The 57,671-nt window shown below is 36.2% G+C and carries 59 protein-coding genes and 2 tRNA genes (2 of these 61 only partly in view); 14 read left to right on the forward strand and 47 right to left on the reverse strand.

Annotation, left to right across the window (positions count from 1 at the left end; all coding sequences use genetic code 11):
* The 4 genes from HCO57_RS06685 to HCO57_RS06700 all read left to right on the forward strand — a co-directional run.
* Positions 1-1,502 carry the 3' portion of an efflux RND transporter permease subunit gene (locus HCO57_RS06685; RefSeq protein ID WP_167988372.1) on the forward strand. 895 nt of this gene lie to the left of the window's left edge, so 1,502 of the gene's 2,397 nt are visible here — the last part of the coding sequence; the start codon falls outside the window, past its left edge; the stop codon is at positions 1,500-1,502.
* A 71-nt stretch (positions 1,503-1,573) separates the two neighbouring features.
* Positions 1,574-3,007 carry an asparagine--tRNA ligase gene (asnS, locus tag HCO57_RS06690; RefSeq protein WP_167988373.1) on the forward strand — a complete coding sequence of 478 codons (1,434 nt, stop codon included), beginning with the start codon at positions 1,574-1,576 and terminating at the stop codon, positions 3,005-3,007.
* 40 nt (positions 3,008-3,047) lie between these two features.
* On the forward strand, positions 3,048-4,505 hold the full coding sequence (gene rpoN / locus HCO57_RS06695; protein ID WP_136949438.1) for an RNA polymerase factor sigma-54: 1,458 nt from the start codon (positions 3,048-3,050) through the stop codon (positions 4,503-4,505).
* Complete coding sequence (locus HCO57_RS06700; protein ID WP_136949437.1) at positions 4,506-5,111, forward strand: hypothetical protein; 606 nt, start codon at positions 4,506-4,508, stop codon at positions 5,109-5,111. It abuts the gene before it with no gap.
* Here the strand turns inward: HCO57_RS06700 and HCO57_RS06705 are convergent.
* The 8 genes from HCO57_RS06705 to HCO57_RS06740 form a co-directional block, all read right to left on the reverse strand.
* Positions 5,106-5,792 carry a porin family protein gene (locus tag HCO57_RS06705; protein WP_167988374.1) on the reverse strand — a complete coding sequence of 229 codons (687 nt, stop codon included), beginning with the start codon at positions 5,790-5,792 and terminating at the stop codon, positions 5,106-5,108. The two genes, HCO57_RS06700 and HCO57_RS06705, sit on opposite strands and share 6 nt — an antisense overlap.
* 329 nt (positions 5,793-6,121) lie before the next feature.
* On the reverse strand, positions 6,122-6,604 hold the full coding sequence (locus HCO57_RS06710) for an ExbD/TolR family protein (RefSeq protein ID WP_136949435.1): 483 nt from the start codon (positions 6,602-6,604) through the stop codon (positions 6,122-6,124).
* A 14-nt stretch (positions 6,605-6,618) separates the two neighbouring features.
* A complete protein-coding gene (locus tag HCO57_RS06715) occupies positions 6,619-7,224 on the reverse strand; it encodes an ExbD/TolR family protein (RefSeq protein WP_167988375.1) in 606 nt (201 codons plus the stop codon).
* A gap of 12 nt (positions 7,225-7,236) precedes the next feature.
* Positions 7,237-7,683 carry a hypothetical protein gene (locus HCO57_RS06720; protein WP_167988376.1) on the reverse strand — a complete coding sequence of 149 codons (447 nt, stop codon included), beginning with the start codon at positions 7,681-7,683 and terminating at the stop codon, positions 7,237-7,239.
* 30 nt (positions 7,684-7,713) lie between these two features.
* Entirely contained in the window at positions 7,714-8,448 is a 735-nt protein-coding gene (locus tag HCO57_RS06725) for a MotA/TolQ/ExbB proton channel family protein (RefSeq protein WP_167988377.1), read from the reverse strand.
* 78 nt (positions 8,449-8,526) lie between these two features.
* Positions 8,527-8,614: transfer RNA gene (locus HCO57_RS06730), tRNA-Ser, on the reverse strand.
* 62 nt (positions 8,615-8,676) lie between these two features.
* Complete coding sequence (locus HCO57_RS06735; RefSeq protein WP_167988378.1) at positions 8,677-9,711, reverse strand: asparaginase; 1,035 nt, start codon at positions 9,709-9,711, stop codon at positions 8,677-8,679.
* Positions 9,711-10,478 carry a TatD family hydrolase gene (locus HCO57_RS06740; RefSeq protein WP_167988379.1) on the reverse strand — a complete coding sequence of 256 codons (768 nt, stop codon included), beginning with the start codon at positions 10,476-10,478 and terminating at the stop codon, positions 9,711-9,713. The genes HCO57_RS06735 and HCO57_RS06740 overlap by 1 nt, the downstream gene beginning before the upstream one ends.
* 39 nt (positions 10,479-10,517) lie before the next feature.
* Between HCO57_RS06740 and HCO57_RS06745 the strand changes: the two genes are divergently transcribed.
* Complete coding sequence (locus HCO57_RS06745) at positions 10,518-10,961, forward strand: retropepsin-like aspartic protease (RefSeq protein ID WP_167988380.1); 444 nt, start codon at positions 10,518-10,520, stop codon at positions 10,959-10,961.
* 1 nt (position 10,962) lies between these two features.
* Here the strand turns inward: HCO57_RS06745 and odhB are convergent, their stop codons facing one another.
* The 6 genes from odhB to HCO57_RS06775 form a co-directional block, all read right to left on the reverse strand.
* Positions 10,963-12,180: a 2-oxoglutarate dehydrogenase complex dihydrolipoyllysine-residue succinyltransferase gene (gene odhB, locus HCO57_RS06750; RefSeq protein ID WP_136949428.1), complete on the reverse strand. Its 1,218-nt coding sequence runs from the start codon at positions 12,178-12,180 to the stop codon at positions 10,963-10,965.
* A gap of 26 nt (positions 12,181-12,206) precedes the next feature.
* Complete coding sequence (locus tag HCO57_RS06755) at positions 12,207-15,002, reverse strand: 2-oxoglutarate dehydrogenase E1 component (RefSeq protein WP_167988381.1); 2,796 nt, start codon at positions 15,000-15,002, stop codon at positions 12,207-12,209.
* Positions 15,003-15,121: 119 nt separating this feature from the next.
* The gene (locus HCO57_RS06760; protein ID WP_167988382.1) at positions 15,122-15,478 is read right to left on the reverse strand and encodes a hypothetical protein; all 357 of its coding nucleotides are present in this window, start codon (positions 15,476-15,478) and stop codon (positions 15,122-15,124) included.
* 21 nt (positions 15,479-15,499) lie between these two features.
* Entirely contained in the window at positions 15,500-16,783 is a 1,284-nt protein-coding gene (locus tag HCO57_RS06765) for a metal-dependent hydrolase family protein (RefSeq protein WP_167988383.1), read from the reverse strand.
* A gap of 90 nt (positions 16,784-16,873) precedes the next feature.
* The gene (gene galE / locus HCO57_RS06770; RefSeq protein ID WP_167988384.1) at positions 16,874-17,896 is read right to left on the reverse strand and encodes a UDP-glucose 4-epimerase GalE; all 1,023 of its coding nucleotides are present in this window, start codon (positions 17,894-17,896) and stop codon (positions 16,874-16,876) included.
* Positions 17,896-19,053: a DegT/DnrJ/EryC1/StrS family aminotransferase gene (locus HCO57_RS06775; RefSeq protein WP_167988385.1), complete on the reverse strand. Its 1,158-nt coding sequence runs from the start codon at positions 19,051-19,053 to the stop codon at positions 17,896-17,898. Before HCO57_RS06775 ends, galE begins: the two co-directional genes overlap by 1 nt.
* 91 nt (positions 19,054-19,144) lie before the next feature.
* Here HCO57_RS06775 and HCO57_RS06780 point away from each other — a divergent pair, with 91 nt between their 5' ends.
* Both HCO57_RS06780 and HCO57_RS06785 read left to right on the forward strand, forming a co-directional pair.
* Positions 19,145-20,380: a 3-deoxy-D-manno-octulosonic acid transferase gene (locus tag HCO57_RS06780; protein WP_167988386.1), complete on the forward strand. Its 1,236-nt coding sequence runs from the start codon at positions 19,145-19,147 to the stop codon at positions 20,378-20,380.
* 34 nt (positions 20,381-20,414) lie between these two features.
* On the forward strand, positions 20,415-21,794 hold the full coding sequence (locus HCO57_RS06785) for a sugar porter family MFS transporter (protein ID WP_167988387.1): 1,380 nt from the start codon (positions 20,415-20,417) through the stop codon (positions 21,792-21,794).
* 335 nt (positions 21,795-22,129) lie between these two features.
* On the opposite strand, the gene HCO57_RS06790 is transcribed toward HCO57_RS06785, so the two are convergent.
* Positions 22,130-22,405 (reverse strand): winged helix-turn-helix transcriptional regulator, encoded by a 276-nt coding sequence (locus HCO57_RS06790; RefSeq protein ID WP_136949420.1) that lies wholly within the window; start codon positions 22,403-22,405, stop codon positions 22,130-22,132.
* A gap of 153 nt (positions 22,406-22,558) precedes the next feature.
* On the opposite strand from HCO57_RS06790, the gene HCO57_RS06795 reads away from it, so the two are divergent.
* The 3 genes from HCO57_RS06795 to HCO57_RS06805 all read left to right on the forward strand — a co-directional run bounded on the left by HCO57_RS06795 (position 22,559) and on the right by HCO57_RS06805 (position 26,000).
* Positions 22,559-23,071, forward strand: coding sequence for a VOC family protein (locus tag HCO57_RS06795; protein WP_167988388.1), 513 nt, complete (start codon positions 22,559-22,561; stop codon positions 23,069-23,071).
* Positions 23,072-23,205: 134 nt separating this feature from the next.
* The gene (locus tag HCO57_RS06800) at positions 23,206-23,694 is read left to right on the forward strand and encodes a GyrI-like domain-containing protein (protein WP_167988389.1); all 489 of its coding nucleotides are present in this window, start codon (positions 23,206-23,208) and stop codon (positions 23,692-23,694) included.
* A gap of 149 nt (positions 23,695-23,843) precedes the next feature.
* Complete coding sequence (locus HCO57_RS06805; protein WP_167988390.1) at positions 23,844-26,000, forward strand: T9SS type A sorting domain-containing protein; 2,157 nt, start codon at positions 23,844-23,846, stop codon at positions 25,998-26,000.
* Between the two features lie 140 nt (positions 26,001-26,140).
* Here HCO57_RS06805 and HCO57_RS06810 read toward each other — a convergent pair.
* Positions 26,141-26,222: transfer RNA gene (locus HCO57_RS06810), tRNA-Leu, on the reverse strand.
* Between the two features lie 100 nt (positions 26,223-26,322).
* Between HCO57_RS06810 and HCO57_RS06815 the strand changes: the two genes are divergently transcribed.
* Positions 26,323-27,714 (forward strand): dipeptidase, encoded by a 1,392-nt coding sequence (locus HCO57_RS06815; protein ID WP_167988391.1) that lies wholly within the window; start codon positions 26,323-26,325, stop codon positions 27,712-27,714.
* A 170-nt stretch (positions 27,715-27,884) separates the two neighbouring features.
* Here HCO57_RS06815 and HCO57_RS06820 read toward each other — a convergent pair whose 3' ends face one another.
* On the reverse strand, positions 27,885-28,034 hold the full coding sequence (locus tag HCO57_RS06820) for a hypothetical protein (RefSeq protein WP_167988392.1): 150 nt from the start codon (positions 28,032-28,034) through the stop codon (positions 27,885-27,887).
* A 270-nt stretch (positions 28,035-28,304) separates the two neighbouring features.
* On the opposite strand from HCO57_RS06820, the gene HCO57_RS06825 reads away from it, so the two are divergent.
* A complete protein-coding gene (locus HCO57_RS06825; RefSeq protein WP_167988393.1) occupies positions 28,305-29,405 on the forward strand; it encodes a DUF4407 domain-containing protein in 1,101 nt (366 codons plus the stop codon).
* Here the strand turns inward: HCO57_RS06825 and rfbD are convergent.
* The 5 genes from rfbD to HCO57_RS06850 form a co-directional block, all read right to left on the reverse strand.
* The gene (gene rfbD / locus HCO57_RS06830) at positions 29,402-30,265 is read right to left on the reverse strand and encodes a dTDP-4-dehydrorhamnose reductase (RefSeq protein WP_167988394.1); all 864 of its coding nucleotides are present in this window, start codon (positions 30,263-30,265) and stop codon (positions 29,402-29,404) included. The two genes, HCO57_RS06825 and rfbD, sit on opposite strands and share 4 nt — an antisense overlap.
* Positions 30,266-30,341: 76 nt before the next feature.
* On the reverse strand, positions 30,342-31,559 hold the full coding sequence (locus tag HCO57_RS06835) for a response regulator (protein WP_167988395.1): 1,218 nt from the start codon (positions 31,557-31,559) through the stop codon (positions 30,342-30,344).
* Between the two features lie 49 nt (positions 31,560-31,608).
* A complete protein-coding gene (locus tag HCO57_RS06840) occupies positions 31,609-32,841 on the reverse strand; it encodes a glycosyltransferase (RefSeq protein WP_167988396.1) in 1,233 nt (410 codons plus the stop codon).
* Position 32,842: 1 nt separating this feature from the next.
* A complete protein-coding gene (locus HCO57_RS06845; protein WP_167988397.1) occupies positions 32,843-34,096 on the reverse strand; it encodes a sugar isomerase in 1,254 nt (417 codons plus the stop codon).
* A 3-nt stretch (positions 34,097-34,099) separates the two neighbouring features.
* Positions 34,100-34,372, reverse strand: a complete 273-nt coding sequence (locus HCO57_RS06850) for a hypothetical protein (RefSeq protein ID WP_167988398.1) — start codon at positions 34,370-34,372, stop codon at positions 34,100-34,102.
* 396 nt (positions 34,373-34,768) lie between these two features.
* On the opposite strand from HCO57_RS06850, the gene HCO57_RS06855 reads away from it, so the two are divergent.
* On the forward strand, positions 34,769-36,859 hold the full coding sequence (locus tag HCO57_RS06855) for a tetratricopeptide repeat protein (RefSeq protein ID WP_167988399.1): 2,091 nt from the start codon (positions 34,769-34,771) through the stop codon (positions 36,857-36,859).
* Positions 36,860-36,911: 52 nt separating this feature from the next.
* Here HCO57_RS06855 and HCO57_RS06860 read toward each other — a convergent pair whose 3' ends face one another.
* The 22 genes from HCO57_RS06860 to HCO57_RS06965 all read right to left on the reverse strand — a co-directional run bounded on the left by HCO57_RS06860 (position 36,912) and on the right by HCO57_RS06965 (position 54,145).
* Positions 36,912-37,229: an Hpt domain-containing protein gene (locus HCO57_RS06860; RefSeq protein WP_167988400.1), complete on the reverse strand. Its 318-nt coding sequence runs from the start codon at positions 37,227-37,229 to the stop codon at positions 36,912-36,914.
* Between the two features lie 30 nt (positions 37,230-37,259).
* On the reverse strand, positions 37,260-37,562 hold the full coding sequence (locus tag HCO57_RS06865) for an STAS domain-containing protein (protein WP_136949408.1): 303 nt from the start codon (positions 37,560-37,562) through the stop codon (positions 37,260-37,262).
* 61 nt (positions 37,563-37,623) lie between these two features.
* A complete protein-coding gene (locus tag HCO57_RS06870) occupies positions 37,624-38,346 on the reverse strand; it encodes a LytR/AlgR family response regulator transcription factor (RefSeq protein WP_167988401.1) in 723 nt (240 codons plus the stop codon).
* Between the two features lies 1 nt (position 38,347).
* Entirely contained in the window at positions 38,348-38,674 is a 327-nt protein-coding gene (locus HCO57_RS06875) for an Hpt domain-containing protein (RefSeq protein WP_136949406.1), read from the reverse strand.
* 8 nt (positions 38,675-38,682) lie between these two features.
* Entirely contained in the window at positions 38,683-39,726 is a 1,044-nt protein-coding gene (locus HCO57_RS06880; RefSeq protein ID WP_167988402.1) for a sensor histidine kinase, read from the reverse strand.
* 1 nt (position 39,727) lies between these two features.
* The gene (locus HCO57_RS06885) at positions 39,728-40,855 is read right to left on the reverse strand and encodes an FIST signal transduction protein (protein ID WP_167988403.1); all 1,128 of its coding nucleotides are present in this window, start codon (positions 40,853-40,855) and stop codon (positions 39,728-39,730) included.
* A gap of 1 nt (position 40,856) precedes the next feature.
* Positions 40,857-43,199, reverse strand: coding sequence for a PAS domain-containing sensor histidine kinase (locus HCO57_RS06890; protein WP_167988404.1), 2,343 nt, complete (start codon positions 43,197-43,199; stop codon positions 40,857-40,859).
* The gene (locus tag HCO57_RS06895) at positions 43,192-43,734 is read right to left on the reverse strand and encodes a heme NO-binding domain-containing protein (RefSeq protein ID WP_167988405.1); all 543 of its coding nucleotides are present in this window, start codon (positions 43,732-43,734) and stop codon (positions 43,192-43,194) included. Before HCO57_RS06895 ends, HCO57_RS06890 begins: the two co-directional genes overlap by 8 nt.
* A 78-nt stretch (positions 43,735-43,812) precedes the next feature.
* Positions 43,813-44,211, reverse strand: coding sequence for a response regulator (locus tag HCO57_RS06900; protein ID WP_136949401.1), 399 nt, complete (start codon positions 44,209-44,211; stop codon positions 43,813-43,815).
* A 148-nt stretch (positions 44,212-44,359) separates the two neighbouring features.
* Positions 44,360-44,719, reverse strand: a complete 360-nt coding sequence (locus tag HCO57_RS06905) for an MmcQ/YjbR family DNA-binding protein (RefSeq protein ID WP_167988406.1) — start codon at positions 44,717-44,719, stop codon at positions 44,360-44,362.
* Positions 44,719-45,117 carry a Dabb family protein gene (locus HCO57_RS06910; protein WP_167988407.1) on the reverse strand — a complete coding sequence of 133 codons (399 nt, stop codon included), beginning with the start codon at positions 45,115-45,117 and terminating at the stop codon, positions 44,719-44,721. The genes HCO57_RS06905 and HCO57_RS06910 overlap by 1 nt, the downstream gene beginning before the upstream one ends.
* A 12-nt stretch (positions 45,118-45,129) precedes the next feature.
* Entirely contained in the window at positions 45,130-45,753 is a 624-nt protein-coding gene (locus tag HCO57_RS06915; RefSeq protein WP_167988408.1) for a DUF4230 domain-containing protein, read from the reverse strand.
* Positions 45,754-45,770: 17 nt separating this feature from the next.
* Complete coding sequence (locus HCO57_RS06920; protein WP_167988409.1) at positions 45,771-46,520, reverse strand: cyclase family protein; 750 nt, start codon at positions 46,518-46,520, stop codon at positions 45,771-45,773.
* Positions 46,521-46,522: 2 nt separating this feature from the next.
* Entirely contained in the window at positions 46,523-47,653 is a 1,131-nt protein-coding gene (gene hemW, locus HCO57_RS06925) for a radical SAM family heme chaperone HemW (RefSeq protein ID WP_167988410.1), read from the reverse strand.
* Between the two features lies 1 nt (position 47,654).
* Positions 47,655-48,218: a crossover junction endodeoxyribonuclease RuvC gene (gene ruvC, locus HCO57_RS06930; RefSeq protein ID WP_167988411.1), complete on the reverse strand. Its 564-nt coding sequence runs from the start codon at positions 48,216-48,218 to the stop codon at positions 47,655-47,657.
* Positions 48,219-48,698 carry a hypothetical protein gene (locus tag HCO57_RS06935; protein ID WP_136949394.1) on the reverse strand — a complete coding sequence of 160 codons (480 nt, stop codon included), beginning with the start codon at positions 48,696-48,698 and terminating at the stop codon, positions 48,219-48,221. It lies immediately after the preceding gene.
* Between the two features lie 42 nt (positions 48,699-48,740).
* The gene (locus HCO57_RS06940; protein WP_167988412.1) at positions 48,741-48,950 is read right to left on the reverse strand and encodes a hypothetical protein; all 210 of its coding nucleotides are present in this window, start codon (positions 48,948-48,950) and stop codon (positions 48,741-48,743) included.
* A gap of 11 nt (positions 48,951-48,961) precedes the next feature.
* Positions 48,962-49,105 carry a hypothetical protein gene (locus HCO57_RS06945; RefSeq protein ID WP_167988413.1) on the reverse strand — a complete coding sequence of 48 codons (144 nt, stop codon included), beginning with the start codon at positions 49,103-49,105 and terminating at the stop codon, positions 48,962-48,964.
* 1 nt (position 49,106) lies between these two features.
* On the reverse strand, positions 49,107-50,786 hold the full coding sequence (locus HCO57_RS06950; protein WP_167988414.1) for a M56 family metallopeptidase: 1,680 nt from the start codon (positions 50,784-50,786) through the stop codon (positions 49,107-49,109).
* Between the two features lie 39 nt (positions 50,787-50,825).
* On the reverse strand, positions 50,826-51,185 hold the full coding sequence (locus HCO57_RS06955) for a BlaI/MecI/CopY family transcriptional regulator (protein WP_010518648.1): 360 nt from the start codon (positions 51,183-51,185) through the stop codon (positions 50,826-50,828).
* Between the two features lie 187 nt (positions 51,186-51,372).
* Positions 51,373-53,598 carry a TonB-dependent receptor gene (locus HCO57_RS06960; RefSeq protein ID WP_167988415.1) on the reverse strand — a complete coding sequence of 742 codons (2,226 nt, stop codon included), beginning with the start codon at positions 53,596-53,598 and terminating at the stop codon, positions 51,373-51,375.
* A 100-nt stretch (positions 53,599-53,698) separates the two neighbouring features.
* On the reverse strand, positions 53,699-54,145 hold the full coding sequence (locus HCO57_RS06965; protein WP_167988416.1) for a hypothetical protein: 447 nt from the start codon (positions 54,143-54,145) through the stop codon (positions 53,699-53,701).
* Positions 54,146-54,245: 100 nt separating this feature from the next.
* Here HCO57_RS06965 and HCO57_RS06970 point away from each other — a divergent pair, with 100 nt between their 5' ends.
* Positions 54,246-54,761, forward strand: a complete 516-nt coding sequence (locus HCO57_RS06970) for a DUF456 domain-containing protein (RefSeq protein WP_136949390.1) — start codon at positions 54,246-54,248, stop codon at positions 54,759-54,761.
* Here HCO57_RS06970 and HCO57_RS06975 read toward each other — a convergent pair.
* From HCO57_RS06975 to HCO57_RS06985, 3 genes are all read right to left on the reverse strand, one after another.
* On the reverse strand, positions 54,758-55,315 hold the full coding sequence (locus HCO57_RS06975; RefSeq protein WP_167988417.1) for a nitroreductase: 558 nt from the start codon (positions 55,313-55,315) through the stop codon (positions 54,758-54,760). The two genes, HCO57_RS06970 and HCO57_RS06975, sit on opposite strands and share 4 nt — an antisense overlap.
* A gap of 236 nt (positions 55,316-55,551) precedes the next feature.
* Entirely contained in the window at positions 55,552-56,565 is a 1,014-nt protein-coding gene (locus HCO57_RS06980; protein ID WP_245167552.1) for an ROK family protein, read from the reverse strand.
* Positions 56,566-57,044: 479 nt separating this feature from the next.
* Positions 57,045-57,671, reverse strand: the 3' portion of a protein-coding gene (locus HCO57_RS06985) for a PAS domain-containing sensor histidine kinase (RefSeq protein ID WP_167988418.1). 1,557 nt of this gene lie beyond the right edge of the window; the window shows 627 of its 2,184 coding nt (coding positions 1,558-2,184); the start codon falls outside the window, past its right edge; the stop codon is at positions 57,045-57,047.

A 57,671-nucleotide genomic window follows, 5' to 3' on the forward strand; every position in this document is an offset into this window, starting at 1 on the left:
TATTTTTAATTAATAAATACCAACAAGAGGTAAAAAAGCACGGCAATCAAGCTAAATCGTTACAACGTGTTATCTCTAAAATTGGTAACGCCACCCTAATGACCAATGTCACTACGGCACTTGGTTTTGCAACGTTCATCATTTTGGATAGCGATTTACTTAAAGAGTTTGGTATTGTGGCTTCTATAAATATCATTTCTATTTTTTTGCTTTCGTTGATGATTATTCCAATCATTTATAGCTTTATGGCTATACCGCAAGAGAAACATTTAAAACACTTAAATAAAAAGTGGATAGATAAATTTGTAGGTTGGATGGAAAAAGTGGTGCGCCACCATAGAATAGCAGTTTACTTTACCGCTGTAGCTGTTTTAGTGGTGAGCATTATCGGTATTTATCAAATAGAAATTACGGGAAGTAGAATAGAAGATTTACCCAAAGAAGCTAATTTCTTCAAAGACATTCGGTTTTTTGAACAAGAATTTAAAGGTGTAATGCCAGTAGAAGTGGTGGTCGACACCAAAAAGAAGAACGGCGTACTAAAACTGGCCAACCTTCGCCGTATGGATAAGATTGCTAATGAAATAGAAGAAATTCCAGAATTATCTACTCCAGTTTCTGTGGTCAACTTAGCCAAGTATTCCAAACAAGCTTTTTACAATGGCATACCAAAATACTATCAACTGCCAACTTCCCAAGAAAACACCTTTATTCTAGACATGGCCAAAAACTCTTCTGGAAATGCAAATTTGTTGGAAAGTTTTGTAGATAGTACCGGGCAAGTAGCTAGGATGACCACTTTTATGCGCGATGTTAAGACGCCACGCATGGAAGAAATTGAGCAAGACTTGCTCCAATCCATAGCCAAAATATTCCCTTCAGAGCGTTTTAATGTGTACATTACAGGAAAAGCAATTCTGTTTTTAAAGGGCACCAAATATCTTATTAAAAACCTACTTATTTCCCTAGCCTTAGCCATTGGTTTAATTTCCATTTTTATGGCGTATTTATTCCGCTCGTTTAGAATGATATTGATTTCGCTAGTTCCTAACTTGCTGCCCTTGGTAATTACGGCAGGACTAATGGGATATTTAGGCATTCCCATAAAACCTTCTACTATCTTAATTTTTAGTATTGCCTTTGGTATTTCCGTGGATGACACCATCCACTTTCTGGCCAAGTATAGGCAAGAATTAGTCGCCAATAAATGGCAAATAAAGAAATCTGTGTACAACGCCTTAAGAGAAACCGGCGTAAGCATGTTTTACACTTCTATTGTTTTATTCTTTGGGTTTTCAGTTTTTATCATTTCTAGTTTTGGAGGTACACAGGCCATGGGCGGCTTAGTGTCGGCCACCTTACTTTTTGCAATGTTGGCTAATTTAATCTTATTACCTTCTTTGCTATTGAGTTTGGAGCGTAACATTGCCAATAAAAAGACCTTAAAGAAACCGCAAATTAGGGTGCTACCGTTACCAGACGATGAGAATGAACAAGCTTAGAATTTTCTAGGCTTTTCTCCTTTTGAATTTTACTAAAAAACTATCTTTGAAGCTTAAATTAATTTAGGATTATGGCTCGATTATCAGTACGTGAACTATTGAACACAGAACCTGCATCACAAGATGTACAAATTGAAGGATGGGTAAGAACTTTTAGAAGCAATAGGTTTATAGCACTAAATGATGGTTCTACCATTAACAATATACAGTGTGTGGTAGATTTCGAAAATTTTGATGAAGAACTGATAAAATCGATTACCACAGGCTCTGCGGTAAGGGTAAAAGGAGAACTTGTAGAGAGTCAAGGTAGAGGACAAAGAGTAGAAATTCAAGTAAAAGATATCTTTGTGCACGGTTCTGCAGATCCTGAAACCTATCCCATTCAACCTAAAAAACATTCTCTAGAATTTTTAAGAGAAAAGGCTCATTTACGTGTGCGCACCAACACTTTTTCTGCTGTAATGCGTTTACGCTCTGCCTTGTCTTTTGCCATACATAGCTATTTTCAGCAAAATGGTTTTTACTACATGCACTCCCCTATTATCACAGGTTCTGATGCAGAAGGTGCGGGAGAGATGTTCCGTGTAACTACTTTAGATGCCAAAAATCCACCAGTAACAGAAGAGGGCAATGTGGATTACAAAGAAGACTTTTTTGGTAAAGAAACCAACCTAACCGTATCCGGTCAATTAGAAGCAGAAGCATACGCAATGGGTCTTGGTAAGGTATATACTTTTGGACCTACATTCCGTGCAGAAAACTCCAATACTTCTAGACACCTAGCAGAGTTTTGGATGATAGAGCCAGAAATGGCATTTTACGATTTAGATGCCAACATGGACTTAGCCGAGGACTTTATTAAATGGGTTATCAGCTATGTTTTAGAAAACTGTGAAGACGACTTAAAATTCTTAGAACAACGTTTATTAGACGAAGAAAAGAGTAAGCCACAAGCAGAGCGCAGCGAAATGGCTTTAATAGAAAAACTAAAGTTTGTTGCGGAGAATAATTTTAAACGAGTTTCTTACACAGAAGCCATAGATATTCTTAGAAACAGCAAACCTAACAAAAAGAAAAAATTCGATTATATCATTGAAGAATGGGGTGCTGACTTGCAAAGTGAGCACGAAAGGTATTTGGTAGAAAAACACTTTAAATGCCCCGTAATTTTGTTTGATTATCCTGCAAATATCAAAGCTTTTTACATGCGTTTAAATGAAGATGGTAAAACGGTTAGAGCTATGGATGTTTTATTCCCAGGCATCGGTGAAATAGTGGGTGGTGCGCAAAGAGAAGAGCGTTTAGACGTACTAAAAGAAAAAATGGCTAAACTAGGTATTGAAGAAGAAGAGCTATGGTGGTATTTAGAGTTACGTAAATTTGGCACCGCCATCCACAGTGGTTTTGGTCTTGGATTTGAACGTTTAGTATTATTTGTTACCGGTATGGGGAACATAAGAGACGTGATTCCTTTTCCTAGGACTCCACAAAATGCTGAATTTTAAGTCTAATTCTTTATTTTTATAAGTAAAGGAACGCATATTTATGTTAAAACAGCATCTACAGTTTAAACTTTCTCAGAAGCTATCTCCACAGCAAATTCAGTTAATGAAACTGATACAATTGCCCACGCAAGCTTTTGAACAACGGTTAAAACAAGAGCTAGAAGAAAATCCTGCCTTAGAAAGTGGCAAGGAAGAAAGTGGCGAGCTTTCTGATGGGTTTGAAGATAGTTATGATGATACCCAAGATAGTGAAACTATTGCTGCTGAAGACATTAATATAGATGACTACTTAAGTGATGATGAAGTACCAGATTACCGCACCCAAACCAGTAATTATAGCGCAGATGATGATGAGAAAAGCATACCTTATGCAGCAGGCACATCTTTTACCCAATACCTTCTAAATCAGTTAAGCACCGTATATTTAAACGACCAAGAATGGGCCATTGCTGAATTTTTAGTAGGCAGCGTCGATGAGAGCGGATACATTCGCAGACCACTCACGGATATTATTGACGATTTAGCCTTTACTCAAAACATTTATACGGACGAAGCTACGGTAGAAAATGTTTTGAAAACAGTACAGTCCTTAGATCCTCCTGGAGTCGCAGCAAGATCATTGGACGAATGTTTGGTTTTACAATTGAAACGAAAAGAACAGACACCAGACGTACAACTAGCCATATCCATAATAGAAAAATCTTTTGAGCAGTTTTCCAAGAAGCATTATAAAAAGTTAATCACTAAGCATAGCGTAACCGAAGAAGAACTTAAAGAAGCTATCAGTGAAATTGAACGCTTGAATCCAAAGCCCGGCGGTTCTTACGCAGGCAATACTCGTATCGTTGAGCACGTTGTACCAGATTTTAGTATAAGAATAGTAGATGGTGAATTGGAACTAAGTTTAAATGGGAGAAATGCCCCAGAACTGCATGTTTCCAAAGAATACACCCATATGCTAGAAGGCTATAAAAATGCGAAAGAAAAAAGTAAAAGTCAAAAAGACACAGTGCTTTTTATTAAGCAAAAACTGGATGCTGCTAAATGGTTTATAGACGCTATAAAACAAAGGCAACAAACGCTTTTTGTGACGATGAGTGCCATAATGAATTACCAGCAAGAATATTTTATTACTGGGGACGAAAGGAAACTTAGACCCATGATTTTAAAAGATATTGCAGATGAAATAGAAATGGATGTCTCTACCGTTTCTAGAGTTGCTAATAGCAAATATGTAGATACACCTTACGGCACCAAACTAATTAAAGAATTCTTTTCTGAGTCCATGAAAAATGAACAAGGAGAAGATGTATCAACCAAAGAAATCAAAAAAATATTAGAGACGGTTATAAAAGAAGAAGACAAAAAGAAACCATTGACCGATGACAAACTAGCCAAAATACTCAAAGAAAAAGGCTATCCCATAGCTAGACGTACCGTAGCTAAATACAGAGAACAATTAGGATTACCTGTGGCAAGACTTAGAAAGGAAATTTAGATGCAGGTTTTACTCCGCTTTATTTCTTACCTTTTTCATCCTTTATTTATACCAATAGGTGGCACAGTGGCCTATTTCTTAGTAACTCCTAAGTTCAATTCACTAGAGTTACAAAGCGGTAATATTTTGCCCATTTTTATTCTCACTGTTATCATACCCATAATTTTCTACTTTATTCTTAGAAATATGGGACTCATTAAAACCATTTTTGCAGACACCTTAGCCGAGCGCAAATATCCGTTGTATTTGAGCATGATAATTTACCTAATGATTTTATATAAGGTAATACCTCTTAATTATATAAACGAGCTATATTACTTTTTTGTAGGGCTTCTTATCGGCTCTTTTGCTACTCTAATTATGTTATTTTTTAAAGTAAAGTCTAGCATACATATGCTCGGTATGGGAAGTATTTTAGCCTACCTTATTGGCTTAAGCATACACTTTGAAATAAATATTACCTTAGCCATCTCTTTACTAACCTTATTTTGCGGAATGGTGGCAACTTCTAGATTGTATATGAAGGCCCATACACCTACAGAACTTATACTGGGTTTTTTGTTGGGCAGCTGTGCCCAGCTTTTTACCTATAAATATTGGTTATAAAATATAAAACGAAAGCCCGACCCTTAAAGGTTTTACGGTAATTGGCTGGCCTTCTAAGATGGCATTACCATCTAACAAATTACTTAACGCATAATACACGTGTAGATTCCATGTATTATAACCAAAGTTTAAATTTAAACCATATTGCCATTGCCTAACATTAGGATTGTAAAAGACGCTCTTACCTTCTTCAAAAACCGCTTTTGACCGCGTAGCAAATAAATAACTTGCTTTTATACCCGTATAGACACGCCAAAACTTGTATTCCGTAGCTGTGGAAGAACGCCATCTAAGTTCCAATGGAAATTCAACACCGTAAGTTTCCAATTTACTGCGTTTTAAATTGTCTGTTGCATCAATTGAATAGGTAATAAAATTATTTCCATTATCAACAGCTACAATGTTGCTATAGTACGAATTGGTACTTATACCAGTACCCAGACCTAACCCAAAATTACGTCTATTATTTAAAGGGAAATCTCTAATAAACGCCATTTGAACCCCATAGGAAAGGTTAGACTGTACCACGCCAGAGGGTTTATCTTGTAGTAAATTATACCAAACTGCAACGTTAAATTGATCCTCTCGATATTTAGTATCAGCTACAGCTTCATTTGCAATTTGAGCCTCTAACCCAACTACCGTAAACATTAAAATTAAAAAACTAGTAATTCTATACATACCATTTAATATGACATAAAAGTACAGAAGAATAGCTACAATATATAATAACCCTAGGACAGTGATTTTAATTTATATGAGAACTCTTCTTTATTGGTATCATTATTTTAAAAGGAAACTCAGCACTAATACCTCCACAAACATAGACCTAATACTTCACTAACAAAACTTTTATTATATCATGTAAACCCTTACTGCATTATCTTTAGAAACTTAATTTGTATGAAAAAAATCACTGAATGTTAATACAAGCACAATTTATAAAGCGTTTTATACCAAACAAAAAAGCATCCCACTTGGGATGCTTTTTATATTAACTTAACTACTTATTAATTTAAATTATTGAAGGCGTCTCCTTCATAAGTAGTGTAATTCACTTTAAGTGCATTCACTTTTCTAAGCTCCTGCTTTATATCAGAGATAAGCCCCATATTGGCTTCCTTATCTACCTTTAAAGCAGTAGTTAGTACATTCTGTAATTCTTGTGGCTTTTTTGCACGCTCAGCTAGAATATAGTCCCCAACCTCATTTACATTCGCAAACTTATCATTAAGCTGAATTTTAGGCTCCGTACCGTAAACACTTTGGTATTCCTGTGTTGGCTTACCCACAAAAATGTATATAATACGATCCTTTTTTTCTAACTTTTTAATCTCTGATGCGTTAGGTAAGGTATTTTGTACCAACAAAGAGCTGTCCTTCATTGTTGTTACCGTCATAAAGAAGAATAACAACATAAAAACGATATCTGGTAAAGAAGCGGTAGAAACCGCTGGTACATCACCATCTTTTTTCTTAGCAAACTTAGACATTTACAATAATTTTATTAGTTACTAGATGTCTCTGCCTCGGACAATTTCTGTGGAAACAAATCCTGGATACGGGTCACCTTTTCCTTAAGGTCATCTTTTACAGATTCAGGAGTTTCTGGATTCAAAAACTCAGATTCCATATCTGTAAAATCTCTACCGAATAAGCGCTGTGCCTCTCTATTTCGTAAATCGTTGTAAGCTCCTACCAATTCATTCTGAACTGTTATATACGTGCTGTACTTTGTTTCACGATCATTCTTTAGAGAAATAATTGCTTTTGTTGGATTATCAGAAGAGGTTGGGTCTTTTTTACCTTTACAGTAATTGCAAGAACCATCTCCGCCATTCTCCAAAAAGGCAATTGCAGCTTCACGTAAATCTTTAAGTTCCATCAAATTGTCTTCTACCAACATTTGACCGTTCCTATTTACACTTACGGTAAAGATATTCTTCTGCTTTATCACCACATCAGTATCTGGCGGATCAATTGGCGGCAACATTCTATCCAAACCTGCATCTGTTTCTATAGTAGTAGTTACTAAGAAAAAGATAAGTAGTAAGAATGCAATATCCGCCATGGAACCGGCATTAACCTCTGGTGCTCCTTTTCTTCTTGGCATAATATTACTTTTTTATCTTCCGATTAACTTCTTTACCCCAGGAATAATCATAAGCAATACAGCAACGGCAGTCATACCAAAGAATACGTTTAATAACATACCAATAGTTTTAACCGTACCCGCTGTAGGCTCAATATCTTTTCCTTTAAAAGTCTCTACCACCGTTTGCGCTTCATCACCGCTAGACAAAGCGTAGCCAATGATGAATAATACAGCCAAACCACCAATAGAGAAAAGTGCCTTTTTAAGACCACCTGGTGTGGTCACCATTTTCTTAAGTCCCCAAAACACAGCTAGAACAGTAGCAACAGCTAGCAATAACCATGTAAGAGCAAACATTAAGCTTATACCTGCACTATTGATTGCCTCTGGATCCGCTGGATCTGGCATCATGAAGAAGCTAGCTATTGCCGCTACCACACCGATGACAATCAATACGTATTTTATTATTTTATGCATAACTCTCGATAAATTAATTATTGTTAATGATTACTTTTTATGGGCAGCCAACATATCAATCAAAGAGATTGAAGAGTCTTCCATGTCATTTACAATACTATCGATTTTAGCAATGATGTAGTTGTAGAAAATTTGAAGGATAATTGCAGTAATCAAACCGAATACTGTAGTTAAAAGTGCCACCTGGATGTCCCCAGCAATTAAAGAAGCACTTAAGTTACCTACTGCAGCAATTTTCTGGAATGCAGCAATCATACCAATTACGGTACCCATGAACCCAAGCATAGGAGCAATAGCGATAAATAAAGACAACCAAGAAACATTTTTCTCTAATTGACCCATTTGTACACCACCGTAAGCAACCACCGCTTTCTCTGCAGATTCTAAACCTTCACCAACTCTATCTAAACCTTGGTAGTAAATAGAAGCAACAGGTCCTTTTGTGTTACGACAAACTTCTTTTGCAGCCTCTACACCGCCAGAAGCTAATGCATCTTCTACTTGTTGCTTTAATTTAGCCGAGTTTGTGGTAGCTAGGTTTAAGTAAATGATACGCTCAATAGCTACCGCTAAACCTAATATTAAACATAATAATACGATACCCATAAAAACTGGCCCACCTTGAATGAACTGCTCTTTCAACACTTGGGTAAAAGGTTTGCTAGCCTCTGCAGCTGCCTCATCTTGCAACAACGCTGCTGAAGCTGTTGTTGTACTTAAAATAAACATTCCAGCAGTAGCCAGAGAAAAGGATATTTTTTTCATTGTGTCCAAACTTAAATTTAGTTAGTTAATAATGTTAAAGATATAAAAATTTCGTAATTAAAAAATTTAATTACCCAGCAGAGAGGAAGGGATTCGAACCCTCGATACACTTTTGGTGTATACACACTTTCCAGGCGTGCGCCTTCGACCACTCGGCCACCTCTCTATAGTCCCTTATTTAGGGCGACCAATAAACGAAAAATTTATTAACTACTAAAATTTGTCGAGTTAATTTTGGGACATCTCACCCCGTATTGGCGTCTCAAAAATTGATTTAAACAAATCTTTATCTACATTTTGCCCAAGCAAGTACATTGCCTTAGCAATTGCAGACTCCGTAGTAATATCCTTACCGCTAATTAGTTGTAATTGTTTTAAAGATTCACTCGTCTCATATTGACCCATGACCACGCCGCCACCAGCACACTGTGTTACATTAATAATATGTAAACCGAGTTTCTTAGCATTTTTTAACACTTTTATAAACCAATCGTCCGTCATCGCATTCCCCGCACCATAGGTTTCTAAAATTAAAACCCGTAATCCATCGGTATGTATTATTGCTTCAAATAAACTTTTTGTAATTCCTGGAAAAATTTTTAGCACAGCTACATTTCTATCTAATTGCTTATGCACTTTAATTTTTCGCTTAGATTTTGGTCTGTAAAGAAAAGAAGATTGAGCCTTTAGGTGCACTCCTGACTCCATTAAAGGAGGATAGTTAGGTGACGTGAATGCTTCAAAATGTTCTGCATTCATTTTTATGGTTCTGTTACCTCTGTATAATTTATATTCAAAATACAAACTCACTTCTTGTATCAATGGCTCACCGTCTTGCCATAATGATGCAATTTGTATCGCAGTTATTAGATTCTCCTTTGCATCCGTACGTAAATCTCCTATAGGTAATTGCGAACCTGTTAATATTACTGGCTTTGCCAAATGCTCTAGCATAAAGCTTAATGCAGAAGCTGTATAACTCATAGTGTCACTCCCATGCAACACCACAAAACCATCATGCTCGTTGTACCCTTCTTCTATAATAGTTGCAATGTTTACCCAATATGCGGGATTCATATTAGAAGAGTCGATGGGCTTTTCAAAAGAAACCGAATTAATTTCGCAATCAATCTGATTTAATTCTGGTATGCGTTGTAAGAGCTGATCAAAATTAAACGCCTTTAATGCACCTGTTTCATAATCTTTAACCATACCAATAGTACCGCCGGTGTAAATCAGTAATATCCTTGCTCTTTTTCCCATTATACGCCAAATATCTCTTTTGAGTTTGCTGTAGTGGCATTTGCTATCTCTAAAACATTTATATTATAGAGGTCTGCTAATTTTTCTGCTACCTTAAGCAAATAGGCACTTTCATTTCTTTTACCTCTATAAGGTGTAGGCGCCAAATAGGGAGCATCTGTTTCTAAAACAATATGCTTTAAATCTATATCTGCTAGAAATTGATCTATTTTACCATTTTTAAAAGTCACAACTCCACCTATGCCTAGTTTTAATCCATAACCAATTGCTTTTTCTGCTTGTGCCTTTGTACCCGTAAAGCAATGAAATATTCCAAACAGATTTTCTCCTTTCTCTTCCTCTAAAATTTCAAAAACCTCGTCAAAAGCATCTCTGCAGTGGATAACAATAGGGAGTTGGTACTTTTTCGCTAAGTGTATCTGTTGCCTAAATGCATTTTGTTGTTCCTTTAAAAAAGTTTTGTCCCAATACAAATCAATACCAATTTCCCCTATAGCATAAAACTTTCTATCTATTAATTGCTGCTCCACATGTGCCAACTCCTCCAAATAATTTTCTTTTACATGTGTAGGGTGTAAACCTGCCATTAAAAAAATATGTTCTGGATACGATTGCTCTAACTTATACATAGCATCTGTATAAGAAGCATCTATTGCGGGTATAAAAAAGCGTTCTACTCCAGCTTCCATAGCACGTTGCATCATTTCAGCTCTATCTTCATCAAAAGCTTCACTATATAAATGAGTATGGGTATCTGTTAAAATCATGGGGCAAAAATAGCCTTATCTTTATACCTTTTATAAAGGATGAGCTTGAAAAAATTTTTAAAGGCGAAAAACTACGATCGTATTCCCCTTTCGTTTACCGAAACCAATCATTTTGTACTTGCTGCGGAAATCAATGGTATTACTGGTCGATTTATTCTAGACACTGGTGCTTCTAACACCTGTCTCGGTATTGCCAAGGCGGAATATTTTAAACTAATATCTGAAGAAAGTGATATAAAGGCTGCCGGCGCAGGTAGCACAGAAATGGAAACGTTAAAAAGCACAAAAAACGCGATAGCAATTGGCAAATGGACCTATAACAAACAAGACTTCGTACTTTTTGATATGAGCCACGTTAACCAAGCGCTTTTAAACCATAATGCCCTTCCCGTGGATGGCATTATTGGTGCAGACATCCTAAAAAAGGGAAGGGCAATTATAGATTATGACAAAAAATGTCTTTATCTAAAAAAACGAAAGTAACTTATAACTCTAACGCTTTTTTCACATTATTATCCATTAATAGTTCTGCAGGATTTTCTAATGCTTCTTTAACAGCTACTAAGAAACCAACAGATTCTTTACCATCTATAATTCTATGGTCGTAAGATAGTGCCACATACATAATTGGAGCAATTGCAATACCACCATCTCTAACAATAGGTCTTTCTACAATATTATGCATCCCTAAGATTGCACTTTGAGGTGGATTAATTATTGGTGTAGATAGCATAGAACCAAACACTCCCCCATTTGTAATTGTAAACGTACCACCAGTCATTTCATCTACAGTAATCTCTCCTTCTCTTGCACGTATTGCTAAGCGTTTAACTTCTGATTCCACCCCTCTAAAAGTTAAGTTCTCTGCATTACGAATTACAGGCACCATTAATCCTTTTGGACCAGAAACCGCAATACTTACATCACAGAAATCATAAGAAATCATTTCCTTACCATCTATCATAGAATTTACTGCCGGATACATCTTAAGTGCACGCACACAAGCTAAGGTAAAGAAAGACATAAATCCTAAACCTACGCCATGCTTGCTCTTGAACTCCTCTTTGTATTGCTTACGCAAGTCAAAAATTGGAGTCATATCTACTTCGTTAAAAGTAGTCAGCATAGCCGTTTCGTTCTTCACAGAAACCAAACGTTCTGCTACTTTTCTTCTTAACATAGAAAGTTTAGAACGGGTTTCTCCTCTACTGCCACCAGAAGGTGTACCCATAGAAGGCTTTGCATTCAGAGCATCTTCTTTGGTAATTCTACCATCTCTACCAGAACCTTTAATTTCATTAGCAGCAATGCCTTTTTCGTTCAAAATTTTCTTTGCCGCAGGAGAAGCAGTACCCGTAGCATAGGTTTCTTGCTTCGGTTCTTCTTTTTTAGGCGCTTCGGCCTTTGGAGCTTCTTCTTTTTTCTCTTCTTTTTTAGGAGCTGCATCGCCACCTTCTGGCTTGGCTGCACTAGTATCTATTAAACATACTACTTCTCCTACCGCTACAGCATCACCAACCTCTGCTTTAAGGGTAATAATACCACTTTCTTCTGCTGGCAATTCTAAGGTTGCCTTATCAGAATCCACTTCTGCTATAGCTTGGTCTTTTTCCACATAATCTCCGTCTTCTACCAACCACTCGGCAATTTCTACCTCTGTAATGGACTCTCCAGGAGACGGAACTTTCATTTCTAGAATCATAATTATGCTACTTTATATTGTCTTTTCTACCTATTGAAATTATCTTTTGTTTTATCGAACACGTAGTCTATCACCTCTGCATGTCTTCTGTGCGAGCGTACAGAACTACCTGCTGCGGGGGCACCATAGAACCTTCTAGAAGCTACTCTGAATGATTTAGCTTCATCTAAATGCATCAATAAATGACCCCAAGCCCCCATGTTTCTTGGTTCTTCTTGCGCCCAAACCACTTCTTCTGCATCTTTATATTTTGCTAAGACTTCACGAATTTGTGTAGCTGGCAATGGGAATAATTGCTCTAATCTCACTAATGCGACGTCAGTTCTATCCAACTCTTCGCGCTTAGCTAACAAATCATAATAGAATTTACCCGTACAGAACACTAGAGACTTAACGTTTTTAGCCTGCACCTCTTGATCATCTATCAATTCTTGGAACGTTCCGTTTGCTAATTCTTCCTTAGTAGAAACCACCTTAGGATGCCTTAACAAACTTTTTGGGGTAAATACAACTAATGGCTTTCTAAACCCTACCTTCATTTGTCTTCTAAACAGATGAAACAGGTTAGCTGGCGTGGTAACATCTGCCACATACATATTATCCTTAGCACATAATTGCAAGTACCTTTCCATACGTGCAGAAGAATGCTCTGCTCCTTGCCCCTCGTAACCGTGCGGCAATAACAAAACCAATCCGTTTTGCATTTTCCATTTGTCTTCTGCAGCAGATAAATACTGATCAATAACAATTTGAGCACCATTACTAAAGTCTCCAAACTGCGCCTCCCAAATGGTCAAAGTTTTTGGACTTGCCATGGCGTAACCATAATCAAAGCCCATCACTGCATATTCTGATAAAAGGGAATTATATATGTCTAGATGTCCGTTTTGATGCTCTCCTAGCTCATTCAACAAGACCACTTCTTCTTCGTGCATTTCTGTTTTAACAACCGCATGCCTGTGAGAAAAAGTACCCCTTTCTACATCTTGACCGGTCATCCGCACATCGTACCCTTCTTCTAATAAGGAAGCATATGCCAAAAGTTCTCCCATGGCCCAGTCTAACTTATTATCTTCAAAGTACATTTTCTTGCGACCTTCTATTAATCTCACAATCTTACGCAAGAACTTTTTATCTGTGGGCAGTTGTGTAATTACCGTTGCCAAAGCATCCATCTTTTCCAAACTATACGTAGTATCGTACTTGGAAAGCATTTCATTCTCAGTTACACGTTGAAAACCTTCCCACTCATCTTGCATAAAAGGAGTGATTACAGTTTTCTCTATTTTACGAGAATCTAATAGGTCTTCTTCTAGACTCTTTTTATATTCTTCTTCTAAGCCCTTAACATAGTCCTCGTCTATAACACCCTCTGCCAATAATTTAGCAGCGTAAATATCTCTAGGATTGTCGTGCTTAGATATTGCTTTATACAATAATGGTTGCGTAAATTTAGGCTCATCGCCTTCATTATGTCCGTATTTTCTATATCCTAACAAGTCTAAGAAAATATCTCTCTTGTAACGCATACGATATTCCAAGGCAAAGGTAGCTGCATGCACCACAGCCTCTACATCATCTGCATTAACATGCAATACTGGCGATAACGTTACTTTAGCAACATCTGTACAATAGGTAGATGAACGAGCATCTAAATAATTTGTAGTAAAACCTATTTGATTGTTCACCACAATATGAATGGTACCTGCGGTAGCATACCCATCTAGTTTTGCCATTTGTATGGTTTCATACACCACACCTTGACCTGCGAAAGCCGCATCACCATGCACCAAAATTGGCAACACCTCTGAAGCATTTTCTTTATGGTCTTTGTCTTGTTTTGCTCTAGTAATTCCCTCCACTACGCTGTTCACCGTCTCTAAGTGCGATGGGTTTGGAGCAATATTCATATTTACCACCTTACCGGTATCTGTCTCCCTTCTAGAAGTCCAACCCAAGTGGTATTTTACATCACCGTCAAAAATGGCTTCTTCATAATCTTTGCCATCAAATTCACTAAAAATATCCTTTGGCGACTTACCAAAAATATTTGTTAACACATTTAATCTACCACGGTGAGCCATACCCATTACAAACTGCTTAACACCAGCGTCTGCAGCTTTTTCTATAATGACATCCAAAGCTGGTATTAACGATTCTCCACCTTCTAGAGAAAAACGTTTCTGGCCTACATATTTAGTATGTAAAAAATTCTCAAAAGATATTGCCTGATTCAGCTTTCTAAGAATACTTTTCTTTTGATCTGCAGAGAATTTAGGATGATTGTCATTTACATTTAACCAGTCTTGTATCCACTGTATACGTTCTGGTGTACGGATGTACATGTATTCCACACCAATAGCATCACAGTAGATACGTTCTAAGTGCCCAACAATATCTTTTAAAGCACTGGGACCAATACCTAAGATGCTACCGGCATCAAAAACCGTATCTAAGTCTGCATTAGACAACCCAAAGTTTTCTAATGCCAAAGTAGGCTCGTACTTTCTTCTTTCCCTAACCGGATTTGTTTTTGTAAACAAGTGACCACGAGAACGGTAACCGTCTATGAGGCGAATAACTTGAAATTCTTTCTGAAGCGATTGAGGCACTTGCATGGTTCTGCCATTAACAATAGCAGAAACCCCATCTGTACTTGTTTGTATATCCAAATCTTCTAGTGCACTTTCCATACCAAAATCGAAGCCTTGAAAAAAGGCTCGCCAACTTGGTTCTACACTATCTGGATTGGAAACGTATTTATCGTAAAGCTCCGCAAAAAAAGCAGTATGCGCAGCATTTAAAAAGGAATATTTGTCCATTTTGAGATTTCCCGAGTTCTTTCGTAAAAATTATGACAAAAATACAATAATTGGCAAACCTAACACACGATTACCGCTGCCGTTATTTTAATTTTTTCATAAATATCAAAAATCCATCATTATGTTGAATATTTTTTTCGTAACCAAATCTTTTTAAACATTCGCCTTAACAACACATCAGAAATTTCATCTGCAACTTCTACTACGCCTTGCGCCTTGATTTCCTGCAACTTACGCTCCTCTATATCCATAACGTATAATAAATTGAGTAATGATGGATAATCTTCCATCAATAAAAAAAAGACTTTTTCCTTAACCAATCTTTTTAATGATTTCACAGACATTTCTTCGTTCGCCTTAAAATCAATTCTAGCCAACCCAAAATCTTTTTGCAGTTGCTGCACCAAAGCAGGATACCATCCTTTGCCCCTTGCTAGTTGCAGCACCTCTACCCCACTTTTCCCTTCTATGTCCACAAAATAAGCGCTAGAGTAGCCTTAGTTTTTATATACTTTTCCGTTTTTCATCACAAAAGAAACCGACTTTAACGTCTCTACTTGGTCTATCGGATTTTTATCTGTTGCCACAATATCTGCAATAAAACCTTCTTTTAATTGCCCTAATTCTGTTGCCTTACCTAACAAAGTCGCGTTAGTTACTGTAGCAGCATAAATAGCTTTTGTTACTGGCATACCAGCTTCTACCATGTAAACAAATTCCCTCGCATTTTCACCATGATTAAAAACCCCTGCATCTGTACCAAAAGCAATAGGCACTCCCCTTTTGTAGGCCTTGGCAAACATGGCTTGAATTTTAGGTCCGATTTCACTCGCCTTTTTAGCTACAACCGGCGGAAAATAACCAGGCTTTTTTGCGTTCTCCGTAACTTCTTTTCCCGCGGTTATAGTTGGCACCAAGTAGGTATCATATTTTTTCATTAGCTCCATAGTTTCCTCACTCATTAAAGTGCCATGCTCAATGGTCTTGATTCCACCTAAAATGGCGCGTTGCATTCCTTCATCTCCATGTGCATGTGCCGCTGTGAGCATCCCATAATCTTTAGCCGTATCTGTAATTGCTTTAATCTCGTCTATCATAAACTGTGGATTCTGCCCGCTTTTGGCCACACTTAAAACCCCGCCAGTTGCTGTAATTTTAATTACATCCGCCCCCTCTTTGTAGCGCTGCCTCACTGCCTTTTTACCTTCTTCTGGTGAGTTTACCACGCCTTCTTTAGGTCCTGGGTCGCCCATTTGGTCCCATTTCATACCATTAGTTGGGTCCGCATGCCCACCTGTAGTAGCAATTGCCTCACCTGCAGTAAAAATTCTAGGCCCTACTACAAGTCCATTATCAATTGCTTTTCTTAAAGCGATATTCACCCCACTACCGCCTAAATCGCGGACTGTTGTAAAACCTGCCATCAAGGTTTTCTTTGCGTATACTGTGGATTGAAACGCCACATCCACATCGTTCTTTGTATACCTATCTATGTAGGTTGTAGGACTAGATTCACTTTCTATATGCACGTGCATATCTATGAACCCAGGCATAACTGTCTTAGTCTTTAGATTGATGACTTGATCCGCAACTTCTCCTTGAACGTATCCGTCTACTATGGATTTAATCTTATTTTCAGAAACAACTATTGTCTTTTCTTTTAAAAACTTACCGGTTTCCACATCCATAATCGTTCCACACTGCAGGTAGGTATCTTGCGCCGAAACTCCTTGAAATATTAGCATGAATAGGGCGATACTGAAAAAAGTAGTTTGTTTCATTTTAATTAGTTTCGTTAGTTATTTAATGGCAAAAAGGTACAAAAAAAGAGGGCTATGCCCTCTTTTACTATCATTTAAGTCTTAAAAGCACTAAGACCGTACTTTTTTCTCCCATTCCCATGCAGATTTCATAGCATCATCTAGGGTAGACTTTGCAGACCAACCCAAAACTTCATTAGCTTTTTTGGTATCTGCGTAAGCTTGGATTACATCGCCCTCTCTACGCGGAGCAATTCTGTAATTCAATTTTTCCCCAGAAACACGTTCAAAACTTTGTATTACCTCTAATACAGAGCTACCGGTACCTGTTCCTAGGTTAAATACTTCGTAATTGCTATCATTTTTTTCATCTACCAAACGCTGTAAAGCAGCCACATGTGCTTTTGCTAAATCTACTACATGAATGTAATCCCTAATACAAGTACCATCTGGCGTAGGGTAATCGTCCCCAAAAACGGATAGCTGCTCACGCATACCAATACCCGTCTGTGTAATAAACGGCACTAAATTTTGCGGCACTCCTAAAGGCAATTCTCCTATTTCTACAGACGGATGGGCCCCAATAGGATTAAAATAGCGCAAAGCGATAGCATTTAGTTGCGGATTTACTTTACACGTATCTCTAATAATTTCTTCCCCAACTTGCTTAGTGTTACCGTATGGTGATTCTGCAGCTTTTACGGGAGCAGATTCTGTAATTGGCATAACATCTGCTTGCCCATAAACAGTACAGGAAGAACTAAAAATAAAATTTGCAGCTCCTTTTTTAGTCAATTCTTGAAGCATATAAGTGAGTACACCCAAATTATTCTCATAGTACAACAAAGGCAACTCTACGCTCTCACCAACTGCTTTAGATGCTGCAAAATGGATTACTCCATTGACATCGTCATATTTTTGAAAAAATTCTTGTACTTTTTCTTTGTCGCGAAGGTCAAATTTTTCAAAAGCTGGCTCTTTTCCTGTAATTGCCGTGATACCTTCTAGTACTTTTTCCGAAGAATTAGAAAGGTTATCTACGATAACCACCTCAAAACCTTCATTTTGTAGTTCTACTACGGTGTGGGAACCGATGAAGCCTAAACCCCCGGTTACCAAAATTCTTTTACCCATTATTGTTTATTTACAAAGTTGATGACTAAATCTGTAATAAAATTTATTTGCTCATTATCCAGTTCCGTATGCATGGGTAGGGAAATCACTTCTTGAACCAATTGGTTCGTCACCACAAAATCTTCTTCTTGAAACCTACTATCCACGTATGCTTTTTGCTGATGCAATGGAATAGGATAATACACTCCACAAGGAACGCTATTTTCATTTAAATGTTGCACCAATGCATCTCTTTTACCATTGGTAATCTTTAATGTATATTGATGAAATACATGGCAGGTACATTGCTCACAAGCACCACTGCAATTGGTCTTTTTATAAGGCGTTATTATATGCTCTTGCCCTGCAAAAGCGGCATCATATTTAGCTGCAGCAACCTGTCTTTTTCTATTGTATGTATCTAAATTAGGCAACTTAGCGCGCAAAACCCCAGCTTGTATAGAATCTAATCTAGAATTAACCCCTACTACATCATGATGATAACGTTGATACATTCCATGGTTTACCACACCCCTTAGTGTATGCGCCAGCTGGTCATCATTCGTAAATATAGCACCTCCATCACCATAACAACCTAAATTCTTAGATGGAAAGAAAGAGGTGGAAGCTACATGACCAATAGTGCCACTTTTTGCCTTGCGACCATCCTCATAAAAATAATTAGCACCAATAGCTTGGGCATTATCTTCTATCACAAACAAATCATGCTCCGCTGCAATAGCCATAATCTCCTCCATATTAGCACACTGGCCAAACAAATGCACAGGAACTATAGCTTTAGTTTTTGGTGTAATAGCTTTTCTAATAGCATTAGGGTCTATGTTAAAGGAATCTGGCTCAACATCTACCAAAACAGGTGTTAAACCCAAAAGCGCAACAACCTCTACGGTAGCTGCAAAGGTAAAATCTGCAGTAATAACCTCATCACCAGGCCTAAGACCAAGACCCATCATAGCAATTTGCAAGGCGTCTGTACCATTTGCACATGGTATTACATGCTTTACTCCTAAATATTCTTCTAACTCTTTTTGAAACGCATGAACCTGAGGTCCATTGATATAGGCAGATGTTTGCAATACCTCTTCTATTGCGCTATTTACCTGCCCCTTAATCCCTTCATACTGACCCTGCAGGTCTACCATTTGTATTTTACGCATGTTGCTGAATTATGGTTCAAAAGTAGCAAATTAAGTGTGGTACGCACAGCAATTGCTGTAAAGAAATGTATTTTAGCACAAACTAAAATAAGTGAGTATAGTTTATAACGGCATCTTAATTGTCATTGGCTTTCTTTTAAAGCTTATTGCACTTTTCAATCCTAAAATAAAACTGTTTGTAGCTGGAAGAAAGGAAAGTTTTAATCGCATTAAGGCAGGTCTAAATAAGAACGATGATGTGTTGTGGATGCATGCTGCATCTTTGGGCGAATACGAACAGGGGCTCCCTATTTTAGAAGCTCTAAAAAAAACATATCCCAATTACAAAATATTACTCACCTTTTTTTCCCCATCTGGTTATGAAGTAAAAAAAGACAAAACCCCAGCAGATGTAGTTGCCTATTTACCTTTAGACACAAGAGCCAATACAAGAAAAATACTTCGGCTAATTCAACCAAAAGCCGTTCTTTTTGTAAAGTATGAAGTATGGCCTAATTTAATGACAGCACTTAAAAAATCTGACATACCCACTTTGCTGGTCTCTGGCATTTTTTCTGAACGCCAAGTGTACTTTAAATGGTATGGCGGATTTTTAAAAAATGCCTTAAAAAAGTTTGACTATTACTACGTACAAGACGAAAATTCTAAAAACCTATTGGCGTCTATCGGCATCACTAATGTTACCGTTGGTGGAGATTCTAGATTTGATAGAGTTACCCAGATATTAGAAAGCGACACAACACTTTCTTTTATGGATGCCTTTTTGCAAGACCACCCTTGTATTGTAGCAGGCAGCACTTGGCCACCAGATGAAGAACTACTAACAACATTTATAAATAAAGATACTTCTGATTACAAATATGTTTTAGCTCCACACACATTAAAACCTGCACATATTTCTAAAATTGAGGAGCAACTAAAGGTACCGACCGTAAAATATTCTAATCTTAAAAATACGGATGTATCCAAAGCCAAAGTTGTAATCTTAGACACTATTGGACTACTTACCAAAGTATATAGTTATGCCACGATTGCCTATGTTGGCGGTGCTTTTGGCACGGGTCTACACAATACATTAGAACCTGCTGTATTTGGAATTCCAGTCTTAATTGGGCCTGATTATGTGGATTTTATTGAAGCCAAAGCTTTAGTTAAAAAAGGAGGTATTTTATCTATTAACAACCAAGGAGAATTAAATGATAAATTGAGTCAACTACAAACACAAGAACAAGAGCAAAAACGTTTAGGTGAGCTCAATGCATCTTACATACAAAATCAAAGAGGCGCTACAGAAAAAGTAATGAACCATCTTAAAGGACTGTTGTAAATTTTAGTAGTTTTAAAACAAACTCACTAAACTGATGGACAAAAAAATTCTACGCATTTCTATGACTGCCGCCTTGGCTGGTTTTCTTTTTGGCTTTGATACCGTTGTAATTAGCGGTGCCAACCAGCCTATAAAAGAACTCTGGAACACCAATTGGTTTTTAGGCGATTCTATATTTACATTTCATGGCATTTTTATCATGTCCATGGCATTATGGGGAACCGTTTTAGGATCTCTCTTTGGTGGTATCCCCACAGACCGTCTGGGGCGTAAAAAAACATTATTCTGGATTGGCATTCTTTATTTTTTATCGGCCGTAGGTTCCGCATTTGCACCAGAAGCCTATAGTTTTTCTTTTTTCAGGTTTATCGGTGGTGTCGGGGTAGGTGCTTCTTCTGTGGCTGCACCCATCTATATTTCTGAAATATCTTCTGCTAATAATCGTGGTAGATTAACTGCTATGTATCAATTTAATATCGTTTTTGGTATTCTCATCGCTTTTATCAGCAATTATCTTATCGGCACCTTTTTTAATGAAAGCACAGCGTGGAGATGGATGCTAGGCATAGAAGGACTACCTGCCTTAATCTACACAATCATGGTTGCTAAAATACCCAATAGCCCAAGGTGGCTTTTACTTAAAAATCATTCTCACGCAATGGTGTCAAAAAGCTTAGCATCACTTGGTGTACCTTCTTTAGAAGCAGAAACAAAGATTGTTGAGATTAAGACTGCTATGGCACAAACTACACTACAACAAAAAGACAAATTGTTTTCTGGCAAATACAATAAACCTTTACTTTTAGCATTCTTAATTGCATTTTTTAATCAATTATCCGGAATTAACTTTGTCTTGTATTATGCTCCAGAAATTTTAGAAAAAGCTGGCCTAGCCTCAGAAACTTCTTTATTTAGTTCTATTTCTATTGGCATTATTAATCTCATATTCACTTTTGTAGGCTTAGCTCTTATAGACAAATTAGGACGCAAGCAATTAATGTACATTGGCTCTATAGGCTACATTATTAGTCTGGCTATGGTAGGCTATTGTTTTAAGGCTGCACTAAGTTCAGAACTCCTTCTTGTATTTATATTAGTTTTTATCGCTTCTCACGCAGTAGGCCAAGGAGCCGTTATTTGGGTTTTTATATCAGAAATTTTCCCCAATAGTGTTCGTTCTTACGGACAGTCTTGGGGCACAGGTACACATTGGGTCTTTGCAGCGCTAATTACATTACTTACTCCCTCTTTCTTAGACAGTGAAATTGGTATATTTAAAGACAATCCCTATCCTATCTTTTACTTTTTTGCAGGTATGATGATTTTACAATTAATTTTTACGACTTTTTTGATGCCAGAAACTAAGGGTGTTTCTTTAGAAGATTTGGCACAAAGACTAGGACGTAAAAAATAAATATTGTCTAAAAATTATGCTTTTTGCATCTAAAAACGCTCTTTTTGTCGAGTATTTGATTGATTTTTAGGCCTTTTTGATGCATTATATGCTATCTTGAAAGGAAATAATCAGCATTATGGCAGAGAACACAACTGTAGGATTTAGCTTTTTATCTGGCTTTCTCCGATTAATGGTTATTACATTAATTGGTATTTTAATAGCCATCCCCGTTTGCATAGTATGCGATATCTTTGGCGTTTTTGATGCCTTGGGGTTACACTTTTGAGCTAACTACTAAATGACAAAACAAGCCTCCGAAATGGAGGCTTTTTAATGCACTACTATTCTTACATTCACTCTTCATGCATAGTTTTCCCCCAAGCATCTAAAGCCAAAAGTATGCTCTTAAGGGTTTGCCCTTTTTTAGTTAATCCATACTCCACTCGGGGAGGAACTTCTGGAAAAACCTTTCTGTATACCATGTTATCTCGTTCTAGCTCCCGTAAACTTTGAGTAAACATTTTGTTAGAAATAGCAGGTATTTTAGATTGTAAAATACCAGAACGCAACGGATTCTCTAATAAATGAAAAAGCAGTAAAGGTTTCCACTTGGTTCCAATAACTTCCATTGTTTTGTTAAGAGGACAATAAATTTTATCTAAAGGCAAAATTATATCTATTTGATTTTATGCTATTTACTCTTATAGTAACTTAACAACTAAAAAAGTAAGTTATTGTTTAACAAGCTACTAATTAAGAGCTTTGTTGCAAAATTAGACAAGATGAAAGAACAAAAAACATATCCACGAACTTTTTCTCATATAGGTATTACTGTACCCGATATTTCTGCTGCAGTTGAATTTTACCAAGAAGTAATGGGCTGGTATGTAATTATGCCACCGAGCGAGGTTAAAAACGAAAAAGAAACTGCAATTGGTAAAATGTGTATAGATGTATTTGGAGAGGATTGGAACTCTTTTGAGATAGCCCACTTAGCTACTTCTGATGGTATTGGGATTGAATTATTTTCTTTTCCTGAAACACCAGATATAAAACCAGAGTTTAACCCTTTTAACCCAGGCTTGTTTCATTTTTGTGTGCAGGACCCCAACATTGAAGTCTTAATTGCAAAAATTGTTGCCTATGGCGGTAGACAACGCATGCCCATTAGGGAGTATTACCCAAATGACAAACCCTATAAAATGTGTTATGTAGAAGACCCATTTGGTGTTGTTTTTGAAATTTACACCCATAGTTATGAACTTACGTACTCTTCTGGTGCGTATACGGGTTAATCTTGCAAAAAAATATAATCTAAATAAATACGTGTTTTTAAATACCTTACATAAGAGCGGCAAATATTTGTCGCTCTTATTGTTTATACTATTAACACCGATTAATTTTCAATATTTGCATCTTATACTAGAAAATGAATACAACTTCTTATCCAAATCCTACAATAGAAACTTTTCCTGAACAACAGCTGGTAGGTCTCCATATGGAAATGAGTGTTGCAAACAATACCACAGGATTATTATGGGCTACTCTTGGCCCTAGAATAAAAGAAATTAAAAATATATCTGCCAATTATAAAATCTCCTTACAAGAATATCCAATACATTATTTTAAACAATTTAATCCTAATAGTGTTTTTACCAAATGGGCGCTTATTCCAGTCTCAACTCACGATTATTTACCAGAAGGTTTAGAGTGCTATACCATACCACAAGGGTTATATGCAGTGTTTAAATACAAAGGCTCTAGTAGCAACCCCCTTATATTTCAATATATTTTTACAGAATGGTTGCCAAAATCACCTTATATATTGGACCACAGACCTCATTTTGAGGTATTGGGAGAAAACTATAAAAATAAATACCTGGACTCCGAAGAAGAAATTTGGATACCAATAAAATAGTAAATCTATTCATAGGAGAGATTATAAAATGGCAAATAGAATTAACACAAAAAACATCTACTCGGAGATTTTGTGATTTTAAAATCAATTATATTTGCCTCCCCGATAAGACACTAATTTTTAATTATTTAACTATAAAAATACACCTTATGAAAACAAAGATTATTATTTATTGTATTCTTGCGTTAATTTCTATTTTTCCTTGTTCTTTGATTGCACAATGCAACGGGGCTAATTTTGAGGAAAAAAATGGTATAGCCATTCTTGAAATGGAATTAGGGAATCAAATCCCTTCAAATTGGAAAAAAGAAAACAACATTTCGGGTTTCACAGGCAATTCATATTTAGCTTGGAGAGGCAATGATTCTTTTAGCTCTCCTGGAAATGGCCTAATTAGTTATAAAGTAAAAATTAATAACCCAGGTGTTTATAGATTTCAGTGGCATAACAAAGTTGGAATCGGATCAAATGGTACCGAGCATAATGATTCATGGTTAAAATTCCCAGATGCTTATGATTTTTTCGCTCAGAAAGGTAGCTCTATAAAATATCCAAGAGGAGGTAAATTTAAAAAATCTAATTCTGTTGTTAATGGAAGCTCCAACAATGGATGGATGAAAGTTTACAACAGCGGTGGAGCATCGAAATTCAACTGGACTTCTTTTACTAGTGATAATGACGCTCATAAAATTTATGCTGAATTCACCTCTGCAGGTATTTATACCATTCAGGTTTCTGCAAGATCAAATGGTCATTTTATTAATAGAATGGTTTTGTATAAGGAATCTAATTATTCAGAATCAAATGCTACAGCCCTAAATCGAAATCAAACCAATTGTAGTTCAGAAAATAATAATGATAATAATCCTAATAGCGATACAATTGATGATGGTTCTTCTACAGATACACCCACAACAATTAAAATTAGTAAGATACAGTTGATAAACGCGGATAATAATTCTATAATTCAGAATATTGAAGATGGAGATAATATAAATCTTGGCTCTCTAAACAATACACCCATAGGAATAGTAGCTATAACTAACCCAACTAATGCAGGTAGTATTAACATGAAACTCTCCGGTACTATTAATTCTGAGAGAACAGAAGGTGTAACCCCATATTCCCTTTTTGGAGATATCGGTGCTAACATAGAAGGAAAAATCTTTCCTTCAGGAAATTACACTTTAAAAATTTCAAACCCTGAAGTTTCCAAAACTCTAAATTTTAAAATATCATATAATGCTTCCTCCGATTTAAACGAGTCTGGAGAGGATGAAGACGATGCTTCCACGCCAATTATTGACGATGAAAATACAGATATTAGCTTTGTTTTACTTAATTCCGAAACCGACGAACAATTAAGTACAGTGCAGAATGGTGATATTTTTAATAAAAATCTAGCTCCAAAATTTGGAATTATAGTAAACACTCCATCCAACGCCAAACAGGCCAGTTTAACGTTAGAGGGACCAATAAATCGTTCTACTACCGAAGGATCAGCTCCATTCTCTTTATTTGGAGATATTGGGGTAGACATTCAAGGAAAAGAATTTCCTATAGGTAATTATAGCATCACAACTACAGTTACTTTAAACAATGGGCAAAACATATCTTTGAATAGAATATTTACTATTATTGAAGGAGAAAATCAAGATAGTACTCCCAATAATCCAACCGATAACGACAATACCGATATTTCCTCTAAGTTTTATCTTGTTAACACCGCTACAAATCAGGACATTCAAGAAATAAATAATGGCGCCATAATTGAGACATCTTCTAAAGATAATTTAAGTATTAGATTAGAAACCAATCAACTAAACGTAAAAAGTGTAATTTTTAAATTAAGAGGAAAACAAATTTATAATAGGACTGAAAGTGTTAAACCATTTGCTCTATTCGGTGATATTAATGGTAATTATTTAAATGGAACTTTAAATGATGGTGCATATTCATTAGAAGCCAATCTATTTTCACAAAAAAGTGGAAAAGGTAACCTTTTGAAAAATAAAACAATCAATTTTTCTATAAGGTTGTCAGGTGAGAATAATGTATCTAAAGCTAAAATATATCCAAATCCAGTAATATCGTCATCTTTTGATATCAGTAGCGATTCTATAATCCCTGGCAAAGTTTTTTACAGTATTGTAAATACTGCAGGAATACAAGTTAGTAAAGGAGAAACAGTTTCTAACTCAAAAACAATACATATAGCTTCTGAAAAGTTGAAAGATGCCGGCGTATATTACATCACTTTATACAGTAAAGATGGTACTAAAACCATTCCTTTTGTTAAAAAATAAAAAACCTAATTTTTATACCGATTAAACAAAAGCTCCAAGAATATCTTTGGAGCTTTTGTTTTATTTACATAGCCAATTGTTTGTAACCAAAATAATAGCCACAAAAAAACCCTTCAAAATATTGAAGGGTTTTTACTAAGTGCGGATGAAGGGAGTCGAACCCCCACGCCTTGCGGCACTAGATCCTAAGTCTAGCGTGTCTACCAATTCCACCACATCCGCAGTTCAAATCGGGATGCAAATATACTTCAAAATTTCAATTGTAAAACATTAGAGCAAGAAAAAGTTCTTTTTAGTACTTTTAGCTAAGATTAATTGATACATGGAACAGATTAAAAACTACATTGAATCTAATAAAGAAAGATTCGTTACTGAGCTTGTAGATTTACTAAAAATACCATCTATAAGTGCAGACACTGCTTTTTCTCAAGACGTTATAGAAACTGCTAAACTGGTAGAAAAATCATTAAAAGAAGCTGGTTGTACTACCACAGAAATTTGCGAAACCAAAGGATATCCTGTGGTATACGGCGAAAAAATTATAGACCCTAAATTACCTACGGTTTTGGTTTACGGGCATTATGATGTTCAGCCACCAGATCCTATGAACCTATGGGATTCCCCGCCTTTTGAACCTGTCATTAAAAAAACGGAATTGCACCCAGATGGAGCCATATTTGCCCGTGGCGCATGTGATGATAAAGGACAGATGTACATGCATGTTAAGGCTGTAGAATTTATGATTAAAGAGAATGTTCTGCCTTGTAACGTAAAATTTATGATAGAAGGCGAGGAAGAAGTAGGAAGTGATAGTTTAGAGGATTTTTTAAAAGAGAATAGGGACAAACTTAAAAACGATGTCATTTTAATCTCTGATACTGGTATGATATCTAATGATGTGCCATCTATAACCACCGGGTTACGTGGATTAAGCTATGTAGAAGTAGAAGTCACAGGACCCAATAGAGATTTACATTCTGGCATTTATGGTGGTGCCGTACCAAACCCTATCAACATTCTAGCCAAAATGATTGCGTCTTTACATGATGAAAACAATCGTATCACTATACCAGGTTTTTATGATAAAGTAGAAGAACTATCTGATGCTGACCGTGCACTAATGGCAGAAGCTCCTTTTGATTTAGACGCTTATAAAAAAGCATTGGATATAGAAGATGTTTATGGAGAAAAAGGGTACTCAACGGCAGAACGCTATTCTATTAGACCAACATTAGATGTTAACGGCATTTGGGGTGGTTATACAGGAGAAGGTGCAAAAACAGTTATTGCGAGCAAAGCTTATGCTAAAATAAGTATGCGTTTAGTACCAGACCAGGACCCCGATGAGATTACCCAATTGTTCATGGACCATTTTACCAAAATTGCTCCTAAAGGTGTTAAGGTAAAAGTTAGCCCGCACCATGGTGGTTTACCTTATGTAACACCCATAGATAATATTGGCTACCAAGCTGCTGCTAAGGCTTATGAGACTACATTTGGCAAAACTGCAATTCCAGAACGTGGCGGTGGTAGTATACCAATTGTAGCCTTGTTTGAGCAAATATTAGAAAGTAAAATTATTTTGATGGGTTTTGGGCTTGACTCAGATGCAATACACTCCCCTAACGAACATTTTGGTATTTGGAATTACTTAAAAGGAATAGAAACCATACCATATTTCTATAAGTATTACACAGAACTTGCTCAAGGCTAAGTAAACATAAAGAGGCCATTGGAATAAGTCGAGATGTTTTACATCCACTTTCTTAGAAACACTACACCAAAAAACTCTAAGAAAATGACTTATCTAATGGCCTCCACTGTTAATGGTACTTTTAAAGACTTGGGGGAACAGACTTGGGGGAATGTACCACTCTCAAATGCTTAGCATGCAATAGGCTTATATACGTTTATTAACAATTCGGAATCTGTCAACTCTACATCGCAAATACTAAATTCTTTTTCGTTTGCTTTAAATATGACCATTCCACTGTATTTTTTATTTTCCGTAGTTGTATTTTTTATAGCTCTCATCTGTACTCTTGTTTGTTATTGATATTCCAAATGTACTGCAAGGCTAAAAGTATTTTTTTCGATGAAGTGCAGAATTCCATTTACTATCGACAAACGGTAGTTTAGTATAGTTTAGCCTATTTTGAAAAAAATAACCTCCTAAGTATCAGTATACTTTAATCGGACTTCCTTGCATTACAACTACAACTTTAGCTTTTATTTAAGACGTAGTTTGTAACAAAGCCCTATGGATTCCGTTCTAATAGAAATCATCAAAAAACGAACACTATTATGTTAAATCAATTTTTTATCCGCTGCTCTGGGGCAGATACGGATATACTTTCTCAATGCTCACAAGGAGAGCGTACTAAATACGCTGGTATTGGGGCTACTGTATTTTTCACCGCACTAATGGCTTTTATAGCTAGTAGCTACGCACTATATACTGTTTTTGATTCTATTTACATTGCATTACTCTTTGGACTTGTATGGGGGCTCCTCATTTTTAATTTGGACAGATACATTGTATCTACCATTAAAAAAAGTGGTAGCACTGCACATCAATTCTGGCAAGCCTTACCTAGACTTGTTTTAGCAGTAATCATAGCCATAGTCATTTCTAAACCATTAGAATTAAAGATTTTTGAGAAAGAAATAGACCAAGTTCTCTTACAAGAAAAAAATACCCTGACACTTGCCAACCAAGAACAACTTGCCTTACAGTACACTCCTAAGGTTGAAGCTTTAGAACAAGACGTACAGCAATTAAAAAATGAAATAATAACAAAAGAGGAAGAAACCAACGCATTGTATGCTACTTACATTGCAGAAGCAGAAGGTAAAGCTGGCACAGGTTTACTGGGTAAAGGCCCTGTTTATCAAGAAAAACGAGATAAACATGATGCTGCCTTAGCGGAACTACAACAACTTAAAATTAGTAATCGAGAAAAAATTGAAGCATTAGATGCTCAAATAGCGGCGTTAAAATTGGAGTATAATTCCGCTGTAGAAAATGCTCAACCCATTATTGACCGTTTTGATGGATTGATGGCTCGCATAGATGCAATGAAACAATTGCCTTGGATACCTTCTTTCTTTATTTTTCTACTCTTCTTGACCATAGAAACAGCACCAATTATTAATAAATTAATAGCTTCTAAAGGAGAGTATGACTTTAGACTAGAGGAAAATGAGACTATAGTAAGTAGTTGGATTAATCAAAAAGTTACGCAAAGACAACTGGTAGTATCCACAGACCAAGAATTAAACAAAGAAATTTATAACGATTTAAAATCAGAAAAAGAAGTATACGAATACAAAAAGAAAAAGGCAGAGGAATTATTGAAATTGCAAGCCGATTCTTTTCATAAAGTACAGACTAAAGGACTTTAAACGCTGGCTGCTTGTGCAGCAGCTATTGCTTTCTTCAAACTGTCTTTCCAATACGGAATAGTGATACCAAAAGTGCCTTTAACCTTTGCCTTATCTAAAACACTATATTTAGGTCTTTTGGCAGGGGTTGGGTAGGCAGCAGATAATATTGGCTTAACACGTATAGCCATATTATTCAGCTCAAAAATTTCCTTAGCAAAATCATACCAGCTAGCAATACCTTCATTGCTATAATGGTATATTCCGTAAGCATCACTACCTAATTCCATAATATGTAGCATTACCTCTACTAGGTCTGCCGTATACGTAGGTGTACCTACTTGATCATACACTATAGCTAGTTCTTCTTTCTCCTTACCTAACTTCATCATGGTTTTTAGAAAATTGTGACCATGTTCTGAGTATAACCAAGATGTTCTAAAAATAAAATGCTCTTTTAGATTCTCTGCAATATGGCGTTCTCCTTTGTACTTGGTATCTCCGTAGAAACCAATAGGTCTAGCAATATCTTGCTCTCTGTAAGGCTCATTTAAGAATCCATCAAAAACAAAATCTGTAGAAACATGAAAAAGTGTAGTCTTATTTTGCGCACAATAAATAGCCAAGTATTTAGGTCCATTACTATTTACATTTCTAGCTTGCACGTTATCTTGTTCCGCTTTATCTACGTGTGTATATGCTGCACAATTTATGCAGTAATCGTATTTACCCTTTTGCAGTTGTTCTGCCACAGCAGCCTCATTGGTAATATCCAACTGTTTGGATGACTTAAAATCAAAATCAAAACTTGGATAATTCTCAGCCATTGTTTTAATGGTCTGCCCTAATTGCCCGGACGCTCCTGTAACTAAAATTCTCATATGCTAAGAGTAGTTTTTTATCAAATTACTTTGTTTGTTATTAACGATTAGGGTTGTCTAATTAGTATAGCACCACCTAAGAAACTGGTGTAACTGTGGTAGGTTTGCTTACCGTGTTTACAGGTTTAGATGCTTTTTTTTTGCCTTTACCTATATTGTAATGCATAGCAATCTGCCCCAGTTGAAAAACAATCTTTAAAGAATCTTTAAAGGACAGTTTAGAACCATCTGCATGTATCCATCTTTTTAATGGTTGTTCACAAATCATAGCAACTGCTTCTTTTCTGCCATATGTATTGCTCATGCGCTTAAATATCTCAACATCAAACAACCAACGTGTTAAAAATGGCTTACTAAATACCAGTTGCGCAATTTCTTTATCCATAATCTTAGCGCCACATTGGGTATCATTAAACGGCATTCTAAGAATAGATCTAATTAAAAAATTGATGGTTTTACTGATAATTGCTCTAGCAGATTCCTTATTGATATCTGCCCCCATTCTTGCCATTCTAGAACCACTTACAATTTTGTAATTAGATTTTTTAATGGTCTGCACCAAATCGTCAAAGTCTTTAAAATCCGTAGATAAATCGGCATCTAAATAGCCAATATAATCTAGTTGTGGGTCTTGTGCTAAGTGCAGTGTCCCCAGACGAACCGCTTCTGCTTTACCTCCATTTTGCGGACAATCATATACACTAATATGGTCTTCGTGCCCTTTTCTTAGTTTATGTAAAACTTCTAATGTATTATCCTTACTACCGTCATTTACAAAGCACAAATGATAGCCTAAGTTTTGTTTTACAAAGGATTGAAACTCATCACTCAGCAAGCGCTCTTCCTCATTATAACAAGGAATGACAACCCCCACAACATACTCCTGCAACATTTGGGTGTCATTGCTATTTCTTTTAGTTTCCATTGCTTTTTCTGGAAGACCAATTAAATTTTTAACACGAGCAGCCACCTCATTTAAACTCACGGGCTTTTTCATATAATCGCTAATACCTAAATCATAGCCATCCAAAATGGTTTCTTCATCGGTATTTCCAGAAAGAACCATAATTGGTATTGCAGATTCTTTTGTATTCCTAATGTGTTTTACCACTTCTAGACCGTTAACCTCTGGCATGTTTATATCTACAATTACCAAATCTGGATTAAAGCTTTCAAACTTCTCCTTACCAGTAATACCGTTGTCTGCAATTTCTACGGTATAGCCAATCTCTTGTAGTCTTTTTTGTAAAGACATTAAGATTAACTGCTGATCATCTATTGCTAATATTTTCATAGTATTTTTTTTAGTAGCGGGTTATCCCCAGTTAATATTGGATTATGTATTAGGCCAATACCTTTTTTTGTTTCTCTGTAATTGTTTGTGTGGATTTTATTTTCCCCCTTCTTTTTCTGATGATATCAAACAGATCTAAATACATTTCTGCTATTTTAGACATGGGCAGCGATGTAGCAGCCTTGTAATTAGTTTCCCCTAGGCTTGTGCGATAAGCATCATCCACCAAAATCTTTTCTATGGCATTGGCTAAAGATGAAGGATTATCCGCCTCAAAAAACTCACCGGTATATCCTTCTTCACGAATTAGAATACCTAAATCCCCTAAATCTGGTAATACTACTGCCTTACCATAACTACCCGCTTGGTGCAAAACACCCGAGCTACCTGTTGTAGAAGTATATGGAAATACAGCTACTGCACTTTCTTCAAAAATGCGTTGTACATCTTCTTCTGGTACGTAACCTGTAAATCTTATCTGTGGTACATGTTTATATTTTTCTGCAACCGCCTCTAGATAACCTGGCGTGTTAGGACTATCGGTACCAGCAATTACAATCTCTATATTTTCTTGGGTACGTTGTCTAATTTGTTCTACAGCTTCTATCATTACCTCTACCTTTTTATAGGTGCCGAACTTACCAAACGCCATTACTTGTTTAGGACCTTCTGGCAAACTAAATTTTGGTAGCGGAGGCAACTCAAACGTACCGTGCGGAATCAATTTTATATTCTCTTTTTTGTATTTGCCTTTAAGCGTAGTTACATATTTACTAATAGTAACTGCCACCTCATCTGATGCTAAAACGAACCGAGTTAACGTAGTACCAATAAAATTGTAAATTGACGCCAGCAATTTGTTATTGGTAAAACCTGCATCCTTAAGGTCTACTGTTTCCATTATATTATGCAATAAGGAAATGGTAGGCACGCCCATATTTTTAGAAACAAAAGGCAATAGCAAACCAAGCGCAGCTGGTACTTTTTTATCGCCAAACTTCATAAATTGTAGGTTATACAATACCGCATCTGGTCTAGTGACTCTTATTGCTTTGGCAACACTTAAAATGTTGGTATAACTATTAAAACTCCAACATTCTTTTACCACAATACGGCAACCAGCCTCTGTAAAGTCTAGTTGTTTGTCACCTTCAGTTTTGTCGCATAGTAAAATCAATTCTTCTACGCGGTCTTGCATTCTAAAATGTTTAACAAGGTAATAGGCATATTCTGTTAAGGTTACCTTGCTGGGTGGATAAGCTGTTACAATAGCTAGCTTCATGTTACTTTGTTTTGGGGGTTAAGAACACTTCCTTTCTTAAGAAATAGCCTAATTGAACAAACAACAGCACTGCCATAGCAATGATTTGCATAATGATAACAGTGTTAAGACTATCATGAAAGAAAATGATAAGTAGTATTTGAGACATACCTAATACTCCAGATAGGATTACAGGTACATATTGATCTAAAGACAAAAAATAATACGCAAAGATGTTACTTAAGGCAAATAATGAAGTGGCAAGAGCATATTTCCATAGTAAATGAGCAACTTCTAAATATTCTTTACCAAACATTATATTCACCACAGTTTCTGGCATTATAGCACAAACACTTACTATAACTATGGCCATAGCACCAATGTAACTTACGTATTTAAACAATACTGGGGCTGTAGGTATACCTTCTTTTCTATTTTTAATTACGGTAGGCAACAATAACATTACAAACATCCATGCAGCAAAATAAACTACCCTACCAATTAAAGCTAAGGAGGCATAAAGACCTGCTGGTTTGGCCTCAAAAAAATGCTTTACTAAAAGGATATCACTATTATTTATAATGATTTGCGTTAACTCATAACTAGCGGTTAGTAGCATAAAGCGTAAGACATGCTTTTGCTCCCCTGAAGTCAGTTTCTGTTCAGAATCAATTTTTAATGATTTTATTTCTGAAGGAAACAAACCGAAAAAGAAACTTACCAAAATACCAATAGCTACTAATAACCCGGGCTCCCATGGTAATACATATACAAGTACCAGAGTAAGTATTAATCGGCTCCACATCTCTGTTTGATAAGTTGTGGATAGCGGCCTATAATCTTGTCTTCCTTGATAAATACCACGATTAAGACTCATAAAAAAGTAAACGGGTATGCCCAAGGCAAAAACCATAAACATTAGACCACTATTGGTGTGGAATAAAGTCTTTAAATATCCTGAACTTAACGCAACGACTAAAGCAATTAAAGTACCAAAAATAAGTACCCATTTAAGCGTTTTGTTTTTAAAGCCCAACCAAGAATCTCCTGAAAATTCTACAACAAATTTGGCCGCTGTCAATTGAAAGGTCATCCCAACAAAAGACAACACTAACAGTAGGGTAATTAACAGAGCTGCTTCTGCAAAAGCTACAGGACCTAAAACTCTACCCAACAACAAATTATACAAATAGTTACCACCGTTTACGACAATGACACTAAGCATAAATACTTGCTCGGGACTTAATTTTCTAGATATGGAACGGATAGCTTCCATAACTTATGCCTGGGCAATTTTATATTTATACAAATCTTTCTGTGTGGTAGAAACGTAGTTTATTCCTGCGTTAACCTCAAATGCAAATCTTTTAAGTGCGTGCATTTCTTTAACCACTTCATTATTAATTTCTACTACGCCATCCATGTTCAATGTAAGTTGTGCTCCAGATTCTAGGAGCGGCATTAGATAGCTACGCAGACTAATTAAGTTAGAAGTAGATAAACTACCCTCTATAAAAATGATGCTGTTTGTTTCTTTAATATGTAATGCCATTTTTTTAGGTTTTAGGTTTAAATTTGGGTTTGCCAAACGTAGGCATAATACCTAAATAACGTTTTATCTTAATATTATTGTAATCTTTTACTTACTTTTCGATGAAAAACGTGTGCTCTATTCCAAAATCCTACGGCATGTACATACTTTTCTAAAAAGGAAAGGTTCATCTACCTTACAATAAATAGTAAACTTATTGCTTAGCAGGCACTACAAATATTTCCATTATAAGCCACTATGCATCAGCAACAAAGACCAATAACCATTTACTATAGATGAGTGCAAATTAACTGTCTATTGAAAAGGATTATCCTATAATTAACTTTATTAATACCAAACAATGCTAATAAAATTAAAAAAGCGTCGTTATTTTTTGTAGTAATAAACCTACTTTTTATGAAACAAAGTATTATTTTGATAATTACCTTAAGTACGTATATGTCTGTTTTTGCCCAAATAGACATTACCAAAGGTTTTGCCTTACTAGAAAAAGGAGACTTTGCAGCAGGCAAAGATTTCTTTGCAGACTATTTAAAAGAAGACCCCAATAATAAAACTGCCCGCTTATGCTATGGTAGAGCTTTAGGACTAAGTGGTGCTCCCAAAGAGGCAATTACTTATTTTGAAGGATTATTGAAAGATTATCCTGGAGATTTTGAAATAGCTTCTAATTATTGCGAAGCATATCTGTGGGCAAAAGATTTTAAGACTGCAAAGCCACTCTTTTTAAAATTGAATCAAGACCACCCAGATAAATATGGTGCTGTGTTAGGCATGGCCAACACCCTTTCTAACTTACAAGAATATACAGATGCTTTAGAATGGGTAAATAAAGCTATTGCTTTAAATCCAGAAAACGAAAGTGCAAAAATATCCCGTAAGTATATCTATCTAGGGTACGCCTATCAACTTTCTAAAAAGGAAGCATACAAAAAATCTGAGCAATTATTGAAAAAAGTTTTTGTTGATTACCCTGACGATAAGCAAGCACTACAGAACTTAGCTAATCTTTACTTAATGACCAAAGAGCATGATAAGCAAATAGCTACCTATAAAAAAATGGCTACTACTCATAAGGATAGTATTATTGCTCTTAACGGCATTGCTCTAGCACAACATTTAAAAGAAGAAGACAAGGAGGCACTTGCCACCGCCGAAAAAGCGAAGGCTAGCTTAAAACCAGAAACAGAAAAAAATGAAGTTACCGCAACACACAATAGATATGTACAAGCTTTAATCTGGAATCAGAAATATGTGGTAGCTAGGAATACTATAGAGGCGTTAGAAAAAGAATTCCCTAACGAACAATGGCTAATACTTTTACGCTCCACTTTAGGTATGTATACTGGTGATTTTAAATCCAGTATTAGTAACTATGATGTCATTCTAGAAAAAGACAGTACTTCTTTTGACGGAAATATGGGTATGGCTAACGCCATGTTTGCCTCTGATAATTTAATTCCCGCTTATGAAAATGCTTTTAACACCTTAAAAATATACGAGAACCAAAAAGATGCTATTGGTTTTATAGAACGTTTAAACAATCAAAATTCTCCTTTGGCAGAAGAATGGTTACAATACACCTTTGATAACGGCAACAACATTGCCTGGGCAAGTACTACCTCTGTAAACATCCCGTTTACACCCAAAGTAAAAACAAGTGCTAGTTACCAATACCGTACTAGTGAAAATGAAGTTACTGTAAACAAAGCAAGTTCGCATACCTTCACGGTAGGTGCTAGATATAAACTAATGCCCAACGTAGATTTACTTGGTAATGCTGGGGTGTATGCGGCCAATTTTTCTGATAGTACATATGTGTCTTCTGTATTAGAGGCCAAATTGCAAACAAAGCCTTTTAAACTTAATAGTCTTGAGTTAAATTATAAAAGAGAAGTACAGGCTTTTAACGCAGAACTTATTAAGAGGCAAATAGTGATGAACCATTATGGTTTAACTTATAATTTAGGCACCAACTTTAATTTAGGTTGGTATACCCAGGCCATTTACACAACCCAAACAGATGCTAATGTTAGACAGTTACTATTTACATCTTTGTATTATAACCTTATGAAAAAGCCAGCCCTAAAGGTTGGTGTAAATTTTCAATACCTTTCTTTTAAAGACCAAGTACCAACAATCTACTTTAGTCCATCTAGTTATAAAAATTTGGAACTATTTGGTGATTTAAGAGGCAACCTAACGGTAGACACTAAGGGTTATGTAAGTGCAGCAGGTGGTTTACAAAAAGTGGAACAAGACGATTTAACCCTAATATACCGAGCAGAAGCAGGAATTACCCATAATTTTAGTAAAAGACTTAACCTAACGGCCTACGGTAAATATAGTAATATTGCCTCAGCTATTGGTGCGGGATTTCAGTTTACAGAAATGGGGTTACGGCTTAAATGGAACATTACAGAAAAGCCCTTGTTCTTTAAAACCTTATTTAACGACCAAATGGCACTTCTAGAAAAAACGGAATAAAACAAAAAAAGCGCATCTTAAAAGATGCGCTTTTTTTATGCTTTAAAACAATTTACAAAGTAGAAATAAAGGCTCCAGCAACTTCTAAAATGGGTAGAAAATCTGTATGCATAGCGTCTTTACCCTTCTTTAATTCTTCTTCATAGGTAACCGCCATTCTATAGCCATCTTGTAAGCCAACTATGTTAAGCTTATGTTTAAGCTTATGTACAATTGCAGCCGTCTCTATATAGTTTTTAGCTGCATACATGTTCTTGTAATGCACAAACTCATCTGGGAATTCCATCTTTAAAATCTGAATAAAGTTGGCTTTAAAATCAGCATCTGATCCAGCAACGTCTTCTATATATTTAATGTTTGGTTGTTCCATAGCCAAGAATGATGGTAAAGTTTTTAATTCTTAATATCTATCTGCACTTAAAATATAAGCCGTTTTACAAGCTTTCATAGTAGCCATTACAGCATCATTATGAGAACCAAAAAACAAAGCCACTTTATTTTGACTTGCTGCTGCCCTGTAAAAATTTTCTAGAAACAAAGCCGCTTCTTGGTCTAATTCTTCTAAATACTCTAAACTAATGAGTAAAACCTCCTTAGTTTCTAATAATGAATTAAAGTACGCTCTTGCAGAACCTACATTCTCTTTGTTTAAACTACCTCTTACTTCATACAGGTCTCCACGTTCTAGTACTTCTATTGCCATAATTTCAGTTTACGTTATTACTTTATCAATAAATGTTATATAATAACGTATTTTCTTACTTTTATTGTAAAAGATTTAATCTTTTCATTAGATTAGGTCGCTGAGAGCGGCTAATAGGAATTACGCTTTTTTCTATTAAAACACTATTATCTTGTATATCTATTATCTTAGTAAAGTTGATTACATAAGAACGGTGAATCTGCATAAACAGTGATTCTGGCAGCTTTTCTGTAATCTTTTTTAAGGTAGAATGCACCCTAAAATCTTCTTTCACTGTTCTAACATTTATGTAATCCCCTTTTGCTTCTACAAAAAGAATATCTTGATACTTAATTTTTATTAAACGCCTGTCTATATTAATAAATAGTTCCCCCCCTTTTTGTCCTTCTTTTTTAGCTCCTCCATAGTTTATCGTTTTAGACTCTTGTAATGCTACTGCATTATTAATACGTTCTACTGTCTTTGCGAAACGTTCTGGAGTTATAGGTTTTACTAAGTAATCTATTATGTTATCGTACTCATAAGAAGCAGAAGCAAAGGAAGGGTCAGAGGTGGTTAACACCACCTTTTGATTTTGTTTCATCGTTTTTAAAAAATCGATTCCAGAAAAATCCTTCATGTGTAAATCTAGAAAAATGATGTCTACTTCATTATCCCCCAAAAATTTTAAAGCTGCAATGCAACTAGGAAACTTTTGAGCCAATTCCATTTCTGTTTGCCCCTCAATCAATTGCGCCATGATTTCTTGGGAAAGCATTTCGTCATCTATAATAATACAGTTCATGCTACTCAGTTTTTTTTATAAAATCTGTTAGTACCAATAGTGCTTGCTCAAAATCCTTTTGATTGGTGAAATCTCCAATCTTTAACCCCTCTTCATACGCTTTGGCGGTGGTATAACTGGTATTTAATCCTAAAATACCTATTTTATTTTTTATTTTATGTACTAATTCTGCCGCTTCTTTAAACGCAGCTTGTTTCATGGCGTTTTCGTAGGCCTTTTTTTCTACAGGAAACTCTTCTTTCACAACGTTCCACAAACGCTGCATCATTACTTCATTGCCCGCAGATAAATTTTCTAAATACTTTAAATTGGGTGTTTCCTCTGCCATTAATGCACTTATTTTGCCAAGGTAAAATAAAATTGAGTTCCTTCACCTTCATTAGAAGACAACCAAATTTCTCCTTTGTAATAATTAATTATTTTTTTAACCAATGCCAGACCTATTCCTGTGGCCGTTGCATCGTTCTCTAATTTTTTAAACATAGTAAAGATTCCCTCTTGCAAATGCTCTGGGATGCCTTTACCATTGTCACTTACTGTAAATTTATAATGTGCAGGTAATTCTTCTGCAGAAACCGCAATAAGACCATTAACCTCACCCTCTAAAGCCGCTATAGCATTGGTAAATAAATTTTTGAACAATTGCTCTAATCTGTAAGTATCTGCCTTTAAAACTGGCAAATCTGGCGCTATAGTAATGGTAACGTTATCGGGAACATAAATAGTCTGTTTAATTTCAAAAAGTAGCTTGTTTAGATTGATATCTCTAACATGTTCCTCTGACGAATCTATGGTTGCATGTTTTAAAATGCCATCTATTAAACCATCCATTTTGGTTAGATTCTGAAATATTAAATCGAAGCTTGGTCCAAAACTAGCTTTGGTTTCTTGGCTTGCATCATCGTAAATCCACCCTACCAAAGAATGTACATTGCGTATAGGTGACTTTAAATCATGAGATACCATATGGGCGTAATTATTTAAACTCTCATTTTTACGCTCCAGATTCTCTAACAAAATAGCTTTCTCTCCACTAATTTCAATTATACGCTTGGTTTGTTTTTCTATGTTTTCTGCTAATTTTTGTGGATCAAACACATCTTCATCTAACAACTGAATCGTATTCTGGTCCATTTCTTTTATAACCTTACTTAGCGCATCTAATATGGATTGCTGCCTATCTGTTTCTTTATTTAAACGTTGGTTAGCTACATACAATTCTTTTGAGCTCAAGGCTGTAGCACGCTGTATCATCGCCAACTTATCATCATAATCCTCATAAGAAGATGCTATTGCTGCCAAAAAAGCCTCTAATTCTTTAGCATCCTTAAACTGCTCTGGCAAAAACTTGCGTATCTGTCTTTTAAGTAAAGAATGCATATTACTCGCTTATTAAAGTTAGCGTCATGGTTTGATTGTGTAAAAGGCAATTATTCTTGCCAGAGAAGGGAGCCATTTCTCCATATGAATAAAAACCACTAATTGCAGCCTGCTCTCCTACCACATCTAGAACCTCTTCTATCTCTTCTTCTGTTCTACCAGCTAAAACTAATTTTCTACCTACACAACTTACCAACAAAGCTAATTCTGGTGCTTTTTTTCTATTACGCATTGCCAAAGTGGCTGCCTTATGGGCTGCTTCTGCAATATCGTTAGTACTAGACATCATTAATTGCACTTTTGCACCTTCTGGCACATCACCCGCCAATATCATTGAATTAGCATCTTCATCAATATTCAAAATTGTACGGGTTAACGGCTCTTCTGCGCCTGTTTGCACAGAAAGCGGATAGAGCAAAGCTGCTTGTGGTAATTGGTCTGCCTTATCTCCCAAGTACATTTTGTATAAATCCAGGGCAGGTTTTCCATCAATTTCAAAAAGAATATTACCTTCCGATTTTGTGATGCTGCGTTGGGGACCAAAAGGATACCAACCGCCAAAATTAGCATAACTAACTTCTAAAGTATCTCCATAAAAACCAACCGCAATAACCTCTCCCTCTTTAGGGTTTTCATTATAAGACGCCAAGGTGCGCTCAAAACGAGCGCCATCTCCGCACAAACCACCCGTTATAGGAGTGATACTATTTTGTATTTGATTGAAGCCATTAATTAATCCGCTTCCGTTTACAAAACTCCCTTCTGATACAATGAAAATATGCTTTAGATTTTTCTTTGGCAACTGTTGGGCAAGTGCATTACCCAGTGTCTCTACGGCTGCATAATCCTTTACATTAGCTCTAACAATCTTATAGGTGGTTTTTTCTAATTCTATTGCCGTAAGTGTGATGGATTCTTCAAACACGTGTGGCCCTAATATTTCGCCAGACGTTGTACCAAAGATTAGGTCTCCATCAGGATATAAGGCTCTTACTTCATCTAAAACCTTGTGCGACTCTAATAAAAATCTATCGCCAAAAATTAAGACTAAAGGCTTTTTTAGAGTGCCTGTTTTAGTAAACGTCCATTGGTTTTCTCCTGCCCCGCGTATTGCTTGATTTACCTTCATACTACATCTTTTTTAATGTAAAATAGAATGTAGTCCCTACCCCTATTTCACTATCTAACCAGACTTTACCATCATACCTATCTATAATTTTTTTAACAATGGACAATCCTATACCTGTAGACCTTTCATTATTTCCAATAGACTGAAAAATCTTGAAAATCTTCTCGTGGTATTCTTTAGGAATACCGACGCCGTTATCTTTTACGCTAAATTCCCAATGCGTAGGGGTTTCTTTACTAGTAACCGCTACTACCCCTACTTCTTTATCAATGTTAACCACGGCATTGCTTAAGAAATTCTGAAACAATTGATGAATCTTAGTTTTATCTGCCTTAATGGTGGGTAGCTTACCTACTATTTGCACGGAAACATGGTCCGGTATGTAGATAATCTCTGTAATCTCTTTTATAACTTCATTTACATCTACATTGGTGTTATCTAAAGTATCACTATTTACTGTAGAGTATTTTAAGATACCACCGATGAGCCTATCCATTCCCTCTATCTTATCGGTAATCATTTTAAGGGTATGTTGCCCGTTTTCATCCAACACCTCTTTATAGTCCTCTTGCAACCAAGTTATTAACGCAGTTACGCTACGTAGCGGCGATTTTAAATCATGAGAAACAATATGCGCATATTCTTGTAAGCCTTTATTGCTTTGTTCTAGTTCTTTCTCTAATTGTTTTTGTTCGGTAATGTCTAAATGCACCCCTATGGAACCTACTACATGGCCAGATTCATCATAACTTGGTGCTGCAGAAACCAACCAATTACGTAGAATTCCATTTTTATCGCGCACTTCAATTTCATAAGAATCAGAGACATGTTCTTGTCTTTTTGCAAATTGTTGCTTGATTCGTTCTCTGGTATCCGCATCCATATCTATCAGGCTTAAAACGTTTTTTCCTACCAAATTTTGGAGCTCAACGCCTACCATTTCTGAAAAACGGTTATTTGTCATTAAAATATGACCTTTAGTATCTACCTCTACTAAACCTAAATTCATGTTGGCAACAATGTTACCATATTTTAGTTTTTCTGCTTCTAGATTGCGCCTGTAGTTCTTTTTAATAGTTACATCATTATACGTCCATAAATGGCCGCTATACACATTGTCTACGTATAATGGTATATAGTCTCTTTCTAAGGTTCTACCATCTGCCAATTCAATTTCATCAGAAACTACCAATTCTTTCTTCTCTAAAATGGCATTGATTCTGTTGATTTCTTCCTCCGGATATTGAAAAATAGTTTTAGAACGTTCTAAATACGCCTTGCAATCTACCCCTACTAGTACTTCTGGATTCACGGTAACATGGAACAGGTCACAAAACTTTTTATTGGTTAGAACTACCTTTCTGTCTACATCTTCTAGCAATACACCTGTCTGCAAATTGGTTATTAGCGTAGACATTCGTTGTTCCGATGTTTTTAACCTTTCTTCTGAAATTCGATCCTGGGTAATATCTTCTATCATTACCACTTGATAGTCTATGGCACCTGCTTGATTGCGTACGGTGTTTACTGATGTTTTACCGTACAAATACGCGCCATCTTTCTTTTTAAACTTGCGAACTACCGAGTATTTGTCTTGTAAAGCTGAGTCATCACTATTTTTAATCCGTTGATATTCCTCTAAATCTTCTATAGAAGAAATATCATTTAATTGGGTATTAGCCAATTCTAAAGCAGTATACCCTAATAAATCTACAAAGGTTTTATTTGCTTTAACGATTACATCTTTTACGGTTAATAAAATTCCTAAAGATGAATTTTCTACAATAATATCTTGCTGTTTACGCTGGTCTTCCAGTAACTCTTTAATTTCTATTTCTCTGGTAATATCTCTGACTACCCCTTGGGCTGCCACTGGCAAACCCTCTTGATTGTAGATTAAACTTGCATTGATATTAATAAAACGCTCTCCGTGCGCTAGGGTATTTATTTTGGCATTATAGTTTTTAATGAGCCCTGTATGTGCTAGGGATTTAAAAGATTCTTTGGTGTATTGCACATAATCTTTATGTACTAAAGAAGCCAGATTAATACGGTCCTTCTCATGGTCAAAGCCCATAAAATCTTTGGCACTTTGGTTCATGTTAAGCACGTTTCCTTTTAAATCTATGACAATGTATGGATCAATAATATTTACAAAAGCGCCATCCCAATGTGCGCCATTGTCTGTTAACATAGCTTCTAGCTTTCCATTTACCTCTCGCAAATGCCTAGAAGCATCATATAATTCTTTAGATTTTTGTTCCAATAAGGATTCTGCGGCCTTTCTGGCCCGTTTTTCCCTATCTAATGCTCTTTTAAGTAATTGTATTTCTTTGTTATCCATTCTGGACTATCGTAAACTCAACTTCTGTACCTTGTTCATTTAACAATTTATATGCAACTTCTACACTTTTTTCAAAGTGCTCAAAAGTCTTGGTAATAAGACCGTGAGCTAAGGCATATAGTCCTCTAGATGAGCTGTAAATCATACTCAACTTTTCATCGGTTTTTTCCAAGATTTTAAAGGTGGGGAGTTCCGCGTCTGGATATAATTTTTTTACATGTACATGTATGTGGTCCTCTATGGAATACAGTAAATTTAAAGGTTTTGTGTAACCTTCTACTACTTCTGGATGCGTTTTAGCGAGCCCATTAAAAAGATAGGTGCCAAAAGTAAATAGCAAGTCGTTGGCTGGTATTTTGGTCTCTACACTTAGGTTGGTAAGCAATTGTACCATCTCATTAAAATCATAGGTGCCGACAGCTGTATATGCCGCTCCAGATGGTAGCTCAGAATTTTCTATAATATTATCCACAGTTTCTAGACCAAAGGTCTCTTCTACCATTTCTAAAAATTCTGTAAATACGATTCCTTTCATAATAAGTTGTATTAATAGTTCTTTAACGTAAGAATTGGATTACTTATTATGTGCAGTAAAAAGTAGAAAAAGCAGTAATTAGCCCTTTATTAACTCGTTAATTTCCCAATACTGGAATGCCCTTTTAATTTTCTCTTCGTAGTCTTCATATTTTAAGGGCTTTATAATGTAACCGGCAATACCAATTTTAAAACATTCCAGCAGGTCTGCACGATTCTCTGATGTTGTGAGAATTACTGTAGGTAAGTATCTTAGTTTTTCATCTTTTTTGAGAATGGTTAAAAACTCAATACCATTCATTCTAGGCATATTCAAATCTAAAAAGATTACATCTGGCAAATCCCCTCCTTTAAGGACGTTCAATGCCTCTTCTCCATTTTTTGCCTCAATAATGTTGTGTTTATTGGTGAGTTTGGAAACAGCTCGCTGCATTTTCATGCACTCAATCATGTCATCCTCGATGAATAATACTTTCATGTCTAGTCTATTGGTTCTATCACAAAGTTGATTTTAAACTTTCTCGTTTTTTTAATCACCCCCTTTAAACCGTCATTTACTATCGACGAATTGCAGAAAAGCTTCGATGAAGTTAATAAATATTTTCCTACAAACCCATTTGTAGTCTTTATTTTATTTCTGCTAGTATTCCTCTGGCTTTTTTAGTCAATTTAGATACCACCAAATCATAAGAATGATCAATAAGCTCTTCATAAAAAGACTGGGGTTGCTGCGCTAACAACACGGTATTCCAGTGTTTTTTATTCATGTGAAAGCCGGGTTGAACAACATCTTCTAATTCTTCTCTTAAAGCTATTGCTCTTTCTGGGTCGCACTTTAAGTTTACTTGGGCAGGCACACGCTCTAAAGGTGCTAAAGCAAACATTTTGTCCATGACCTTAAATACCAACGTTTTTTCATCGAACGGAAAGTGTTCCGTTACTCCTTTTTTGGCCAAACAGTACGTTCTAAAGGCTTCAACATGCATTAGTTAATACCATTAGAATCGTACACAATTACCTTTTCCCACATGTGCTTACACTCTTCTATAAACACTAAATGCGCAGCTTCTTCTTGGTACTTCTGTTGGTCTTCTGCAGAAGCGAAAGTGGCAATTAAATTATAGGTAAAACTATCGTCCACTACATCTCTAACGGCTTTGGGAGCTGTGCCTATGTATTGGGTTTTGGCGTATTTAGAGCTCGCCATAAACTTTTTAAGCGAGGCTTCAAACTTGGCTTTATCTGCTGTATTATCTGGTTCTTTAAACCAAAAGTATACTACGTGTGCAAAATGCGAATCAAATTCTTGCATGGTTTCTTTTTTTTGTGCTAAGGCAATTGTTACACTAAATATAAGAAGTAAAGGTAATACCAACTTTTTCATTACTGGTGCTGTTTATTGTTCTAAGTATTGTTTGTCTCTGTTCGATATTTCTAAGGCAGAATAGTCTAATTTCCAACCAATGGTTTCTACTATTTTTTCTATTAGCAAAACAGCTTGCAAGGCTTCTGATTTTGCAGAATCTAATAATCCACTTTCTGGTATCTTTGCTCTAATGTGTTCTTTGGCATTGGTATTTAAATCGGTCAAGTCATTAGGAGAAAACGAATTAAATATACCATTCTTGATATCATAAAACTGCAAATCGGGTTCAATGGATAGGACTTCTGGTTCTGGAAATTCAGACAATAAAATTCTTTTACGTTCTGTATCTGCTTTTAATTTAAGTTTCTTTAAATCGTACCCTACTTGTGCCTTTGCGTTTATAACGACTAATGCCTTTTTCTTACTTGTAAGTAAGTTTAGCCAACCTTCTTTAGTGTTTTCGTATTTATATATTTCTGCAAATTCTCCCTCTACCGTTACCAACTTACAAACCGTTTTTATCCGGTCTAGAATCACTGTAGATTGATGCTCAACGAGTTCTTTTCGTTTTTTCTTGTTTAAAACTGTATAGGCCCAGTACATGATTCCTGCACCAAAGAGCAAACCTATAAACGCTACTACTACGCTATCCATACTCAAATATACATTTTTCAGTCAAGGATAGCATAAAGTATTGGTCTGCTAGGGGTTGCATCATTTACCATGGGTGCCATTTGAATATTTAAAAAATAGGTGCCATCTTTAACTTTATTGGGTACATATATAAATTCTGTTATTGTGGCCTTTTCTCTGAGCTTACCTTTGGTATTCCAGAAAGCATTATGACATAAGAGTAAGCCATCGTCCTTCTCTTTATCTACAGATGGTAAATCTACAAGTAAATGCTGTATTCCTTTTTTCTTTAAAAACGCTGCCGCAGCTTCTTCTAAATACGGAGGATTGGTATGTGCGTACTGTCTCGACTTTTTAGCCTTGGTATTGGGTAATGTACGGATTACTACAGCCTCTCTTTTTTTATTCCTTAAAGCATAACTTAATTGCTTTTTAGAAACTACCCAATCTTCATTTATTTTCTCTGGCGCAACTGTGATTACCTCTGCTAAGAAAAAATATTTTTTAAACGCCTTATTTACATCTACTAATTTTTCTGTAATATGCCCAACAGTTTCTGTATGGGTAATATGTGCATGCGGATTAAATGTTATTGTATTAAAATTTATAGATGCACCTTCAGCTACGCTACCCACAAACCCGTCTTCCTTATGTGGTTTTATAGTAGCGGGAGGTAAATACCATGCATTTACATCGGTCTTATCGCCTTTCATCGCAATTGATAAATCTAAAGGTGCTGCTAAATCTATTTTGTAATTTTTGGAGTTATATTTTAGTGTTGCAATCATCCTTATAAATTAATCATAAATAAATCAGATGCAATTCCATCGGCTAAAAACTTTCCTTTTTTAGTAGTTCTTAACACATTGTCTTCTAAAAAAAGTAAATGTTCCTCTACATATTTTTCGGCTTGTTGTAAGGCATACTTCTTATAACGCTCTCCAAACTCTTCTTTTAATCGTATTAAAGACACCCCCCAAATGGTACGTAAGCCAGTCATAATATATTCGTTATAGCGGTCTCTAGTGGTTAAGGTTTCTATTTCTATAGGCAATTGTTCCTCCTGTATTGCCTTTATATATTTTTGGTTGTTTCTAACATTCCAACCCCTGTTAACACCATTAAAAGAATGCGCAGACGGGCCAATGCCTAGATAGCTTTTCCCTAACCAATACGCCGTATTATTTTTAGAAAAGTAGTCTTTTTTACCAAAATTAGAAATCTCGTAATTGATAAAATCAGCCTGTTCCAATGTATCTACCAACAACATAAATTGGCGCTGTGCCTGCTCATCATCTATCTTAGGCACTAGGCCTTTACTAATGAATTTTTCTAAAGCTGTTTTGGGTTCTACCGTTAGTGCGTAGCTAGATATATGGGGCACCCCAAAATCTAATGCTCGCTTTATGTTTTGTTGCCATTCCGCATCGGTCTGGTTAGGAATACCGTAGATTAAATCTAAACTGGTATTTGGAAAATACTGTACAGCTGTAGTGAGCACGTGCATCGCTTCTTTTGCATCGTGTGCCCTATTCATAAGTTTTAGGTCCTTATCTAAAAAAGATTGTACTCCTATACTTAATCTATTTATGGGTGTAGCAGCTAACGCAACAATTCTATCTACACTTAAATCATCCGGATTGGCTTCTAATGTGATTTCTGGGTTTTCTATCACTTTAAAATTAGCGTAAACCGCAGCTATTAAAAGCTCAATTTCTGCATTACTCAATACACTAGGAGTACCCCCGCCGAAATAAATGGTTTCTATTATTTTGCCTTCTAATTCTGACTTTCGCAGTTGTAGTTCTTTTGCCAAAGCTTGGAGCATGCCATCTTTGTGCTTTAAACTGGTGGAAAAGTGGAAATCGCAATAATGGCAAGCTTGTTTACAAAAAGGAATGTGTATGTATATACCCGCCATACTATTTTTTTGCACCTTTTACCTTGTTGGCATTAGCTTTAACAAAGGCTTCCCAACCACTGTACTGAGTACCTAACTCTGCGCGACCTTCATTATAGAAATGACATACCGCTGCTGCCAAACCATCTGTACTATCCAGATTTTTAGGCAGTGTTTTTAGGCCCAAAAGACCTTTAAGCATTTTAGCTACTTGCTCTTTACTGGCATTACCATTGCCCGTTATTGCCATTTTAATTTTCTTAGGAAAGTATTCCGTAATTGGCACCTCTCTAGATAGCCCTGCTGCCATAGCTACTCCTTGTGCTCTACCTAGTTTAAGCATAGACTGTACATTCTTGCCATAAAAAGGTGCTTCTATAGCAATTTCATCTGGGTGGTAGGTATCTATCAGCTCAACCGTACGTTCAAAAATAAGTTTGAGTTTTATATATGGGTCAGTGTACTTATGCAGTAAAAGCTCATTCATTTGTACAAATTCCATCTTTTTGTTTACCACCTTAATAATACCAAACCCCATAATGGTGGTTCCTGGGTCTATTCCTAAAATAATCTTCTCCTTAGCCAACTATTCCTCTGTTTTTAGGATTAAGGGTAATCTAACCGAAACTTTAACAAAAACCCCTCTTTTAATGGCTGGTTTTACCGTAACTAAATCGTTTAGTTTGTCCGTAACTTCTCGCTCAAAATTGGGTAAAAGTTGCATTACTTTACCATTCTCTTCTATATCTTTTACTGCCATAAAACCGTGCTCGTCTATCACTAAATTTACATTCACGGTATCATTAAGACCGCTATCTACTTTTAGCTCTAATTCTTCTAAAGCTTTAGAAAACTTTTTAAGCATGGTGGCTTGGAAGCATTGTCTTTGTTCCTCTTTGGTCTGGGTAAGTAAGCAATCATCAAACATAGGGTACTCATCTACACTATCCCAATCTATTGCTGACAATTTTTCTGTTACCCTACGCTCTGTTAGCGCTTCTTTGGACGATAAAAATTCGCAAGAAACAAACAACAGGCTAAAAGATAAGAACACATAGCGTAACATACTCCCTAATCTTGGGGATGAAATTACGATAATTTAAAGAAACTACTCCCCAGCCAAGTGTATTTCCTCTTTTAGTTCCGTAATTCTGATTCTTGCTCGCTCTGTTATAAAAGGAAGTGCCTCCGGATGGAGTTCTAGGAAACGTTCATAATAGCTCAGTTTGGTTTTAGGGTCTTTATAATAGGTATCCGCCAAAGTACAGATTTGATAATAAAAATAAGGATTGGTCGTATCTTCGGTATAGTAGTTCATCGCTTCATCTCTTACCCTTTTAAATCCTCATAAGTATTTATGGCAGCGGTATAATTGCCAATTGTATAAAGGCTATCTGCCACGGCAAAGGCCGGACCTTGAGCTCCAGCTTTTGCCATTAACAATATCAGCAGTAGCAAAAAAAAAGACTTCATCTTAAAGCTTAAAAGTAATGGGTATAGAGTAAGCTACATCTGCCAATTCACCGTTATTGCTGGCTGGTTGCATTTTAGGCAAACGTTTAATAATTCGCTCTGCCTCTGCCTCTAAAATTGGGCTTGGTCCTCGTTTTTGTATATCTATAATCTCACCTTTGGTGTTAATTACAAACCTAATGGCCACCCTACCTTGTATGCCCTTTTCTTTTGCTTCTTGCGGATAATTAAAATGCTTTTTAATGTGATTAATTATGTTTTCATTAAAACATGCCCTGGCATCCGCAGCGTCTTCGCACCCAGGAAATACGGGTGGGTTCTCTATTTCCATAAACGGTACCCAATTGGCATCTCTTTTAGAAAATTGTGCAATAGCGTTATCTATAAAATGCTCTTCTTGTAACCTAAAGGTAATGGGTATAGAAAAAGGTACGCTTACTACTTTGCCTTTGTTTTTGCCCGGTTCCATTTTTGGTAACCGTTCTATAATCCGTACCGCTTCATTTTCCAATAAGGCGTGCGGACCACGTTTTCTAATCTTACCTATGGTACCATCTTCTTGTATGGTAAACATTATAGCAACCCTTCCTTGAATATTTTGCTCCTGTGCCTCTAAAGGGTAATTAAAGTGTTTACGAACGTGGTTTTGAATATTTTCTTGAAAACAGGCCCTTTTATCTGCTGCACTTTCACAACCAGGAAATACAGGGACCTGGTCTATAGTAGAAAAAGTAACTGAAGTAGACGTAATAATGGTGTCTGTCTTTACAAGAACTTCGTTAAGACTAACCGCCTCTATTTTCTCTTCTTGATTATCTATACTTTGTTCACAAGAAGTATATACCAACATACCTAACACTAAAGGCATCAACAAGATGTACTTTAATTGAAAAATGCGCTTTGATTTTTGTTTTGATAACATAACTATTCGTTTTTTGATTAATGATTGTGTGAAAAATTGATTGATAAAACTGATATTTTCCGTGTTAAAAGCTTGTGATAATAAGATGGCATACTGTTCTTTTTTTTGGTACTTGGCCACCTTGGCATCTGCAATAAACTCATGTAATTCTGATACCCTATTTTGATATACGTATACTAGCGGATTAAACCAGAAAGCAATACGCATTAGCTCAAAAAAGAACAAATCCAGAGAGTGCCATTGCCTTATGTGTACCAGCTCGTGTTCCAATATTTGTTGTTCCTTGTTTTTGGGCAACGCATCGCCCATAAAAATGGATTTAAAGAAAGAAAAGGCCACGTTGCTCTTTTGTACGGTAACCCGCGTATACTCTGGGTAGTATTTTTTAAAGCCTTCACTGTGCAACTTTTTAATCCTGTACAACTTAGTACTCAACCACACGGCCATGCCTAAAACCCCAAAGATGTAGGCCCATTCCCAAGCCGATAATTGCTCCAAAAAACTGGTTGCTGTGGGGTTTTCTTCTACCACTACCCCTTCCATTTGTACAAACCAATTAGCCGGATAATATACCGCCTCTTTGCTTACCGTTGTTTTTAAGGCCTCTATTTTAACCCATGGCAACACCAGCGATAGTAGGTAGCTTACTATCAAAAAGACTCGATTCCATTGAAAAAAAGTTTCCTTTTTCAGGAATAAATCGTATACCAGTAAGCAAATAAGTTGAAATGCTACGCATTCTAGAATATAAGTAAGCATAAGGTGTATTTTTAATGTGGTCTGCTAATTTTTCTAAGGCTATTCTTCTTCCTTAATTTGGTCTAGAATTTCTTCTAATTCTTTTAGGTTGATGTCGTTCTTTTTCATAAAAAACGAAACCATACTACTGAACGAACCTTGAAAGTAACCGTTCAATAATTTGTTGATACTCTGGTTGCTGTAATCCGATTTTTTTACAATCGGATAATACACATGCCCCTTTCCTACTTTTTCATGGTTTACAAAACCTTTGTCTTCTAATATGCGTACAATGGTAGAAACCGTATTGTAAGCAGGTTTTGGCGCACTAAATTCCTCTATTATGGCAGCTACGTTGGCTTTTTGTAGTTGCCAGAGCACTTGCATAACTTCTTCTTCTGCTTTAGTAAGTTGTTTCATGCTATTTGCGTATTGTTTTATCCTTATTTATCCCTACTACCTTACTTTGTGATATATTTTCAACTAAGTTTTTAGTTAAATATGATTCAAATATAACTAAATATTTAGTTTAAACTAATATTTTAGTTAAAAAATGATATAAAAAAACCTGCTAATGAACGTTTTAGCAGGTTTTTGTCTTTTATTCCTAGAACTGATACGTAATTTTACCTCTTAAATAAAATGGTGTTCCCGGTGTAAAATGTATTTCTTCTACCGGGTTGGTTTCATTAAACAATCGGCTTTCTGTTGCAAATTGCGTTTCGTTCCATTCGGTATCCAATAAATTTTCTACAATAAGACCAAATGTCCATTGTTGGGTGCTGTAGTTTAATGTAGCATCGGTAACAAAATAGCCTTCTGCAACAATACTATTGTCTTCATTGGCCGCCCTATCATCTATGTAACGGTAGTTAAATCCGCCAGAAAACCCTTGTTCCCTACCAAGGCTTAAACCGCCTACTGCCGTAAAATCTGGCGCTAGTGGAATGTAATCTTCGCCATCTGCTTCTTCTGTACTTCTGGCATGGGTGTAATTGGCATCAGAATACACATAAAACCAATCTGTAGGTTGGTAGCGGGCACCAAGCTCAACACCCATTCTCCTTGTTTTACCACTTGGTTCTACAATACCCGCATCACCAACATATACAAACTCCTGGTCTAGAAACAAACTCCACAACGTAGCGTTTAAAACCAAATTCTTGGCAGGTTTGGTAATTACACCAAAATCTACCCCGTAAGCTGCTGGTAAAATAGCTTCTCCGCTATTGGCTACTACTACCCTTGCATCGTTACTATGGAATCCTATTCCTGTTTTAACAAATAACTGGGTGTTCTCCGTTGCATTGAAAATAGTATTGAATTTAGGACTAAAAGCGAGTTTTTCTTGACCTTTATTATCGTAAGTTTCGGTAAGCTTGTTCACATAATCGAACTTAAAATAATCTAAGCGCAACGCCGGTTCAAAACTAAACTTACCACTGGTGAAAGTTGCAGCCACAAATGCATTGGCATTGGTTTCGTCTACATCACCATAGGCCAAACGTTCTAGAATTTCCTTTCGGTTTAACGTGCGTGAAAGGGCTACATCATCTACGTTATCATACCTAAAACCCAAACCTGCCTCATATTCAAAAGTGCTGTTACCTAAGATTGCCATGCTGTTTTTAAAAACCGTACTTGCCCCAAGCAAACTTCTATCTTCTTCTTGCATTATTTGATCGCCATTCTCTGGGTCTTCTAAGAAAAAGGTGAAGTTAGAAAACAGTTTAAAATCGTACTTAGATACATAAGCATCGGTCTGCCAACTCTTACCATTACCCAAAAACTTTTTATGACGCAACATGATATTGCTGCGCGATGTTTCCCCACCTTCGGTGTCGTCTATAGCGCCAAACCTAGATATTAAACCTTGGTCTACGGCACGTTGTGGAATTTGACCGGATGCATCCCACTTGCTTTGAAAATGCGATACCGTTAGGGTTAAGTCAGCGTCTGCGGCCAATTGCGTGTTGTATCGCCCTAAAATATTTATACGATTAAAATGCTGTGGAGATTCTACGGGGCCGTTGGTTAAATATACCTCAGACGCTAAATAAGCAGCTTGCTTTTGCCCATCCAATACATTAAACATACCCAAAAGCCTACGGGTATCAAACTGGCCTGCTTCTAAGCTAATTCGGTTAGTATTCAAGCGTTTTTTAAGTCCTAAATCTACATACCCTGCCGTATTAAAATTTCCTTGTTGGGCATAAAAAGAGCCTTTACCAAAATCTACATTTTCTATAGTTTCTGGTATCACAAAATGTAAATCCGCATAGCCTTGTCCGTGCGCATGGCTCACCATATTCACGGGCATACCATCTACGGTTATGGCCACATCTGTTCCGTGGTCTACATCAAAACCACGTAGAAAAATTTGCTCTGCCTTACCGCCACCGGCATGCTGACCTATGATTAAACCAGGTACTTTTCTCAAAATTTCTTGAGACGATTTTACGGGTTGTTGCTTTAGGTCTACATCTACCAATTGCGTTAGCACTTTTTTATCTGACGTAAGTACAATTTGGTCCAGATTAATGCTACTTTCTTCTAAAACTAGGTTTAGGCCGTTTTGGATATGAACTTGGGATATTGTAATGGTTTTAGTAGCATAGCCTAATCTAGAAAACGAAACCTCATCGTTAATTTGGGTATCCTCCAAAACAAATTCGCCCAAAGCATTTGTGTGATTGTGTTTACCGTTGGTTTTATTAAAAATTCCAGCATCTTCTAAAGGAATGCCTGCGGCACTTTTAAGGGTGCCTTTTAATTGTTGTGCATTGATGGACAGGGCACCTAATAAGATGCCTATCCAAATAAAATATTTCATTCTAATTGATTTCTTTGTTAAGTATTATTGCTGTGTATAGGTAATCTAGCCGTGCTACCAGAATAAAGACGACTTATAAGATTACTATGGACTAAAAAACTTAACTAAGCTCTGGCGGTGGTATTTCTTGCCCTATAATAGGCGAAGAAATACTAGGAAGTAAAAATCTAAAAACATTTGTATATATACCTTGCCCGTTGTCATTACCGTCCCAAGATTGTTGCGGTATGTGCTTATCTAGTTTAAAACTAAGCTTAACCTCATCTTTAGGTGTAGGTTGGTTTTCTATCTCTAAAACCTGTTTTAAAGTCTCTAACATATTATGGTCGTGCCCCGCCATGGCTTCTAAAGACTTTAGGCTATTCTCCTTTTGGTGACTTCTAAAAAACATATGACTATGACCTTTGGCCTCACTACCATTAATACTGTGAGATACCATATGTCCCAATTCTAAAACTGGTAATTGCAACAATGCTAACAAATAAAAACAGACCAGCAAGGGCAAAAGACCCTTATAAGCTCTATATTTTTGAAATTGTTTTTGCATTGTTTATTCTATTGTAACTACGTACGAAAAAAAGTATATCAGGGTTTTATTAAAAACTAAATTGTAACATTATGTCGTAAATTTAGTCTTATAAACCGATATGGATATAGTATTATTGATTATTGGATTTTTGTGTACCCTAATTGGGATATTGGGTAGTTTTTTACCAGTATTGCCTGGACCACCGATTAGCTGGGTTGGCATTATGCTTTTGCATATGACTAAACCAGTACCAGACAATTGGGTATATCTTATTGTACTATTAATTATTGCGCTGACCATTACCATTCTAGACTATGTTATACCTGCGGCAGGCACCAAAAAATTTGGCGGTAGTAAATACGGCATGTGGGGTAGCATAATAGGACTATTATTGGCCATATTTGTACCTGTTTTTGGCCCATTCGGTATTATTATCTGGCCATTTATTGGCGCTATGGTGGGTGAGCTAATCCATAATAAAGACCAAAAACGCGCTCTTAAAGCGGCTTTTGGTTCTTTTATTGGTTTTTTAACAGGAACGTTTTTAAAGTTTATTGTAACCGTTATCTATTTTGGTTTATTTGTATGGAAAGCCATAGAGTACGGCCCTGAGCTATTCAGTTTTGGCAGTTAATCTAACCACGTTATTTTGTCTTTCATTGGGCTACGTTGTCCTTGTTGTAAATCGCCCTCAAAATAGCCCATATAGAAAAAGCCTAGACATTTTTCGCCTTCGTTAAAATCAAAATACTCGTCCATAAACTTGATTAGGCCAGGAGAACTCCAGTAAGCTCCAATACCTAATTCTGTACAACACAGCCACATGTTTTGCACGGCCATACCAACAGCCGCTACTTCTTCCCACTCCGGTAAACTTTCTTTTGGATCGCGTTGCATACAAATGGCAATCACGGCTGCTGAACGTTCTGGGTTATCCTGTAATTTTTTAATGGTAACCTGTTTTGGTTTTGGGTCTACTTCTTGGTATTTATCCGACAAGAATTTTCCTAGTTCTGCTTTCTTTTCTGCAGAAGTAAAAACTTTAAACCGCCAGGGTTCTGTTTTTTTGTGGGTAGGCGCCCAATTAGCCGCCTCCAAAATTTTCTCTAAGGTTTCTTTGGCTATAGGTTTATCTATGAATTGCGGAGGAAAGACCGAACGTCTATTTGCTATTAAATCGAATATCATCTATTAGTTTTTTTTCAAAAATAAGAAATGCTATAGCCCCTTCTAATTTCTTAACAACAAATCAACACCTTGCAATTATGCGGGTTTTCTGATTTAAAATTTAGAGAAGAATTGATGTAAAGCAAAAAAAGCCTCCCACACGGAAAGCCTTTCATTGGTTTACATCTTTTTTTGGATGCACACCAGTCCCGATATCACATCGGAACACAACACAACATTGCAAAGATAAAAAAGTTTTATTGGGTTTGATGATTTTCCCAAATTAATGCAGCTGCACCACATATGGCAGCTGTTTTACCCTCCATACCAGAGGTTAGCAATTTTACTTTACCCCGATAGACCTCTAAAAGGTATGTATTTAAGTAGCGATCTAAGGGTTCTAAAATCCATTTACCACTATTAACCAATCCGCCCATTAAAATAAATGCTTCTGGTTGGGTAAAGGCTGTAAAATTAGCGAGCGCCTTTGCCATAATTTTAGCTGTATAATCAAACGCTTTTAGTGCTAAAGGATCCGCTTCTTCTGCTGCTTTGGTGATATCTTCTCCATGCAAATCTTTATAAGCAATACTCCTAAACCTACTTTCTTCCATATACTTACTTTGCATGTACATGATAGTACGTTTTAAACCTGTAGCAGACACGTAAGCTTCTAATCCGCCAGGCACCCCTAAACCCGTGAGTCTACCGTCACCAATAGTCATATCTACATGACCCAATTCTCCAGCAAAGCCATCAAAACCATCTATCAGTCTGCCATTTGCAACAATACCTGCACCAAAGCCAGTACCCAAGGTTATAGCAATAAAATCTTGCATTTTTTTGCCGTTACCAAAGAGTAATTCGCCCAAGGCAGCTGCACTGGCATCATTCATTAAGCGCATAGGCATTGGCATTTTCTCCTGCATCTTTTCCATAAATGGCACGCTGCCCTTCCATTGTAAATTTGCAGCGTTCTCTATGGTTCCCCTTTTACTAGAAGCGTTTGGCGCTCCGATGCCGCAGCCCAAAATTTTAGGAGCTCCTGTAACCTTTTCTAAAAGTTGGGTTACCTCTTGCTTAATTTTAAATTGAAAATCATCTAAATCTGTGAATTCTCTTGTTCTAAAGAATGTTTTTTCGAGGCAAACGCCCTCTTTATTTACGAGCCCTATTTTGGTTTTTGTACCTCCTATATCTACTCCAATTACTAAGTCCATAAGTATACTAATCTGTTGCCTTAAAGTTAATGCAACTGCTGTACGTGGCATAGCTTAAAATGCAAAAACACCTTCGGTAATCGAAGGTGTTTTCATCAGCTCCCAAAATATCTACCCTAAAATAGATAAACCCATGTTACTATCCCCATTTTGATAGTAACTTAGTGTCTTTAAAACAATTTTATTCCTTATTTGACACTCCAAAAATAGTGTAAGGAACTAGCGAAAATCCTTGTATTGCCGCTAAGTGGTTGTTAGTGTAGACGAATGGACTTATACTGTAGATAAACTAGGTACCCGCCCCATACCCAAACAAGAAAACACATTAGGTTTACACCTCTATTCTATTGCTATACACATATCATTCAACACAATTCTATTGTATTGTATAAATTCTATGGGGTTACTATTTACAAGAACTAATTTGTGCACCCATTCAAAATTGACAAAATTCATATAGTCTACTATTTACCCACAATTGATAAGGGTGTATGTTAAAAAAGCCAATACCGTTGAATCACTAAAAAAAATCAATTAGCCATGTTTAGTTCCACAGTAAACGTTGAACCTTTTTTCAGCTCACTTTTCACTGTGATCTTTCCACCCATTGCTTCTACTTGATTTTTAACGATGTAGAGCCCAACTCCTTTTGCTTCTGGGTGATTATGAAAAGTTTTATACATACCAAAAAGCTTACTCCTATGTTTTTTTAAATCTATGCCTAGACCATTGTCTTCTACTGTCAACTTCACTTTTCTAGCAGTGGTACTTACATTTATTTTTATAAAAGCTTTTTTGCTACTGTCCCTATATTTTATGGCATTGGTAATAAGGTTATGAATAATGCTTTCTACGTAGGCTGTTACACCAGCTACTTTAATGGTTTGATTACAACATATGGTAATGCTTACACCGCTTTTTTCTATAAGAGCAGCTAAGTTTTGAACAACGGCATTAATCTGAGCTTGTAGTTGTATGGGTTTTAAGTCTATATTGGCATTTGTTTTTACTTGCACCACTTCGTTTAAATGGACTATGGTGTCATTAAGCCCGTCAGAAGCTTCTTGCAACATTTTTATAGTTTGCATACGTTCTTCTTCCTCAATATCATCGTCCAACATTAAACTGGTAATCATCATTAAATTAGAGGCATGAGA

The organism is Croceivirga sp. JEA036 (genome assembly GCF_011882165.1).
GTDB lineage: Bacteria > Bacteroidota > Bacteroidia > Flavobacteriales > Flavobacteriaceae > Croceivirga.

Bases quoted from the DNA above. Each gene is read 5' to 3' on its own strand.
- HCO57_RS06970 (WP_136949390.1), top strand. From the start codon at position 54,246: ATGGATATAGTATTATTGATTATTGGATTTTTGTGTACCCTAATTGGG.
- HCO57_RS06895 (WP_167988405.1), bottom strand. From the start codon at position 43,734: ATGAAAGGAATCGTATTTACAGAATTTTTAGAAATGGTAGAAGAGACC.
- HCO57_RS06880 (WP_167988402.1), bottom strand. From the start codon at position 39,726: ATGCATTCTTTACTTAAAAGACAGATACGCAAGTTTTTGCCAGAGCAG.
- HCO57_RS06825 (WP_167988393.1), top strand. From the start codon at position 28,305: ATGTTAAATCAATTTTTTATCCGCTGCTCTGGGGCAGATACGGATATA.
- hemW (WP_167988410.1), bottom strand. From the start codon at position 47,653: ATGGCGGGTATATACATACACATTCCTTTTTGTAAACAAGCTTGCCAT.
- HCO57_RS06790 (WP_136949420.1), bottom strand. From the start codon at position 22,405: ATGGAAGTTATTGGAACCAAGTGGAAACCTTTACTGCTTTTTCATTTA.
- HCO57_RS06720 (WP_167988376.1), bottom strand. From the start codon at position 7,683: ATGCATAAAATAATAAAATACGTATTGATTGTCATCGGTGTGGTAGCG.
- HCO57_RS06965 (WP_167988416.1), bottom strand. From the start codon at position 54,145: ATGCAAAAACAATTTCAAAAATATAGAGCTTATAAGGGTCTTTTGCCC.
- HCO57_RS06845 (WP_167988397.1), bottom strand. From the start codon at position 34,096: ATGGAAGCTATCCGTTCCATATCTAGAAAATTAAGTCCCGAGCAAGTA.
- HCO57_RS06775 (WP_167988385.1), bottom strand. From the start codon at position 19,053: ATGCGTAAAATACAAATGGTAGACCTGCAGGGTCAGTATGAAGGGATT.
- HCO57_RS06710 (WP_136949435.1), bottom strand. From the start codon at position 6,604: ATGTCTAAGTTTGCTAAGAAAAAAGATGGTGATGTACCAGCGGTTTCT.
- HCO57_RS06745 (WP_167988380.1), top strand. From the start codon at position 10,518: ATGAGCTTGAAAAAATTTTTAAAGGCGAAAAACTACGATCGTATTCCC.
- rpoN (WP_136949438.1), top strand. From the start codon at position 3,048: ATGTTAAAACAGCATCTACAGTTTAAACTTTCTCAGAAGCTATCTCCA.
- HCO57_RS06915 (WP_167988408.1), bottom strand. From the start codon at position 45,753: ATGGATAGCGTAGTAGTAGCGTTTATAGGTTTGCTCTTTGGTGCAGGA.
- HCO57_RS06865 (WP_136949408.1), bottom strand. From the start codon at position 37,562: ATGGCAATAGAAGTACTAGAACGTGGAGACCTGTATGAAGTAAGAGGT.
- HCO57_RS06765 (WP_167988383.1), bottom strand. From the start codon at position 16,783: ATGAAACAAACTACTTTTTTCAGTATCGCCCTATTCATGCTAATATTT.
- asnS (WP_167988373.1), top strand. From the start codon at position 1,574: ATGGCTCGATTATCAGTACGTGAACTATTGAACACAGAACCTGCATCA.
- HCO57_RS06940 (WP_167988412.1), bottom strand. From the start codon at position 48,950: ATGAACTACTATACCGAAGATACGACCAATCCTTATTTTTATTATCAA.
- HCO57_RS06900 (WP_136949401.1), bottom strand. From the start codon at position 44,211: ATGAAAGTATTATTCATCGAGGATGACATGATTGAGTGCATGAAAATG.
- HCO57_RS06725 (WP_167988377.1), bottom strand. From the start codon at position 8,448: ATGAAAAAAATATCCTTTTCTCTGGCTACTGCTGGAATGTTTATTTTA.
- HCO57_RS06905 (WP_167988406.1), bottom strand. From the start codon at position 44,719: ATGCATGTTGAAGCCTTTAGAACGTACTGTTTGGCCAAAAAAGGAGTA.
- HCO57_RS06840 (WP_167988396.1), bottom strand. From the start codon at position 32,841: ATGAAGCTAGCTATTGTAACAGCTTATCCACCCAGCAAGGTAACCTTA.
- galE (WP_167988384.1), bottom strand. From the start codon at position 17,896: ATGGGTAAAAGAATTTTGGTAACCGGGGGTTTAGGCTTCATCGGTTCC.
- HCO57_RS06950 (WP_167988414.1), bottom strand. From the start codon at position 50,786: ATGCTTACTTATATTCTAGAATGCGTAGCATTTCAACTTATTTGCTTA.
- rfbD (WP_167988394.1), bottom strand. From the start codon at position 30,265: ATGAGAATTTTAGTTACAGGAGCGTCCGGGCAATTAGGGCAGACCATT.
- HCO57_RS06800 (WP_167988389.1), top strand. From the start codon at position 23,206: ATGAATACAACTTCTTATCCAAATCCTACAATAGAAACTTTTCCTGAA.
- HCO57_RS06820 (WP_167988392.1), bottom strand. From the start codon at position 28,034: ATGAGAGCTATAAAAAATACAACTACGGAAAATAAAAAATACAGTGGA.
- HCO57_RS06715 (WP_167988375.1), bottom strand. From the start codon at position 7,224: ATGCCAAGAAGAAAAGGAGCACCAGAGGTTAATGCCGGTTCCATGGCG.
- odhB (WP_136949428.1), bottom strand. From the start codon at position 12,180: ATGATTCTAGAAATGAAAGTTCCGTCTCCTGGAGAGTCCATTACAGAG.
- HCO57_RS06870 (WP_167988401.1), bottom strand. From the start codon at position 38,346: ATGAACTGTATTATTATAGATGACGAAATGCTTTCCCAAGAAATCATG.
- HCO57_RS06795 (WP_167988388.1), top strand. From the start codon at position 22,559: ATGAAAGAACAAAAAACATATCCACGAACTTTTTCTCATATAGGTATT.
- HCO57_RS06740 (WP_167988379.1), bottom strand. From the start codon at position 10,478: ATGATTTTAACAGATACCCATACTCATTTATATAGTGAAGCTTTTGAT.
- HCO57_RS06890 (WP_167988404.1), bottom strand. From the start codon at position 43,199: ATGGATAACAAAGAAATACAATTACTTAAAAGAGCATTAGATAGGGAA.
- HCO57_RS06755 (WP_167988381.1), bottom strand. From the start codon at position 15,002: ATGGACAAATATTCCTTTTTAAATGCTGCGCATACTGCTTTTTTTGCG.
- HCO57_RS06975 (WP_167988417.1), bottom strand. From the start codon at position 55,315: ATGATATTCGATTTAATAGCAAATAGACGTTCGGTCTTTCCTCCGCAA.
- HCO57_RS06785 (WP_167988387.1), top strand. From the start codon at position 20,415: ATGGACAAAAAAATTCTACGCATTTCTATGACTGCCGCCTTGGCTGGT.
- HCO57_RS06875 (WP_136949406.1), bottom strand. From the start codon at position 38,674: ATGGCAGAGGAAACACCCAATTTAAAGTATTTAGAAAATTTATCTGCG.
- HCO57_RS06735 (WP_167988378.1), bottom strand. From the start codon at position 9,711: ATGGGAAAAAGAGCAAGGATATTACTGATTTACACCGGCGGTACTATT.
- HCO57_RS06920 (WP_167988409.1), bottom strand. From the start codon at position 46,520: ATGATTGCAACACTAAAATATAACTCCAAAAATTACAAAATAGATTTA.
- HCO57_RS06705 (WP_167988374.1), bottom strand. From the start codon at position 5,792: ATGTATAGAATTACTAGTTTTTTAATTTTAATGTTTACGGTAGTTGGG.
- HCO57_RS06960 (WP_167988415.1), bottom strand. From the start codon at position 53,598: ATGAAATATTTTATTTGGATAGGCATCTTATTAGGTGCCCTGTCCATC.
- HCO57_RS06935 (WP_136949394.1), bottom strand. From the start codon at position 48,698: ATGTTACGCTATGTGTTCTTATCTTTTAGCCTGTTGTTTGTTTCTTGC.
- HCO57_RS06945 (WP_167988413.1), bottom strand. From the start codon at position 49,105: ATGAAGTCTTTTTTTTTGCTACTGCTGATATTGTTAATGGCAAAAGCT.
- HCO57_RS06955 (WP_010518648.1), bottom strand. From the start codon at position 51,185: ATGAAACAACTTACTAAAGCAGAAGAAGAAGTTATGCAAGTGCTCTGG.
- HCO57_RS06855 (WP_167988399.1), top strand. From the start codon at position 34,769: ATGAAACAAAGTATTATTTTGATAATTACCTTAAGTACGTATATGTCT.
- HCO57_RS06700 (WP_136949437.1), top strand. From the start codon at position 4,506: ATGCAGGTTTTACTCCGCTTTATTTCTTACCTTTTTCATCCTTTATTT.
- HCO57_RS06850 (WP_167988398.1), bottom strand. From the start codon at position 34,372: ATGGCATTACATATTAAAGAAACAAACAGCATCATTTTTATAGAGGGT.
- HCO57_RS06805 (WP_167988390.1), top strand. From the start codon at position 23,844: ATGAAAACAAAGATTATTATTTATTGTATTCTTGCGTTAATTTCTATT.
- HCO57_RS06980 (WP_245167552.1), bottom strand. From the start codon at position 56,565: ATGCCACGTACAGCAGTTGCATTAACTTTAAGGCAACAGATTAGTATA.
- HCO57_RS06835 (WP_167988395.1), bottom strand. From the start codon at position 31,559: ATGAAAATATTAGCAATAGATGATCAGCAGTTAATCTTAATGTCTTTA.
- HCO57_RS06815 (WP_167988391.1), top strand. From the start codon at position 26,323: ATGGAACAGATTAAAAACTACATTGAATCTAATAAAGAAAGATTCGTT.
- HCO57_RS06910 (WP_167988407.1), bottom strand. From the start codon at position 45,117: ATGAAAAAGTTGGTATTACCTTTACTTCTTATATTTAGTGTAACAATT.
- HCO57_RS06860 (WP_167988400.1), bottom strand. From the start codon at position 37,229: ATGGAACAACCAAACATTAAATATATAGAAGACGTTGCTGGATCAGAT.
- HCO57_RS06885 (WP_167988403.1), bottom strand. From the start codon at position 40,855: ATGAAGGTAAATCAAGCAATACGCGGGGCAGGAGAAAACCAATGGACG.